Source organism: Ralstonia sp. 1138, assembly GCF_040544795.1.
Classification (GTDB): domain Bacteria; phylum Pseudomonadota; class Gammaproteobacteria; order Burkholderiales; family Burkholderiaceae; genus Ralstonia; species Ralstonia flatus.
This window is the reverse complement of record NZ_JBEPKQ010000004.1, coordinates 397,878-453,111: the sequence shown is the minus strand read 5'-3', so window position 1 is coordinate 453,111 and position 55,234 is coordinate 397,878. Positions and strand designations below refer to the sequence as shown.

The 55,234-nt window shown below is 64.5% G+C and carries 56 protein-coding genes and 1 tRNA gene (2 of these 57 only partly in view); 37 read left to right on the top strand and 20 right to left on the bottom strand.

The features are described 5' to 3' along the window. Positions 1–249 carry the start of a hypothetical protein gene (locus tag ABIC76_RS19715; RefSeq protein ID WP_354534970.1) on the bottom strand. The gene continues 843 nt to the left of window position 1, outside the view, so 249 of the gene's 1,092 nt are visible here — the first part of the coding sequence; its start codon is at positions 247–249; the stop codon falls past the left edge of the window. Between the two features lie 71 nt (positions 250–320). On the opposite strand from ABIC76_RS19715, the gene ABIC76_RS19710 reads away from it, so the two are divergent. Both ABIC76_RS19710 and lolD read left to right on the top strand, forming a co-directional pair. After that, positions 321–1,571: a lipoprotein-releasing ABC transporter permease subunit gene (locus tag ABIC76_RS19710; RefSeq protein ID WP_027677717.1), complete on the top strand. Its 1,251-nt coding sequence runs from the start codon at positions 321–323 to the stop codon at positions 1,569–1,571. Beyond that, entirely contained in the window at positions 1,564–2,292 is a 729-nt protein-coding gene (gene lolD, locus ABIC76_RS19705; RefSeq protein WP_316664572.1) for a lipoprotein-releasing ABC transporter ATP-binding protein LolD, read from the top strand. The genes ABIC76_RS19710 and lolD overlap by 8 nt, the downstream gene beginning before the upstream one ends. A 20-nt stretch (positions 2,293–2,312) precedes the next feature. Here the strand turns inward: lolD and ABIC76_RS19700 are convergent, their stop codons facing one another. Then, a complete protein-coding gene (locus ABIC76_RS19700) occupies positions 2,313–2,618 on the bottom strand; it encodes a DUF2845 domain-containing protein (protein WP_102065039.1) in 306 nt (101 codons plus the stop codon). Positions 2,619–2,716: 98 nt separating this feature from the next. Here ABIC76_RS19700 and ABIC76_RS19695 point away from each other — a divergent pair, with 98 nt between their 5' ends. From ABIC76_RS19695 to ftsB, 12 genes are all read left to right on the top strand, one after another. Further along, on the top strand, positions 2,717–3,529 hold the full coding sequence (locus tag ABIC76_RS19695; RefSeq protein WP_354534969.1) for a TatD family hydrolase: 813 nt from the start codon (positions 2,717–2,719) through the stop codon (positions 3,527–3,529). 9 nt (positions 3,530–3,538) lie between these two features. After that, positions 3,539–6,061, top strand: coding sequence for a DNA internalization-related competence protein ComEC/Rec2 (locus tag ABIC76_RS19690; protein ID WP_354534968.1), 2,523 nt, complete (start codon positions 3,539–3,541; stop codon positions 6,059–6,061). A gap of 104 nt (positions 6,062–6,165) precedes the next feature. Continuing rightward, positions 6,166–7,650, top strand: coding sequence for a circularly permuted type 2 ATP-grasp protein (locus tag ABIC76_RS19685; protein WP_027677712.1), 1,485 nt, complete (start codon positions 6,166–6,168; stop codon positions 7,648–7,650). An 82-nt stretch (positions 7,651–7,732) separates the two neighbouring features. Continuing rightward, complete coding sequence (locus ABIC76_RS19680; RefSeq protein WP_102065042.1) at positions 7,733–8,683, top strand: alpha-E domain-containing protein; 951 nt, start codon at positions 7,733–7,735, stop codon at positions 8,681–8,683. Between the two features lie 58 nt (positions 8,684–8,741). Further along, positions 8,742–9,587, top strand: coding sequence for a transglutaminase family protein (locus ABIC76_RS19675; protein ID WP_354534967.1), 846 nt, complete (start codon positions 8,742–8,744; stop codon positions 9,585–9,587). A gap of 83 nt (positions 9,588–9,670) precedes the next feature. Then, entirely contained in the window at positions 9,671–10,573 is a 903-nt protein-coding gene (locus tag ABIC76_RS19670) for a proteasome-type protease (protein WP_027677709.1), read from the top strand. A 17-nt stretch (positions 10,574–10,590) separates the two neighbouring features. Next, complete coding sequence (locus ABIC76_RS19665; protein ID WP_027677708.1) at positions 10,591–11,412, top strand: alpha/beta fold hydrolase; 822 nt, start codon at positions 10,591–10,593, stop codon at positions 11,410–11,412. A gap of 91 nt (positions 11,413–11,503) precedes the next feature. Further along, complete coding sequence (pyrG, locus tag ABIC76_RS19660) at positions 11,504–13,168, top strand: CTP synthase (RefSeq protein WP_027677707.1); 1,665 nt, start codon at positions 11,504–11,506, stop codon at positions 13,166–13,168. A 23-nt stretch (positions 13,169–13,191) separates the two neighbouring features. Further along, complete coding sequence (gene kdsA, locus ABIC76_RS19655; protein WP_354534966.1) at positions 13,192–14,046, top strand: 3-deoxy-8-phosphooctulonate synthase; 855 nt, start codon at positions 13,192–13,194, stop codon at positions 14,044–14,046. A gap of 91 nt (positions 14,047–14,137) precedes the next feature. After that, positions 14,138–14,428 (top strand): DUF1330 domain-containing protein, encoded by a 291-nt coding sequence (locus ABIC76_RS19650; protein ID WP_027677706.1) that lies wholly within the window; start codon positions 14,138–14,140, stop codon positions 14,426–14,428. Between the two features lie 53 nt (positions 14,429–14,481). Then, positions 14,482–15,765, top strand: a complete 1,284-nt coding sequence (eno, locus tag ABIC76_RS19645; RefSeq protein ID WP_009238483.1) for a phosphopyruvate hydratase — start codon at positions 14,482–14,484, stop codon at positions 15,763–15,765. 91 nt (positions 15,766–15,856) lie between these two features. Then, complete coding sequence (gene ftsB / locus ABIC76_RS19640; protein ID WP_027677705.1) at positions 15,857–16,192, top strand: cell division protein FtsB; 336 nt, start codon at positions 15,857–15,859, stop codon at positions 16,190–16,192. A 57-nt stretch (positions 16,193–16,249) separates the two neighbouring features. On the opposite strand, the gene ABIC76_RS19635 is transcribed toward ftsB, so the two are convergent. The 3 genes from ABIC76_RS19635 to ABIC76_RS19625 all read right to left on the bottom strand — a co-directional run bounded on the left by ABIC76_RS19635 (position 16,250) and on the right by ABIC76_RS19625 (position 18,306). After that, positions 16,250–16,663, bottom strand: a complete 414-nt coding sequence (locus tag ABIC76_RS19635) for a hypothetical protein (RefSeq protein ID WP_354534965.1) — start codon at positions 16,661–16,663, stop codon at positions 16,250–16,252. 105 nt (positions 16,664–16,768) lie between these two features. Further along, positions 16,769–17,782 (bottom strand): Hsp33 family molecular chaperone HslO, encoded by a 1,014-nt coding sequence (hslO, locus tag ABIC76_RS19630; protein ID WP_354534964.1) that lies wholly within the window; start codon positions 17,780–17,782, stop codon positions 16,769–16,771. Next, complete coding sequence (locus ABIC76_RS19625) at positions 17,779–18,306, bottom strand: gamma carbonic anhydrase family protein (RefSeq protein ID WP_004626140.1); 528 nt, start codon at positions 18,304–18,306, stop codon at positions 17,779–17,781. Before ABIC76_RS19625 ends, hslO begins: the two co-directional genes overlap by 4 nt. Positions 18,307–18,394: 88 nt before the next feature. On the opposite strand from ABIC76_RS19625, the gene ABIC76_RS19620 reads away from it, so the two are divergent. Continuing rightward, positions 18,395–19,264 (top strand): ferritin-like domain-containing protein, encoded by an 870-nt coding sequence (locus ABIC76_RS19620; protein ID WP_502947872.1) that lies wholly within the window; start codon positions 18,395–18,397, stop codon positions 19,262–19,264. Positions 19,265–19,343: 79 nt separating this feature from the next. Next, complete coding sequence (locus tag ABIC76_RS19615) at positions 19,344–20,261, top strand: alpha/beta fold hydrolase (protein WP_354534962.1); 918 nt, start codon at positions 19,344–19,346, stop codon at positions 20,259–20,261. 8 nt (positions 20,262–20,269) lie between these two features. Here the strand turns inward: ABIC76_RS19615 and ABIC76_RS19610 are convergent, their stop codons facing one another. Genes ABIC76_RS19610 through ABIC76_RS19600 form a run of 3 tightly spaced genes read right to left on the bottom strand, consistent with a single transcriptional unit; the run spans position 20,270 to position 22,289 of the window. Then, positions 20,270–20,659, bottom strand: coding sequence for a thiol-disulfide oxidoreductase DCC family protein (locus ABIC76_RS19610; protein ID WP_354534961.1), 390 nt, complete (start codon positions 20,657–20,659; stop codon positions 20,270–20,272). After that, positions 20,656–21,201 (bottom strand): DUF4166 domain-containing protein, encoded by a 546-nt coding sequence (locus ABIC76_RS19605; RefSeq protein ID WP_102065051.1) that lies wholly within the window; start codon positions 21,199–21,201, stop codon positions 20,656–20,658. Before ABIC76_RS19605 ends, ABIC76_RS19610 begins: the two co-directional genes overlap by 4 nt. Positions 21,202–21,209: 8 nt before the next feature. Then, positions 21,210–22,289 (bottom strand): NAD(P)/FAD-dependent oxidoreductase, encoded by a 1,080-nt coding sequence (locus ABIC76_RS19600; protein ID WP_354534960.1) that lies wholly within the window; start codon positions 22,287–22,289, stop codon positions 21,210–21,212. A 150-nt stretch (positions 22,290–22,439) separates the two neighbouring features. Between ABIC76_RS19600 and ABIC76_RS19595 the strand changes: the two genes are divergently transcribed. The 8 genes from ABIC76_RS19595 (at position 22,440) to ABIC76_RS19560 (ending at position 29,551) form a co-directional block, all read left to right on the top strand. Further along, complete coding sequence (locus tag ABIC76_RS19595) at positions 22,440–23,300, top strand: 3',5'-nucleoside bisphosphate phosphatase (RefSeq protein ID WP_354534959.1); 861 nt, start codon at positions 22,440–22,442, stop codon at positions 23,298–23,300. Positions 23,301–23,313: 13 nt separating this feature from the next. Beyond that, positions 23,314–23,937 (top strand): L-threonylcarbamoyladenylate synthase, encoded by a 624-nt coding sequence (locus tag ABIC76_RS19590; protein ID WP_004626152.1) that lies wholly within the window; start codon positions 23,314–23,316, stop codon positions 23,935–23,937. Positions 23,938–24,003: 66 nt separating this feature from the next. After that, on the top strand, positions 24,004–24,669 hold the full coding sequence (locus ABIC76_RS19585) for a site-2 protease family protein (RefSeq protein WP_354534958.1): 666 nt from the start codon (positions 24,004–24,006) through the stop codon (positions 24,667–24,669). 21 nt (positions 24,670–24,690) lie between these two features. Then, positions 24,691–25,893 carry a tryptophan--tRNA ligase gene (locus ABIC76_RS19580; RefSeq protein ID WP_027677694.1) on the top strand — a complete coding sequence of 401 codons (1,203 nt, stop codon included), beginning with the start codon at positions 24,691–24,693 and terminating at the stop codon, positions 25,891–25,893. A gap of 10 nt (positions 25,894–25,903) precedes the next feature. After that, entirely contained in the window at positions 25,904–26,470 is a 567-nt protein-coding gene (locus ABIC76_RS19575) for a class I SAM-dependent methyltransferase (RefSeq protein ID WP_354534957.1), read from the top strand. A gap of 118 nt (positions 26,471–26,588) precedes the next feature. After that, on the top strand, positions 26,589–27,473 hold the full coding sequence (dapA, locus tag ABIC76_RS19570; RefSeq protein ID WP_027677692.1) for a 4-hydroxy-tetrahydrodipicolinate synthase: 885 nt from the start codon (positions 26,589–26,591) through the stop codon (positions 27,471–27,473). A gap of 61 nt (positions 27,474–27,534) precedes the next feature. After that, positions 27,535–28,731, top strand: coding sequence for an NlpB/DapX family lipoprotein (bamC, locus tag ABIC76_RS19565; RefSeq protein ID WP_027677691.1), 1,197 nt, complete (start codon positions 27,535–27,537; stop codon positions 28,729–28,731). A gap of 34 nt (positions 28,732–28,765) precedes the next feature. Continuing rightward, positions 28,766–29,551, top strand: coding sequence for an MBL fold metallo-hydrolase (locus ABIC76_RS19560; RefSeq protein ID WP_354534956.1), 786 nt, complete (start codon positions 28,766–28,768; stop codon positions 29,549–29,551). 152 nt (positions 29,552–29,703) lie between these two features. Here the strand turns inward: ABIC76_RS19560 and ABIC76_RS19555 are convergent, their stop codons facing one another. Beyond that, on the bottom strand, positions 29,704–29,952 hold the full coding sequence (locus ABIC76_RS19555; RefSeq protein WP_081311287.1) for a hypothetical protein: 249 nt from the start codon (positions 29,950–29,952) through the stop codon (positions 29,704–29,706). A gap of 239 nt (positions 29,953–30,191) precedes the next feature. After that, complete coding sequence (locus tag ABIC76_RS19550) at positions 30,192–31,421, bottom strand: ribosomal protein uL16 3-hydroxylase (RefSeq protein WP_206275407.1); 1,230 nt, start codon at positions 31,419–31,421, stop codon at positions 30,192–30,194. Between the two features lie 11 nt (positions 31,422–31,432). Between ABIC76_RS19550 and ABIC76_RS19545 the strand changes: the two genes are divergently transcribed. Beyond that, on the top strand, positions 31,433–31,960 hold the full coding sequence (locus tag ABIC76_RS19545; protein ID WP_027677688.1) for an FKBP-type peptidyl-prolyl cis-trans isomerase: 528 nt from the start codon (positions 31,433–31,435) through the stop codon (positions 31,958–31,960). A 47-nt stretch (positions 31,961–32,007) separates the two neighbouring features. Here ABIC76_RS19545 and ABIC76_RS19540 read toward each other — a convergent pair whose 3' ends face one another. The 3 genes from ABIC76_RS19540 to ABIC76_RS19530 all read right to left on the bottom strand — a co-directional run bounded on the left by ABIC76_RS19540 (position 32,008) and on the right by ABIC76_RS19530 (position 36,729). Then, positions 32,008–33,084, bottom strand: coding sequence for a hypothetical protein (locus ABIC76_RS19540; RefSeq protein WP_354534955.1), 1,077 nt, complete (start codon positions 33,082–33,084; stop codon positions 32,008–32,010). A 5-nt stretch (positions 33,085–33,089) separates the two neighbouring features. After that, the gene (gene mutS, locus ABIC76_RS19535; RefSeq protein ID WP_354534954.1) at positions 33,090–35,735 is read right to left on the bottom strand and encodes a DNA mismatch repair protein MutS; all 2,646 of its coding nucleotides are present in this window, start codon (positions 35,733–35,735) and stop codon (positions 33,090–33,092) included. A gap of 97 nt (positions 35,736–35,832) precedes the next feature. Beyond that, a complete protein-coding gene (locus tag ABIC76_RS19530; protein WP_354534953.1) occupies positions 35,833–36,729 on the bottom strand; it encodes a LysR substrate-binding domain-containing protein in 897 nt (298 codons plus the stop codon). 238 nt (positions 36,730–36,967) lie between these two features. Here ABIC76_RS19530 and ABIC76_RS19525 point away from each other — a divergent pair, with 238 nt between their 5' ends. Then, positions 36,968–38,833: a methyl-accepting chemotaxis protein gene (locus tag ABIC76_RS19525; protein ID WP_354534952.1), complete on the top strand. Its 1,866-nt coding sequence runs from the start codon at positions 36,968–36,970 to the stop codon at positions 38,831–38,833. A gap of 74 nt (positions 38,834–38,907) precedes the next feature. Next, a complete protein-coding gene (locus tag ABIC76_RS19520; RefSeq protein ID WP_354534951.1) occupies positions 38,908–40,680 on the top strand; it encodes a methyl-accepting chemotaxis protein in 1,773 nt (590 codons plus the stop codon). Positions 40,681–40,692: 12 nt separating this feature from the next. On the opposite strand, the gene ABIC76_RS19515 is transcribed toward ABIC76_RS19520, so the two are convergent. Continuing rightward, on the bottom strand, positions 40,693–41,397 hold the full coding sequence (locus ABIC76_RS19515; protein WP_354534950.1) for an MOSC domain-containing protein: 705 nt from the start codon (positions 41,395–41,397) through the stop codon (positions 40,693–40,695). Continuing rightward, positions 41,394–42,098, bottom strand: coding sequence for a glutamine amidotransferase (locus ABIC76_RS19510; RefSeq protein WP_354534949.1), 705 nt, complete (start codon positions 42,096–42,098; stop codon positions 41,394–41,396). The genes ABIC76_RS19515 and ABIC76_RS19510 overlap by 4 nt, the downstream gene beginning before the upstream one ends. A gap of 299 nt (positions 42,099–42,397) precedes the next feature. Here ABIC76_RS19510 and ABIC76_RS19505 point away from each other — a divergent pair, with 299 nt between their 5' ends. Further along, a complete protein-coding gene (locus ABIC76_RS19505) occupies positions 42,398–42,793 on the top strand; it encodes a hypothetical protein (RefSeq protein WP_502947871.1) in 396 nt (131 codons plus the stop codon). Next, complete coding sequence (locus ABIC76_RS19500) at positions 42,790–43,248, top strand: DUF2846 domain-containing protein (RefSeq protein WP_102066970.1); 459 nt, start codon at positions 42,790–42,792, stop codon at positions 43,246–43,248. The genes ABIC76_RS19505 and ABIC76_RS19500 overlap by 4 nt, the downstream gene beginning before the upstream one ends. A gap of 70 nt (positions 43,249–43,318) precedes the next feature. On the opposite strand, the gene ABIC76_RS19495 is transcribed toward ABIC76_RS19500, so the two are convergent. Further along, a complete protein-coding gene (locus ABIC76_RS19495; protein ID WP_012435285.1) occupies positions 43,319–44,131 on the bottom strand; it encodes an inositol monophosphatase family protein in 813 nt (270 codons plus the stop codon). Positions 44,132–44,263: 132 nt separating this feature from the next. Between ABIC76_RS19495 and ABIC76_RS19490 the strand changes: the two genes are divergently transcribed. Both ABIC76_RS19490 and cysE read left to right on the top strand, forming a co-directional pair. Beyond that, the gene (locus ABIC76_RS19490) at positions 44,264–45,148 is read left to right on the top strand and encodes an RNA methyltransferase (RefSeq protein ID WP_502947870.1); all 885 of its coding nucleotides are present in this window, start codon (positions 44,264–44,266) and stop codon (positions 45,146–45,148) included. 148 nt (positions 45,149–45,296) lie between these two features. After that, positions 45,297–46,043 carry a serine O-acetyltransferase gene (cysE, locus tag ABIC76_RS19485; RefSeq protein WP_116574831.1) on the top strand — a complete coding sequence of 249 codons (747 nt, stop codon included), beginning with the start codon at positions 45,297–45,299 and terminating at the stop codon, positions 46,041–46,043. A gap of 22 nt (positions 46,044–46,065) precedes the next feature. Here the strand turns inward: cysE and ABIC76_RS19480 are convergent, their stop codons facing one another. The 4 genes from ABIC76_RS19480 to ABIC76_RS19465 are packed head-to-tail and all read right to left on the bottom strand — an operon-like array spanning position 46,066 to position 48,700. Further along, on the bottom strand, positions 46,066–46,884 hold the full coding sequence (locus ABIC76_RS19480) for a UDP-2,3-diacylglucosamine diphosphatase (protein WP_354534946.1): 819 nt from the start codon (positions 46,882–46,884) through the stop codon (positions 46,066–46,068). Continuing rightward, on the bottom strand, positions 46,881–47,387 hold the full coding sequence (locus ABIC76_RS19475) for a peptidylprolyl isomerase (protein WP_027677677.1): 507 nt from the start codon (positions 47,385–47,387) through the stop codon (positions 46,881–46,883). Before ABIC76_RS19475 ends, ABIC76_RS19480 begins: the two co-directional genes overlap by 4 nt. Before the next feature lie 29 nt (positions 47,388–47,416). Beyond that, a complete protein-coding gene (locus ABIC76_RS19470) occupies positions 47,417–47,998 on the bottom strand; it encodes a peptidylprolyl isomerase (protein WP_102066974.1) in 582 nt (193 codons plus the stop codon). Positions 47,999–48,049: 51 nt separating this feature from the next. Next, positions 48,050–48,700 (bottom strand): tetratricopeptide repeat protein, encoded by a 651-nt coding sequence (locus tag ABIC76_RS19465; protein WP_354534945.1) that lies wholly within the window; start codon positions 48,698–48,700, stop codon positions 48,050–48,052. Between the two features lie 253 nt (positions 48,701–48,953). Between ABIC76_RS19465 and cysS the strand changes: the two genes are divergently transcribed. The 6 genes from cysS to ABIC76_RS19435 all read left to right on the top strand — a co-directional run. Then, positions 48,954–50,345 (top strand): cysteine--tRNA ligase, encoded by a 1,392-nt coding sequence (gene cysS / locus ABIC76_RS19460; protein WP_354534944.1) that lies wholly within the window; start codon positions 48,954–48,956, stop codon positions 50,343–50,345. Further along, positions 50,330–51,211: a DNA-3-methyladenine glycosylase family protein gene (locus tag ABIC76_RS19455; protein ID WP_354534943.1), complete on the top strand. Its 882-nt coding sequence runs from the start codon at positions 50,330–50,332 to the stop codon at positions 51,209–51,211. Before cysS ends, ABIC76_RS19455 begins: the two co-directional genes overlap by 16 nt. Before the next feature lie 86 nt (positions 51,212–51,297). Then, the gene (locus ABIC76_RS19450) at positions 51,298–52,266 is read left to right on the top strand and encodes an acetyl-CoA carboxylase carboxyltransferase subunit alpha (protein WP_027677672.1); all 969 of its coding nucleotides are present in this window, start codon (positions 51,298–51,300) and stop codon (positions 52,264–52,266) included. Beyond that, positions 52,235–53,653, top strand: coding sequence for a tRNA lysidine(34) synthetase TilS (gene tilS / locus ABIC76_RS19445; protein ID WP_354534942.1), 1,419 nt, complete (start codon positions 52,235–52,237; stop codon positions 53,651–53,653). The genes ABIC76_RS19450 and tilS overlap by 32 nt, the downstream gene beginning before the upstream one ends. A gap of 96 nt (positions 53,654–53,749) precedes the next feature. After that, entirely contained in the window at positions 53,750–55,000 is a 1,251-nt protein-coding gene (locus ABIC76_RS19440) for an aspartate kinase (RefSeq protein ID WP_009238446.1), read from the top strand. Positions 55,001–55,149: 149 nt separating this feature from the next. Continuing rightward, positions 55,150–55,234: transfer RNA gene (locus ABIC76_RS19435), tRNA-Ser, on the top strand (it continues 9 nt past the right edge of the window).

Here is a 55,234-nt window from a genome sequence, read left to right as displayed (position 1 = left end):
GCCACCGTCTGCGAGGCGCATGTACGGCGCCGATGGCAGCGGAGAAATGGGCAGCCCGGCGTGCTTGGCCAGCCAGCGCTCGTGCGGCAGCGTGGGCAGGTAGGCGTCGTCGTGGCGCTCGCGCTCGGCCTCGCGCGCACGTGCGAGCAACCTTTCCAGGCCCGGCAAGGTCAATTGACGGTAAGCGTCGTCGGCCACCTCGGCAGCGGGCGCGCAAAACGGGACAATCAGGGTGAGTTCAGGAATCATGGCTCCGAGATTGTAAACTTCCGGCTCGTTGGCCAGTGAGCCGGACAAATCACACCCACGGGGAACCCCCTTTGAAACTTCCATACGAATGGCAGATCGGCTGGCGGTACACGCGCGCAAGCAAGCGCGCCAGCCGCAACAGCTTCATCTCTTTCATTTCGCTCATCTCCATGCTCGGTATTGCGCTGGGGGTGGCGGCGTTGATCATCGTGCTTTCGGTCATGAACGGCTTCCAGAAGGAAGTGCGGGACCGCATGCTGTCGGTGCTGGCGCATATCGAGGTGATGGCCCCGAACAGCCTGCCGGACTGGCAGCGTACCGCCAATGAGGCGATGCAGAACAAGGAAGTCATCGGCGCGGCGCCCTACGTGGGCGCGCAGGCCATGATCACGCGCGACGAGGCGGTGCGCGGCGTGCTGCTGCGCGGTGTGTCGCCCGCCGATGAGCCGAAGGTGTCGGACATTGCCAAGGATTTCAAATCGGGCACGATCGACGACCTGAAACCCGGCGAATTCGGCATCGCCCTGGGGAGCCAGCTGGCCAACGGCCTGGGCGTGCACCAGGGGGACAAGGTCACGCTGGTGGCGCCGCAGGGCACCATCACCCCGGCAGGCGTGTTGCCGCGGCTGAAGCAGTTCACGGTGACGGGCATCTTCGAATCGGGCCACTACGAGTTCGACAGCTCGCTGGCGCTGGTCAACATGGAAGACGCCGAACGCCTGTTCCGCCTCGATGGCCCGACCGGCGTGCGCCTGAAGCTGGTCGACATGGACCGCGCCCCGCAGGTTGCCGAAGCCCTGTCGCGCACGCTGTCCGGCGAGCTGTATATCCGCGATTGGTCGCGTCAGAACCGCAACTGGTTTGCCGCCGTGAAGACCGAGAAGAAGATGATGTTCATCATCCTCACGTTGATCATCGCCGTGGCGGCGTTCAACCTGGTGTCGACGCTGGTGATGACGGTGACGGACAAGCAGGCCGACATCGCCATCCTGCGCACCATGGGCGCACAGCCGGCGTCGATCATGAAGATCTTCATCGTGCAGGGCGTGGCGATCGGGTTTATCGGCACGTTGCTGGGTGTTGGCTTCGGTACGCTCATCGCTTACAACATCGACGTGATCGTGCCGTTCATCGAACGTCTCTTCCACGTGCAATTCCTGCCGCGTGACATCTATTTCATCAGCGAACTGCCCTCGGACCCCCGCGTGAACGACATTGCGACCATTGGCGTCATTTCCTTCATCCTTGCGTCGGTGGCGACGCTGTATCCGAGCTGGCACGCCTCGCGCGTGAATCCGGCGGAGGCACTGCGCTATGAGTGAGGCCGTCATGACTTCCATGGAAGCGCCGGCCGCGGCGCCGCAGGGTGTGGTGGTGCAAGCCGAAGGGCTGTCCAAGTCGTTCCGCCAGGGCGGCCTGAACGTCGATGTGCTCAAGGGTGTGGACATCCGCATCGGCGTAGGCGAGAAGGTCGCCATCGTCGGCGCGTCGGGCTCGGGCAAAAGCACGCTGCTGCATGTGCTGGGCGGGCTGGATGAACCGACGTCGGGTCGCGTTTCGCTGCTCGGCAAGCCGTTCACGGCCATGAAGGAGCGCGAGCGCAATACGCTGCGCAACCAGGCGCTCGGCTTCGTCTATCAGTTCCACCATCTGCTGCCCGAATTCACTGCGCTGGACAACGTTGCGATGCCGCTACGCATCCGCGGCGTGGAAGAAGCGCAAGCGCGTCACACCGCACAGGCGATGCTCGAACGCGTGGGCCTGGGCCCGCGCACGGCGCACCGTCCGGGCGAGCTGTCCGGCGGCGAGCGGCAGCGCGTGGCGATTGCGCGTGCCTTGGTCGGGTCCCCGGCTTGCGTGCTGGCTGACGAGCCCACCGGCAACCTTGACGATCACACCGCCGGTGAGGTGTTTGACCTGATGCTGGAACTCACGCGCACGCTTGGCACGAGCTTTGTCATCGTCACGCACGATATCGAGCTGGCCGGCCGTTGTGACCGCATCTTCCGCCTGCGTGAAGGCCATCTGCACCAGGAGCGCTGATGGCCGCGCGATGCTGTGCTTCAGCGCACCCGATTGCCGTAGCGGATGGACTGCAATCGGCCTTCGACAAAGCGCAGCGTCGTCATAAATTGGCCCGGGCCGGGGTTGTACGTCCATTCTTCGACGTTGCCGCAGGAACTGTCGTTGCGCGACGCGCTGCAGAACGTGTCGCGCATGACGGGTTCCCCGCAGTTCTGCAGGACGTCGGCCTTGTTGTCGCCGGCTTTGACGATATAGCCGGTGCCGCAGCGCAGGGTTTCCGCGTGGGCGGACAGCGTCGCCAGCGCGAGGGCAAGCGCCGCACAGGTCAAGGTGGCTGTTTTCATCGGGTTATGCGCGCACGGGCGCCAATATCAGAAATCGCGGATTCTAGGATCAGCACCTTTCGGGTACGTTGCGTGCTTTTTCCAATGCAGAACTGACCATGTGGATCGACACCCATTGCCACCTCGACGCCAGCGACTTTGATGCCGACCGTGATGCGGTCGTCGCGCAGGCGCATGCAGCGGGCGTCAACCACATCGTCGTGCCGGCGGTGGCACGCTGGAATTTCGACACGGTGCGGGCGCTGGCACATCGGCATGCCGGTTGCAGTTATGCGCTGGGTATCCATCCGATCTACGCCGCGCAGGCCAGTGACGACGACCTGCTCGAACTGCGCCGTCAGGTTGCTGCGTCAATGGACGACCCGCGTTTCGTGGCCGTTGGCGAGATCGGTCTCGATTTCTTCATTCCCAATTACGACGTTGACCGGCAGAGCGCCGTGTTCCGCGCGCAATTGCGTATCGCACGCGAATTCGACCTGCCTGTGCTGATGCACGTGCGCAAGTCGCAGGATCAGGTGTGCAGCGCCGCTGCCAAGGCGGGCGTCCGCGGCATTGCGCACGCGTTCAACGGCAGCCCGGAACAGGCGCGTCGCTTTGTCGATTCCGGCTTCAAGCTCGGGTTTGGCGGCGTCTTTACCTTTTCGCGGGCCAATCGCGTGCGTCGGTTGGCGCAGGACATGCCGATCGAATCGATCGTGCTCGAAACCGATGCCCCCGACCTGGCCCCCGCCTGGCTTGCCGACGACCAGTTCGGCGAGCAGAGCGCCGTGCGCAATGCGCCAACGGAAATCGCCCGCATTGCCGACGCGATGGCGCAACTGCGCGGCATCTCCATTGAAGCGCTGGCGGACCAGGCGCGCCGTAACAGCATCGACGCCATTCCCCGCCTGGCAGCGCTCCTGCAAGCCTGACGCCCGCACATGCGTCTTGCGTTGATCGGCTTTGTCGCCGGCTGCGTGGCATTGCAGATGCAGGCGACGCTGCCGCCGGTATGGCTGCCGCTTGGCGTGCTGGTGCTCTGTCTGTCGCTGGCTGCTGTCACGCGGCGTCGGCCGATGTTGTTTCCTGTGTTGTTCGTCGCCAGCACCATCGCCGCGGGCTTTGGCTGGAGCGACTGGCGCGCGCAGCAACGCTTAGCCGTCGCGCTCACTCCTGCGTGGGAAGGCAAGGACATCATCGCGACCGGCGTGGTGGCCGAGCTGCCGCAGACCGGTGATGACGCCACGCGCTTTCTCTTCCACATCGAATCCAGCAATGCGGGCGATGCCGTGCCGCCCCGCGTGCGCCTGTCCTGGTATGGCGCGCGAACGTGGCGCAACGCGGGCGAGGAAGATGCAACGCCAGGCCGACGTGCCGGCATTCCCGATCTGCAGCCCGGCCAACGCTGGCAACTGACGCTGCGCCTGAAGCGCCCGCACAGCTTGGTCAACCCCGGCGGCTTCGACGGCGAGTACGCGATGCTCGCCGAGAACATCCGCGCCGTCGGCTATGTGCGCACAGGCAAGCGCGCACAGAACATCGCGCTGGATGAGGCAGGCACCGATTTCGCCATTGGCGTGGAGCGCTGGCGGGCCAGCGTGCGGCGCCACATCCTCGATGCCTTGCCCGATGCGCGCTACGCGGCGGTCATCGTCGCGCTCGTGGTGGGCGACCAGAGAGGCATCGCCCGCGACGACTGGGACCTGTTTCGTCGCACCGGCATCAGTCACCTGGTCAGCATTTCGGGGTTGCACATCACGATGATCGCCGGGCTGTTTGCAGCGTTGTGGATGGCGCTGTGGCGTCGCTCGTTCGGGCTGACGCGCTGGCTCCGCGTGCCATTGCCGCTACGCATGCCGGCCCCGCGCGCAGGCGCCATCGCGGCGATGCTGGCCGCGTTCGTCTACTGCCTGCTCGCGGGGATGGGCGTGCCGGCGCAGCGCACGCTGCTGATGTTGTCCACCGTCGCCATCGCCCGGCTGACCGATCGCAATGTGCCCGCCAGCCTCTCGCTGTGCTGGGCGGCGGCCGTGGTGGCGGTGGTGGACCCGTGGGCGGTCATGTCGGCGGGGTTCTGGTTGTCCTTCGGCGCGGTGGCGATCATCTTCGTCGCCGCGCAGATGGCGCTCGATGGTCATCGCAACGACAACGCAGACGGCTGGGTCGAACGCACGCGCCGCACGCTGGCTGGCGGCACGCGGATTCAGTTCGCGGTCACATTCGGGCTGTTGCCCTTGACGTTGCTGCTGTTCCAGCAGACCTCGGTCGTTTCCGCAGCGGCGAATGGGCTGGCGATTCCCGCGGTCAGTTTTGTGACGACGCCGTTGGCGCTGATCGGCGCGGCGCTTCCGGACCCGCTGGCGCAGCCGGTTCTGATGTTGGCCGAAGCGAGCTTCCGGTGGCTGGTCGTCTGGCTTGAATGGCTGGCGGCGCCGCGTTGGTCTGTGTGGGTTGCGCCGGTTGCGCCCATGTGGGCAGTGTTGCTATCGATGGTTGCGGTGGCGCTATTGCTGGTGCCGGGTGGTCTGCGCGCATGGGCGTGGCGCGCGCAGGGTGCCTTGCTCCTCTTGCCGTTGGTGCTGGCGCGCGTGCCATTGCCATCGCCCGGCGAATTCCGGCTCGTCGCCTTCGACATCGGCCAGGGTGCGGCGGCCTTGGTCGAAACGGCCAACCACCGCCTGCTGTTCGACACCGGCCCCCGCTACGGCGACCATGCGGATGCCGCCGGCCGCGTCATCGCTCCCTACCTGCGAGCACACGGCGTGGAAGTGCTCGACACGCTTGTCGTCAGCCACGAAGACAGCGACCACGCCGGTGGCACCGAAACGGTGATCGGCGCGGTGCCGGTGCGCACCATGTTGGCGTCTTTGCCGCCCGGGCATGCCCTGCGAGGCACGGCCGATGCCAAAGACATCGGTTTTGCCGAGTGTTTGGCTGGGCAAGCATGGACGTGGGACGGCGTTGTCTTTGAGGTGCTGCACCCGCTGCGCCTGCCGGCTGAAAGCGAGCGCGTGTCGAGCAACGCCCGCAGTTGTGTGCTGCGGATCGCCAATGGCCGCCACGCTGCCTTGCTGACCGGCGATATCGAAGCCGCCCAGGAAAGCGCGCTCATCGCTGCGGAAACGCCTGAGCGACTGATGGCAGACATCTTGCTTGTGCCTCATCACGGCAGCAAGACAAGCTCCAGCGGCGCGTTCTTGGACGCGGTTTCTCCGCAGGTGGCGGTTTTCCAGGTCGGCTACCGCAATCGGTACGGACATCCGCATCCGCAGGTTTGGCAGCGCTACGTAGCGCGCGACATCGACGGGTTGCGCACGGACAAGACCGGTGCCGTCGTCATTCAGACCGACGGCGATGTGCTGGACATCCAGACCGCCCGCGCCATGCGGCCGCGGTACTGGTCTTCCGCACAGGAAGTGGAACCCCTGGCAACGGCCACCGGCGCCTTCGACGCCCAGCCGTAAAAACTGGTGGCACAACGGGTTGGCCCCATTGTGGGGGGCAAAACCGCTGTGCTATAAAAACCACGTGCCGCGTACATCGCGCGGCGCCGTCAGGGGAGAAAAGCATGGCAGTCCGGTTCTACGATGAAATGCTCAACTGGCATGACGGGGACCGCAGCCCCCATGCCGCCGAACCGGCCCCGGCAGCGCTCGTCCAGCAGGGCGAGGTTCGCAGCCACTACGGACGTTTCGCCGAATGGCTAGGCGCGCAATCCGCCACGACGCTGCAGAACAAGCGCGCCGAGGCCGACCTGATCTTCCGCCGCGTCGGCATCACCTTTGCCGTGTACGGCGACAAGGACGAGTCGAACAGCGGCACCGAGCGCACGATCCCGTTCGACATCATTCCGCGCATCTTTCCCGCAAGCGAGTGGGCCACGCTCGAGCGCGGTCTGCGACAACGCGTTGATGCGCTGAACCGCTTCCTCCACGACATCTACCACGAGCAGAACATCCTGCGCGCGGGCGTCATCCCGCCCGACCAGATCTACAACAACGCCCAATATCGGCCGGACATGCTTGGCGTCAACGTGCCGCGCGACATCTACGCGCACGTGGCGGGCATCGACATCGTGCGCGCCGGCGAGGGCGAGTTCTACGTGCTGGAAGACAACCTGCGCGTGCCTTCCGGTGTGTCGTACATGCTGGAAAACCGCAAGATGATGATGCGGCTGTTTCCGGAGTTGTTCGCACGCAATCGTGTGGCGCCGGTCGCTCATTACCCCGACATGCTGCTCGACATGCTGCGCAGCGTCTCGCCGCAGAACATTGCGGACCCGACGGTGGTGGTGCTCACGCCCGGCATGTACAACTCCGCGTATTTCGAACATGCCTTCCTGGCGCAGCAGATGGGCGTCGAGCTGGTGGAGGGGCACGACCTGTTCGTGCAGGACGACCATCTCTACATGCGCACGACGCAGGGCCCGCAGCGCATCGATGTCATCTACCGCCGTGTGGACGACGACTTCCTCGATCCGCTCGTCTTCCGGCCCGATTCCTCGCTGGGCGCAGCCGGCCTGCTGTCGGTCTATCGCGCTGGCAACGTCACCATTTGCAATGCCATCGGCACCGGCGTGGCAGACGACAAGTCGATCTATCCGTATGTGCCGGACATGATCCGCTTCTACCTGGGCGAGGAGCCGATTCTGAACAACGTGCCGACGTACATGTGCCGCCGGCCGGATGACCTGCAATACGTCCTGGACCACATGGGCGAGCTGGTGGTCAAGGAAACGCACGGCGCGGGCGGCTACGGCATGCTGGTCGGCCCAGCTGCCACGCAAGAGGAGATCGCCGCTTTCCGCGAGGTGGTGAAGGCCCGCCCCGATCAGTACATCGCGCAGCCTACATTGGCGCTGTCGACTTGCCCGACGTATGTGGAAGCCGGTATCGCACCGCGCCACATCGATCTTCGGCCGTTCGTGCTGTCCGGCAAGGACGTGCGCATGGTGCCCGGCGGCCTCACGCGGGTGGCGTTGCGGGCCGGCTCGCTGGTGGTCAACTCATCGCAGGGCGGCGGAACGAAGGACACGTGGGTGCTGGAGCGCTGAACGTTCGCGCAGCGACGCAACCTGGCCATCGATCAATCGATCAGTCGATCCACCGCATATCGAATACGTAGAAGGGAACGCCATGCTCAGCCGCACCGCAGACCACCTTTTCTGGATGGCGCGCTACACCGAACGCGCCGAGAACACCGCCCGCATGCTCGACGTGAACTACCAGACCTCGCTGATGCCGCAATCGGCCGAAGTGGCGGAGCAGGGCTGGTGGGCAATGCTCGATATTTCCGAACTCACCCGGGTTTTTGCCGATCGCTACGGCCTGCTTTCGCGCGACGACGTGATCGATTTCATGGTGCGCGACATGACCAATCCGTCGTCGATCATGAGCTGCCTGCGCGGCGCGCGCGAGAACGCCCGAGCCGTGCGCGGTTCCCTCACCACGGAGGTGTGGGAAACCATCAACACCACGTGGCTGGATGTCCAGCGCCTGATTGCCGAAGGCATGCTGCGCGACGATCCATCGCAATTCTTTGAATGGGTGAAGTTTCGCTCGCACCTGTCGCGCGGTGTGCAGGTCGGCACCATGCTGACGGATGACGCGTTCCAATTCATGCGGCTGGGGACTTTCCTGGAGCGTGCGGACAACACGGCCCGGCTGCTCGACGTGAAGTTCCAGTCCACGCCGACGCGCGATGAATCGGCCGCCGAGCAGGGCGACTTCTATCACTGGGCCGCCACGCTGCGCTCCGTGTCGGGCTTCGAGGTGTATCGCAAGATCTATCGCAACGTCATTACGCCGACGCGCGTGGCGGAGCTGCTGATCCTGCGCAGCGATATGCCGCGCTCCCTGCTGGCCAGCATGGACGAGGTGGTGAGCATTCTTTCCACCGTGCGCAACAGTCAATCGGCGGAGACGGAGCGGCGCGCTGGTAAACTGCACGCCGACCTGCGGTACGCCCGCATCGAAGATATCTTCTCGGTCGGCCTGCATGCCTGGCTGACCAACTTCCTGGAGCGGATCGGCGACCTGGGCAACGGCATCAGCCAGGATTTCCTGGTGCCGCTCGAAGTCGCATGACCCTGCAGGGCATTGTGCATACATCGGGGCGCCGCTTTCGGGCGGCGCCCGTGTCATCGTGAAATACCAAATTCGACATACGACGGTCTACCGTTATGCCGAGCCGCTACGCCATAGCGTGCATGAGCTGCGGCTGACGCCGCGCAGCGGCGAGCTGCAGCAGGTGGATAGCTGGCAGATCCACGCGCCCGGCAACCTCACGCGCGCCACCGACGGTTTCGGCAACGTCGTCCATCACTTCACCCTCGGCACGCGTACGGAAGACGTCACCATCGAGGCGCGCGGTGTTGTCGAGGCGTTTCCTGCGGGCGCTCCCGGCAGCCAACGCTTTGTCGATGCGCCGGGCCAAGGCCGCTATCGCGTTTCGCCGCTGTATTTTCTAGCCACCACGCCGCTGACTTCCGCGCCGCCGGAGATGGTCAACTTTGCGCGCGAGCACGCGCTGGTGCCGGGCGATGCCGAATCGGCAATGCGGCTGGCGCAGGCCATCGCCAAGCGCGTGCGCTACAAGCCGAACACCACGCATGTCGGCACGGCCGCTGCGGAGGCATTTGGTCTGGGTGCCGGCGTATGCCAGGACCAGGCACAGGTGATGGTCGCCTGCTGCCGCGCGCTGGGCGTGCCGGCGCGCTACGTCAGCGGCTATTTCCATGCCGTCGGGGAAGAAGACCTGGCCAGCCACGCCTGGGCCGACGTGTGCCTCGACGCCGAATCGCACACCTGGTGCAGCATCGACGTCACTCACCAGTGCTTTACCGATACGCGCCACATCCGCTTGGCGGTGGGGCGCGATTATCAATCCGCTGCGCCGGTGCGCGGCGTGCGGCAGGGCGGAGGCGCCGAGACGCTCGACGTCCGTATTTCCATCGAGCCGCTGCCCGTCGAGGCTGTCGGCGTGAATTGAGCACCGCTTCCAAGCGCGCGGATGGGTTCCGACCGGCGCGCTAGAATGCCCCTCACACACCGTTTCCGTTTGTCGCTTCGCCCATGACCTATTGCGTCGCCATGCGCCTGGACGCAGGCCTTGTGTTCCTGTCCGATTCCCGCACGAATGCGGGCGTGGACGCCATTTCCACATTCCGCAAGATGACCGTCTTCGAGCGCGAAGGCGATCGCGTCATGGTGCTGCTGACGGCTGGGAATCTGGCGATCAGCCAGGCCGTGCGCCAAGTGTTGACCGAAGCACGCGGCAAGCCGCGGTCGCTGTGGACGGCGCGGGACATGTTCGAGGCCGCCACGATCGTCGGCGAAGCCGTACGCGATGTCTATGACCGCGACGCCGCGGCGCTGGCCAAGGCCAAGATCGACTTCAATGTCAGCATCATCTTTGGCGGGCAGATCGGCGCAGAGCGGCCGCGCCTGTTCAACGTCTACGCGGCGGGCAACTTCATTGAGGCCACGCCCGAGAACTGCTACTTCCAGATCGGCGAGGCCAAGTACGGCAAGCCGATCATTGACCGCGTGGTCAGCCCGGGGCTGCCGCTGGACGAAGCCGCGAAGTGCGCGCTCATCTCGATGGATTCGACGCTGAAGTCGAATATTTCGGTGGGGTTGCCGCTGGATCTGCTGGTCTACGAAACCGACTCCCTGCGGGTGACGCGCTTTGTGGCCATCGACGAAGAGAATCCGTATTTCGCGATGATTCGCGGCACGTGGGGCAAGCGCCTGCGCCAGGTGTTCGCTGAAATCGAGGATCCGGATTGGGAAACCGGCACTTCGCCGTCGCACCCGTTGCGCCGGGAGGGGCATCCCTCCGCGGAGGTTGGGCCCGTGCGCATTGCGCCGCCCGCAGCCGAGGCGCCCGCCACGCCGGACCGCGCGCCCGGCCCCGCGTTGGAGCAGGTGTCGACGATCCAGCGCGTGGCCGGCGGATCCCAGAAGTCACGCTGAACGGCACGGGATCTGCAATGCGCGACGTGATGCTCTTTTCGCATGCCAACGGCTTTCCGGTCGGCACGTATCGCAAGATGCTTGGTGTGCTCGGTGATGAATTCGACATCCGCGCGGTGGAGCGCTTTGGGCACGATCCGCGTTTTCCGGTCACGCGCTCCTGGCCCGGCCTGGTGAAAGAGCTGCTGGCAGAAATCGACGCGCAGGCCGAGCCGGTCTGGCTGGTCGGCCATTCTTTGGGCGGCTTCCTGAGCCTGATGGCGGCGCTGCGCCGGCCCGAGCGCGTGCGCGGCGTCGTGATGCTCGATTCGCCGATCATCGCAGGATGGCGCGCCAAGCTGCTGCGCGTGGCGCAATGGCTGGACATCGACGAGAGTCAGTCGCCCGCCGCAGCGACGAAGAACCGGCGCCATCTGTGGCCCGACCTCGACGCCGTCTGGAGCCACTTCAAGGCCAAACGCAAGTTCGATCGTTGGGACGAAGACGTGCTGCGCGACTATGTCGAACATGGCACCGAGCCGACCGGCCGTGATCGGGAGCGCACACTGCGCTTCTCGCGCGAAATCGAATACCAGATTTACCGCACCTTGCCGACCAACATGGGGCGAAAGGTCGCGGGCGGCACGGCATTCCCGGTCAGCTTTGTGGCCGGCACCCGTTCGCGCGAGATTCGTCAGGTCGGACTGGGTGCGACGCGGCGCATCGTCGGCAGCAGGCTGCGCTGGATCGAGGGCAGCCATCTCTATCCGATGGAGAAACCGCTGGAAACGGCCGAGTTGATCCGCGAATTGATCGGCGAAATGCGCGCCAACGCAGGCGCCATGCGGCACGCCGCGTAGGCGAGACTGCTCTCGGGCAAATTCCACCGTTCTGTCACGGAGCGGAGGGGGGACCTTTGCTATAATCCGGCTTTCCCCGGCAAGCTAGGTCATGACCAAGTTCGTATTCGTTACCGGTGGCGTAGTGTCCTCACTCGGCAAGGGCATCGCCGCCGCCTCGCTCGCGGCCATTCTTGAGTCGCGCGGCCTCAAAGTCACCCTCCTCAAACTCGATCCTTACATCAACGTCGACCCGGGCACCATGAGCCCGTTCCAGCACGGCGAAGTGTTTGTGACCGAGGACGGCGCAGAAACCGACCTCGATCTTGGCCACTACGAGCGTTTTGTCTCGGCCAAGATGCGCAAGGCGAACAACTTCACCACAGGCCAGATTTACGAATCCGTGATCCGCAAGGAGCGTCGCGGCGAGTATCTCGGCAAGACGGTGCAAGTCATTCCGCATATCACCAACGAAATCCAGGCGTTCATCGAGCGCGGTGCCGCGGCATCGCACGACGGCAAGGCCGATGTGGCGATCGTGGAAATCGGCGGTACGGTGGGCGATATCGAATCGCTGCCGTTCCTGGAGGCCGCCCGCCAGATGAGCCTGCGCCTGGGCCGCAACCAGGTGGCGTTTGCGCACCTGACGCTGGTGCCGTTCATTGCCAGCGCCGGCGAGCTGAAGACCAAGCCGACCCAGCACTCGGTGCAGAAGCTGCGCGAAATTGGCGTGCAGCCGACCGCGCTGCTCTGCCGCGCCGACCGTCCGATTCCCGACGATGAACGCGCGAAGATTTCGCTCTTCGCCAACATGCCGCAGGACGCGGTCATCTCGGTGTGGGATGTCGACACCATTTACAAGATCCCGCAGATGCTCAACGAGCAGGGGCTGGATCGCATCATCTGCGAAGAGCTGCGTATCGAAGCGCCGCCGGCGGATCTGTCCGTATGGGCGCGCATGGTGCACACGCTGGAAAATCCGCAGCACGAGATCACCATCGGCATGGTCGGCAAGTATGTTGACCTGACCGAGTCGTACAAGTCGTTGATCGAGGCACTGCGCCACGCCGGCCTGCACACCTCCACGCGCGTCAATATCGAGTACATCGATTCTGAAGAACTCGAATCGGGCCACACGCAGGTGCTGGACACGCTCGACGCTGTGCTGGTGCCGGGCGGCTTCGGCAAGCGCGGTACGGAAGGCAAGATCCGCGCAATTCAATACGCCCGCGAAAAGGGCGTGCCGTACCTGGGCATCTGCCTGGGTATGCAATTGGCCGTGATTGAATTTGCGCGCCATCTGGCTGGCATGAAGGACGCCAACAGCACCGAATTCAACGACGAGACCGAACACCCGGTGGTCGCGCTCATCACCGAGTGGCTGGATCGCGATGGCCGCGTCGAAAAGCGCTCGGCCGACTCCGACATGGGTGGCACCATGCGCCTGGGCTCGCAGCGCGTGCCGGTTCAGCCAGGCACCAAGGCGGCGGCGATCTACGGTGCGGAAGTCAACGAGCGCCATCGCCATCGCTACGAGGTGAACAACCACTACGTGCCGCAGTTGGAAAAGGCCGGGATGATCATCTCGGCGCGTACGCCGTCGGAAAACCTGCCGGAAATGATGGAACTGCCGGCGTCGATGCACCCGTGGTTCGTCGGCGTGCAGTTCCACCCGGAATTCACCTCGACCCCGCGTGACGGCCACCCGCTGTTCAAGGCCTACGTGGAAGCCGCGCTGGCGCATCACAACCAGACCGCGCAACGCGCTGTCGCCTAACGCGCTGGCGCACGGGAAATACGATGAAACTCTGCGATTTCGAAGTCGGCCTCGACAAACCGTTCTTCCTGATTGCCGGCACCTGCGTGATCGAATCCGAGCAGATGGCGATCGACACCGCCGGCACGCTTAAGGAAATCACCGGCGCGCTGGGCATTCCGTTCATCTACAAGTCGTCGTTCGATAAGGCGAACCGCTCGTCGGACGCTTCGTTCCGCGGCTTGGGCATGGAAGAGGGCCTGCGCATCCTGTCGGAAGTGCGGCGCCAGGTGGGTGTGCCGGTGCTGACCGACATCCATGAGATCGATGAGATCAAGCCGGTAGCAGAGGTCGTGGACGTCCTGCAGACGCCGGCGTTCCTGTGCCGCCAGACCGATTTCATCCGCGCCTGCGCGCAGAGCGGCAAGCCCGTCAACATCAAGAAGGGCCAGTTCCTCGCGCCGCACGACATGAAGAATGTCATCGACAAGGCGCGTCACGCGGCTCGCGATGCCGGCCTGCCGGAAGACAACTTCATGGCCTGCGAGCGTGGCGCTTCGTTCGGCTACAACAATCTCGTGTCGGACATGCGCTCGCTGGCGATCATGCGCGAGACGGGCGCACCGGTTGTGTTCGACGCCACACATTCGGTGCAATTGCCGGGCGGCCAGGGCACCAGCTCCGGCGGTCAGCGCGAGTTCGTGCCGGTGCTGGCCCGGGCAGCTATCGCGACGGGCGTTGCGGGTGTCTTCATGGAAACGCACCCCGATCCCGCATGCGCGAAATCAGATGGCCCGAATGCCGTGCCGCTGCGCCGCATGAAAGACTTGCTGTCAGTACTGAAAGAACTGGACGCGCTCACCAAGCGCAGCGGTTTCCTGGAAAATCAGTTCGACTGATTCTTCCGACCATCGGCGGCTCCACCAGCCGCCGCTGTCGTTTTCGGTTCCGCTCAGTTCAGCTTTCGTTTTGGCTTCCGGAGAGAGACACATGGCCGCTGGCTACATCCTCGCGTACGTGGACGTGACAGACCCCGTGCAATACGAGCAATACAAGACGCTGTCGACCAAGGCCATGCAAGCGCATGGCGCCGAGCCGCTGGTGCGCGGCGGCAAGACCGAGCAACTGGAAGGCGAGTGGAACCCCACCCGCATCGTCGTGCTCAAGTTTCCGAGCTACGACGCCGCCAAGGCGTTCTACGACAGCGAGGAATATCTCGCTGCCCGCAATGCGCGCGCCAAAGCTGCCCACATGAACATGATCGTGGTCGAAGGCGTTTAAGCGCCGGTCGACCTCGTAGCATTACCTGCTTTAAGACACCAAGAGGGATTTTCATGAGTGCCATCGTAGATATCATCGGTCGCGAAGTGCTGGACTCGCGCGGCAACCCCACCGTCGAATGCGACGTGCTGCTGGAATCGGGCGTGATGGGCCGTGCAGCGGTGCCGTCGGGCGCATCCACCGGCTCGCGCGAAGCCATCGAACTGCGTGACGGTGACAAGTCGCGCTACCTGGGCAAGGGCGTGCTCAAGGCCGTCGAGCACATCAACACCGAAATCTCCGAGGCCATCATGGGCCTGGACGCGTCGGAACAGGCGTTCCTGGACCGCACCCTGATCGACCTGGACGGCACCGAGAACAAGAGCCGCCTGGGCGCAAACGCCATGCTGGCCGTGTCGATGGCCGTCGCCAAGGCCGCTGCTGAAGAAGCCGGCTTGCCGCTGTATCGTTACTTCGGCGGTTCGGGCGCGATGCAGATGCCGGTGCCGATGATGAACATCGTCAACGGTGGCGCGCACGCCAACAACAGCCTGGACATCCAGGAATTCATGGTGATGCCGGTCGGCCAGTCGAGCTTCCGTGAAGCCCTGCGCTGCGGCGCCGAGATCTTCCACGCGCTGAAGAAGATCCTGGCTGACAAGGGCATGAGCACGGCCGTGGGCGACGAAGGCGGCTTCGCACCGAACTTCGCCAGCAACGAGGAGTGCCTGAACACCATCCTGTCGGCCATCGAGCAGGCTGGCTACAAGGCTGGCGAAGACGTGCTGCTGGCGCTGGACTGCGCCGCGTCCGAGTTCTACAAGGATGGCAAATACCACCTGGAAGGCGAGGGCCTGCAGCTGTCGTCGGAAGACTTCGCCAACTATCTGGCGAACCTGGCTGACAAGTTCCCGATCGTGTCGATCGAAGACGGCATGCACGAGAGCGACTGGGCCGGTTGGAAGGCCCTGACCGAAAAGCTCGGCAAGAAGGTGCAGCTGGTGGGCGACGATCTGTTCGTCACCAACACCAAGATCCTGAAGGAAGGTATCGAGAAGGGCATCGCCAACTCGATCCTCATCAAGATCAACCAGATCGGCACGCTGACCGAGACGTTTGCCGCCATCGAGATGGCCAAGCGCGCTGGCTACACCGCCGTGATCTCGCACCGCTCGGGCGAAACCGAAGACAGCACGATTGCCGACATCGCTGTTGGCACGAACGCTGGCCAGATCAAGACGGGCTCGCTGTCGCGCTCGGACCGCATGGCCAAGTACAACCAGCTGCTGCGCATCGAAGAAGACCTCGGTGATATCGCCAGCTATCCGGGCAAGTCGGCGTTCTATAACCTGCGATAATCCCTCGCAGTTTTGCTCCGCATGACTGTGCGACCGCCGCTCTGGCGGTCGCATGGTATTTGGAGCCCGAGTACCGCCAACGCTTGTCCCTATGCGCCTGATTACGCTGTTCCTGCTGCTGTTGCTGCTTGCCATCCAGTACCCGCTTTGGCTGGGCAAGGGTGGTTGGCTGCGCGTGTGGGACATGCAGAAGCAGGTGACGGCCCAGAATCAGCGCAATGCTGAACTGAAGCTGCGCAACACCAAGCTTGAAGGCGAAGTGAAGGATCTGAAGGAAGGCACGGGCGCCATTGAAGAGCGCGCGCGCTACGAGCTTGGGATGGTCAAGGACGACGAAGGCTTCGTGCAGTTTGTCGCGCCGGCCCCGAGAACCAGCGAAACCCCGCCGCCACCGCCTCCTCCGGCGGGCCAGCAGGCGCATCACTGACGCTGCCATGCGAACGCGCCCCGCAGACGCGCTCGTGTTGAAGGTAACTCCCCGGATTTACCAGTAGTACGGATAGCCCCAGACGGGTGCACCGTAGCTGACGCCCCAGCCCCCACGGTGGCGCCATCCGCTGCCGTAATACACCGAATAGCCTCCGTAGTATGGATACGGCGCGTAGTACGGCGTGGCCGCATAGGCGCGCGCTTGGGCGTCACGCTGGATGGCCTGATCGGATTCGCGCAGCGCCTTGGCATTCAGCGCGTCGAGCTTCTTGCGCTCTTCTGGCGACAGCGGTGCCGGTGCCGCAGCCTGCGTATCGTCCGGCAACCGGGCGGTGTAGGGTGTGCCGCCCGGGCCACGCGGTACCGCAACGCAGGCGGAGGCCAGCAGCGCCGCCCCCAGCGGCAAGGCCAGCGCGGCAGCGCGTGAAAGAATCAACGATCGTAGGGACGAAGTCGTGGGCTCGGACATGGTGCGTTCCGCAGCAGGCGGCAGATGAGGTAACTGGCGACTTAGAGCGTGGGCGGCCCCGATAAGTGCCACGCGCCACGCGTACTTCATACTATGTCGCCGTGTTCAGTGGCGCTGGTCGGATGCTTCCTGAATACCCTGCGCCACCGTCTCCTGGGCGAAGAGTTGCGCACAATCCACGGCATCGAAGCTGTAGTGCTGGCCGCAAAATTCGCAGTCGATTTCCACCTTGCCGCGTTCTTCCAGAATGCTGTCGACTTCAGGTTGGCCAAGCGTACGAAGCATGGAGCCCACGCGCAGCCGAGAGCACGAGCAGCGGAAACGCGGGCTCTGCGGCTCGAACATGCGGATGCCGGCCGATTCCATTTCTTCCCAGTACAAGCGCTTGATGAGCGTGTCGATCGGCTGCTCGAGCAGTTCGTCGCGACGCAGCGTCTTACCGAGCTGGCAGACGCGTTCCCACGTGTCGAGGTCTTGCTCCTGCACGTCCTTGTGCAGCGGCTGGCCGGTTTCGCCGACTTGCGCGGGCGCGTGGCCAGTGCGGCCTTCCATCGCACCGCCATACGAAGGCAAGCGCTGCAGCAGCATGCCCGACGCGACCTTGTTGTCAGCCGCCAGCCACAGGCGCGTGTCCAGCTGCTCGGAGCTTTGCATGTAGTGCTCAAGCACTTCGGTGATGCTTGCGAGCGGTCCGTTCTCGTCCGACAGCGGCACGATGCCCTGATACGGCTGTTGGCCCGGCAGCTTGTCCTGCGGATCCAGCGTGATGGCGAAGCGCCCGTTGCCATGCACGTTGACCATGGCGGCCAGCGTGGCGTCGTCGGCGATCTCAGCGCCTTCGGCAATCTTGGCGGTGGCGCGCATCGACAGGTCGGAGTTGCATTCGACGACCAGCATGTGCACCGGGCCGTCGCCGTGCAACTGCATGACGAGCGCGCCGTTGAACTTGAGGTTGGCCGACAGCAGCGCGGCGGCGGCCATCATCTCGCCCAGCAGCGTACTGACCGGGGCAGGGTAGCGTCGGCGGGCCAGCACCTCCTGCCACGTCCCTTCCAGGCGCACCAGTTCACCGCGCACCGGCGCGGCGTCGAATACAAATTTCTTCAGCTCGTCAGTCATCCATCGATCCGTTTCAGTTGCTGCTTGTACATCGCCTGGCGCACCGCATACGTTTCGGTGTTCAGGTGCATCTTGGCGATGTCGTCTTCCGTCAGTTTGCGCACGGCCTTCGCAGGCGCGCCCAGAATGAGTGTGCCGTCTTCAAAGACCTTGCCTTCGGTGACGATCGCGCCCGCGCCCACCAGGCAGTTCTTGCCGATCACCGCGCGATTGAGCACCACCGCCTGGATGCCGATCAGCGAGCCTTCGCCGATCGTGCAGCCATGCAGCATGGCTTGGTGGCCGATCGTTACGCGGTCGCCGATGTTCAGCGGGCAGCCCGGATCGGTGTGCAGCACCGAGCCTTCCTGCACGTTGCTGGCCTCGCCCACGGTAATCGGCTCGTTGTCGCCGCGGATGACGGCGCCGGGCCACACGCTTGCGCGCGCTTTCAACTCCACGCGCCCGATGACGGTCGCTTCGGGGGCCACATAGGCGTTGGCGTCAATGGTCGGTGCAACATCGCCGAGTTGGTAGAGGGCCATGCGATCGGTCTCCAGAATCTGCGTAGATGGGGAAAATAGGCGCGTCTTCAAGCCTGCCGGGCAAGGCAGGCCGATGCGTCGAATTAAAATGGCGGAAAGTCTAAATTGTACGCTGATGACCGCTTCACAACCTCGCCACCCAACGCCCGCTGACACGCTCCGTCATGCAGCCCTTGCCGCGCTGTGTCTCACCGATCCGGCCAGCAAGGTGGACGCCACGCTGCGTCTGGGCGAGCGTGCCAAGAGCGTCGACGCTGCGGGCTGGGGCATTGACGAAGCCATTGCGGCACCGGAAGGCGGTGTGCCGGGGCGGCCCGACGCTCCGGTGCTCGTGCCGCCTGCCGAGGTTCCGCGCCGCCGTGCGATCGATACGCCACGCGGTCGCGGCGCGCTGCTGCACGCGCTCGCGCACATCGAATTCAACGCCATCAATCTTGCGCTCGACGCCGTGTGGCGTTTTGCTGGCATGCCGGTGGCTTTTTACGAAGACTGGACGCGCGTTGCGGCAGAAGAGGCGACGCACTTTTCGCTGCTTTCCGCCCATCTGGCCACGCTCGATTGCCGCTACGGAGATCACCCCGCCCACGACGGCCTCTGGCAAATGACGGAGAAAACCGCCGCCGATCCGCTCGCGCGCATGGCGCTGGTGCCGCGCACGCTGGAGGCGCGCGGGCTCGATGCTTCACCGCCGATCCGGGCCAAGCTCGCGCAGGCTGGCGACATGGCGGCTGCGGGCATCCTCGACATCATCCTGCGGGACGAGATAGGACACGTCGCGGTCGGCAATCGGTGGTACCGCTGGCTCTGCGAGCGCGCGGGGCTGGACCCCGTGCCGACGTATCGCAAGCTGGCCGAGCAATACGGCGCGCCGCGTCTGCGCGGGCCGTTCAACCTTGAAGCTCGGCGTCAGGCCGGTTTCGACGACGACGAGATTGCCGCGCTGGAAGCCTCGTTCTAAGCGCTACGGGCTTGTCCATCCGCCGCTATAATCGCCGGAAAAAGAACGATCGTTCGATTTCTATTCGGTGACGGAAACCATGGACTCCACCATACAGCCTGCCGCACGTCGGGCCTCCCGCTCGACCTATCTGCCCGTGCGCGGCCTGCGCTACCACATCCGCGAATGGGGCGAGCCGGGGGCGCCCACCCTCTTCCTGTTTCATGGGTGGATGGATGTATCGGCATCGTTCCAGTTTCTGGTCGATGCGCTGCGCGAGCGCTGGCATATCGTGGCACCGGATTGGCGCGGCTATGGCCAGTCTGCCCGGCCCACCGATGCCCCCGGCGTCGAGAGCTACTGGTTTGCCGACTACGTGGCCGACCTTGAAGCCATCATCGATCACTATCAGCCCGAAGGGCAGGTGACGCTGGTCGGGCACAGCCTTGGCGCCAACGTGGTGTGCCTGTACGCGGGCATCCGGCCCGAGCGCGTTCGGCGCGTGGTGGATCTGGAGGGCTTCGGCATGTCGGCGTCGAAGGCGTCGCAGGCGCCGCGCCGCTATGCGCGGTGGCTCGATGAACTGAAGGACAAGCCGCGCCTGAACACCTACGCCACCGTCGAAGACGTCGCCGCGCGCCTCCAGAAGACGAATCCGCGTCTGCCGGCCGACAAGGCTGCATTCCTGGCGCAGCACTGGTCGAGCCGGAATGCCGAAGGCCGCTGGGAAATCCTTGGCGACCCGGCGCACAAGATCATCAATCCGCAGCTGTATCGGTTGGATGAGGTGATGGAAATCTGGCGCCGGGTTACCGCGCCCGTGCTGCACGTCGAGGCCGTCGATTCGCCCACGCTAAAAGCCATTGCAGGCGACGTGCCGCTGGCCGAATTCAAGACGCGCTTTGCGGCGTTCCCTGATTTCCGTGAGGTGCTGATTGCGGATGCGGGCCACATGCTGCATCACGATCAGCCGGAGCAGGTTGCCGCGCTGATTGAAGAGTTCTGCATGCAGCGTTGAGCGGAAGCTCAATCGAGAAACCGCTGTGCCGTGCCGGGCGGCGGCAGGATGCAGGTGTCTGACCGCCCAAACCATCGATAGCGGTTGCGTGCGACGCGGCGGTAAACGGCGTCGCGCAGGGGTGCCGGGATCAGCCAACCGATCCATGCCAACCGCCACGGCCAGCCGAGCACATGCAGGATGCGCAGGACGGCAGCGCTTTCCCGCCACGCCTGGCCGTCGCGCACGAACAGGACGGTATCGACGCCATCCGGATTCACGCCGGCCTGCGCGAGCAACCGTCGCCCGGTCTCGCCTTGCATGGAGGCGAAGCGCAGCATGCCTTGTCGATCATGTCGCAGCAGAAACTGGATGGAGCCGCTGCACAGCAGGCAGTGCGCATCGTAGACGACGATCATGCGCGTTCCACCGTCGCCAGATCGAGATAACCTCGATACGCCGCTACCACGCCGAGCAACGGCACGCTGGCGCGGACATTGAAGTGGAAGCGGTCACCGTCGCCTGACTCCTCGGCCAACACGGCGGGCCGCAGCCAGGCAGGGCACGGGATGCCGAGAAAGCGCAAGCCTTGCAGGCGCATCTGCAACACGCCTTGATGCGCCTCCAGCGCAAAGAACAGACGCACCACGCCGAGCCGCTCTGTGAGATGCCCCCGGCGCAGCGACAAGGTCGAGCGCATCGTGTGGCGGGGGAATTGGCGTGTCCAGGTTTCTTCCGTGGCCGCGGTCTGGAGCGTGATTCGGATCGGGCCACGCGTCGGTGTCCGCGGCGTGCGAATGCACCATGCAAGTACGCGTGCGAGGCGCGATGCCGGCGGTTCCGTTTCGACCTCGCCGTGCAGGGTCACCGCGCCGGTCATTCGGTGGAATGTCTGCACGGCCGGCGCCAGCTCCGCATATCGCGCGCCGAGCACAGTTTCGTAGAGCGACGGTGCGCGCATGCGAGAACTTATTCCGCCGTGACATGCAGCTTCGTCTGCAGCCCCGCATCGTTGCTCGAATGCGTATGCACGAGCGTCTTGTCGGGGTTCGCGTAGCGATAAGCACGCCGCAGCGCCATCGCCACTTCATGAAAGCCAGACAGGATCAGCTTCTGTTTGTTCGGATACAGCGCGATATCGCCGGCGGCAAACACGCCGGGGCGCGAGGTCTCGTACGCGGTTGTTTCCACGGTGATGCGGCCCGCGCGCATTTCCACGCCCCAGTTGGCAATGGGGCCCGGCTCGGAGACCAGCCCATACAGCGCGATCAGTTCATCGCAGGGCAGCACGGTTTCGCCGTCGCGCCCGCGGATGGCTGCGCCGGTGAGTGTGCCGTCGGGCGTGCTGTCCAGGCGCGAAAGCATGCCGAGCACAAAGTCCATTTCGCCGGCGGCGACGGCGGCGCGCATTTCAGCAACGCTCGCGTCGGCCGCGCGGAAGCCCTCTCTCCGATGGACCAGCGTCACGCGTGCGGCCACCTTGCGCAACGCGAGTGCCCAGTCGAGCGCGGAATCCCCGCCGCCGGCAATGACCACGCGCTTGCCCGCAAAGCGCGCAGTGTCGCGCACGGCGTAATGGAGGTGGCGACCTTCCAGCGCGGCCGCTTCAGGCAAGGCCACGCGTTGTGGCGTGAACGCGCCGTTGCCTGCGGTGATGAGGACGGCGGCGCAGTCAAACACGTCGCCGGCGCTTGTCGTGACGCGAAAGCGCTGGCCGTGTTCGGTTTCCAGCGTTTCGACGGTCTCAGCGCGGCGGTTGCACAGAATGGGGTAATTGAACGGCGCGCACTGGGCCATCAGCCGATCGACGAGTTCCTGTGCGGTGCACGACACCAGCGCCGGGATGTCGTAGATGGGCTTTTCCGGGTACAGCTCGGTGCATTGACCACCTGGGCGGTCCAATGCATCTACCAGCACACACGACATGCCGAGCACGCCCGCCTGGAACGCCGCAAACAGGCCGACCGGCCCGGCGCCCACGACAAGCACGTCGATGCGTTGCTCCACGGACTGGGGGGAATCGGCATTCAGAGTGGCGGCGGAGGTCATGGCAAAGCGCAGGGAACGAAACAATGCGGGCACTATAGCCTGCAGCAACCGGCGCGCCGCAAACACCGCCACGGGCAGTCGGGTCTTCCGGATGCCCATCGAGGGCGGGGCAGGGTCGCCTCTTGCGCGCCGCAGCAGTAAAATGGCGGAATGCCAAACATCTCTGCCGCCTCCGCCCGAAATGCCGATCTGCACTGCCATTCGACCGTGTCGGACGGCATGCTTGCGCCGCACGAAGTGGCCGCGCGTGCTGCCGCCCACGGCGTGACGCTCTGGGCGTTGACCGACCACGACGAAGTGGGCGGACAGGCGGCCGCACGCGAAGCCGCGACGGCGCTGGGCATGGAATACCTCGCGGGCGTCGAGATTTCGGTGACGTGGGCCGGGCGCACGCTGCACATCGTTGGCCTCGGCATCGATCCTGAAAATGTCGATCTGGTGCAGGGGCTGGAACGCACGCGCTCCGGCCGCTGCGCCCGCGCGGAAGACATCAGCGCAGCACTTGCCAAACTCGGTATCGAAGGCGCCTACGAAGGTGCGTTGCGCTACGCCGGTAATCCGGACATGGTCTCCCGCACGCACTTCGCGCGCTTCCTGGTCGAGCACGGCCACTGCCGGGATATCCACGAGGTGTTCGACCGCTATCTGGGCGACGGCAAGCCGGGCTACGTGCCGCATCGCTGGTCGCGCCTGGCCGATGCGATCCACTGGATCAAGGGCGCCGGGGGCGTCGCGGTGATGGCGCATCCGGGGCGGTACACGCTATCGCTGGTCGAGCACGGCGCGCTGTTCGATGAATTCAAGGCGCTGGGCGGGGAGGGCGTCGAGGTCATCACCGGCAGCCATACGCCTGACCAATACGCGTTGTATGCCGACGTCGCGCGCCGCTACGGCCTGTTGGCGTCGCGCGGTTCAGATTTCCACGGCCCGGGTGAGGGCCGCGTCGAACTTGGCACGCTGCCGCCGCTGCCCGACAACCTGACACCGGTCTGGAGCCGGTGGCTGTCCTGAGCGCGCGGCTGCCATGTCCCAGTTCTTCCAGATTCATCCGACCACGCCGCAAGGGCGCTTGATCCGCCAGGCGGCGGAGATCATCCGCGCCGGCGGGCTGGTCGCGCTGCCTACCGATTCCTGCTACGCGCTCGCCTGCCATCTGGACGACAAATCCGCTGTCGAGCGCCTGCGTCGCGTGCGCGGCATCGACGAAAAGCATCACCTCACGCTGATGTGCCGTGACCTTTCCGAGCTGGCCACATTCGCGCGCGTCGACAACAAGCAGTACCGCGTGCTGAAGGCGGCCACGCCGGGGCCGTTCGTCTTCTTGCTGGAGGCAACCAAGGAGGTACCGCGCCGGCTCTCGCATCCGTCGCGCAAGACGATCGGCCTGCGCGTACCCGAACACGCGATTCCCCTGGCGCTGATGGCCGAACTGGGTGAGCCGCTGCTTTCCGCTACGCTGCAGCTGCCCGGCGACGACGAGCCGCTCAACGAGGCCGAGACCATTCGCGATCGGCTCGAAAAGCAGCTCGAACTCGTCATCGACGGCGGCCCGGCCCCGGCCGAACCTACCACCGTCATCGACCTGACGAGCGGCGAGCCCGAACTCGTGCGCCAAGGCCGGGGCGATCCTGCCCGCGTGGGGTTGTAGGCGACGCCTTGGCGCGTGCTTCGGTGGCGCCGTGGTGCGGCGCGCGCTTGCTACAATAGCCCGCCTATGGACCCCACACTGATCCAGAACATCGCGGTTTACGCGATCCCCGTCCTGTTTGCCATCACGCTGCACGAGGCGGCGCATGGCTATGTCGCGAAGCATTTCGGCGACGATACGGCCTATGTCATGGGCCGCATCAGCATCAATCCGCTGCGGCACATCGATCCCATCGGCACGATTGCGATGCCGCTGTTGCTGTATTTCGCCACCAAGGGCGCGTTCGTGTTCGGTTATGCCAGGCCGGTGCCGGTGCGCTTTGGCCATCTGCGTGATCCGCGCTGGCATGGCATGTGGGTGGCGCTCGCCGGCCCCGCCACCAACTTTGTCCAGGCGATTTTCTGGGGCGTGCTGGCGGTTGTGTTCGCGATGGGCGGCGTGAACGAGCCGTTCCTGATCGGCATGGCGCGCGCCGGCATCCTCGTCAATATGGTGATGGCGGCGTTCAACATGTTCCCGCTGCCGCCGCTCGATGGCGGACGCGTGCTGGCTGCACTGCTGCCGCCCAGGATGGCGCTGGGGCTGTCACGCATAGAACCGTTCGGCTTCTTCATCGTGATGGCGTTGATCATTTCCAACGTCATTACCAATGTCTGGATGCGCCCGATCATGGCGCTGCTGTTTCAACTGCTGCAGTGGATTCTGAGTCCGCTGCAGATGCTGTTTTCCTGAGTCTTCAACTCCATTTCCCACATGTTTCCTGACCGCGTTCTCTCTGGCATGCGTCCGACCGGTGCGCTGCACCTGGGGCATTACCACGGCGTCCTGAAAAACTGGGTCCGGCTGCAAGCCGAATACCCGTGCTTCTTCTTCGTCGCCGACTGGCATGCGCTGACCACGCACTACGAGTCGCCCGAGGTGATCGAGGAGTCTGTGTGGGAGATGCTGATCGACTGGCTGGCTGCAGGCGTGGATCCGACCCAGTCCACGCTGTTCATCCAAAGCCGCGTGCCCGAGCACGCCGAACTGTTCCTGCTGCTCTCGATGGGCACGCCGCTGGGCTGGCTCGAGCGCGTGCCGACATACAAGGATCAGATCGAGAAGCTCAAGGAAAAGGATCTCTCCACCTACGGCTTCCTCGGCTACCCGCTGCTGCAGGCCGCTGACATCCTCATCTACCGCGCTGGCTTTGTCCCCGTGGGCGAAGACCAGGTGCCGCACGTCGAGATGACCCGCGAAGTGGCCCGCCGCTTCAACTACCTGTACGGCCGCGAACCCGGCTTCGAAGAGAAGGCGCTGGAAGCTGCCAAGAAGCTCGGTGGCAAGCGCGCCAAGCTGTATCTGGAACTGCGCACGGCCTACCAGGAACGTGGTGAAGACGAAGCCCTGGAGCAGGCGCGCGCACTGCTGGCCGAGTCGCAGAGCCTCTCGATGGGCGACCGCGAACGCCTGTTCGGCTACTTGGAAGGTGCTCGCAAGATCATCCTGCCCGAGCCGCAGGTGCTGCTGACCGAGGCATCGCGCATGCCCGGTCTTGATGGCCAGAAGATGTCCAAGTCGTACGGCAACACGATCCGCATGCGCGAGGACAAGGAAACCGTCGAGAAAAAGGTCCGCACCATGCCGACCGACCCGGCCCGCGTGCGCCGTACCGATCCGGGCGATCCGGACAAGTGCCCGGTCTGGCAGCTGCACCAGGTCTACTCAGATGCCGACACGAAGGAATGGGTGCAGAAGGGCTGCCGCAGCGCAGGCATTGGCTGCCTGGAATGCAAGCAGCCGGTGATCGAGGGCATCCTGCGTGAACAGCAGCCGATGCTCGAGCGCGCTCAGAAATACATGGACGATCCGTCCCTGCTGCGCGCCATCATCGCCGACGGCTGCGACAACGCCCGGAAGGTCACGCAAGAGACCATGCGGGAGGTGCGCGAGGCGATGGGTCTGACGTACAGCTGATAGGTCATTGATGTCTGCTGCCGCCTCGGAACCGCATACGCTCGCTGCGCCCTCGCCGTGGGTGCTGCACTGGGCGGCTGAACTGCCGGCGGGCGCCTCCGTGCTGGACGTGGCGTGCGGCAGTGGCCGCCACGCGCGCTGGCTCGCGGCGCGCGGCCTGCGCGTGACGGGCATCGACCGTGACGCGGCAGCGCTTTCTGGCCTTGCGGGCGTCGCCCAAACCCTCGTCGCCGACATCGAAGGGAACCCGTGGCCGTTGCCCGCGGCGGCTACTTTCGACGCTGTCGTCGTCACGAACTACCTGCACCGACCGCTTTGGCCGCGCTTGCTGGCGGCCGTCGCGCCGGGTGGCCGGCTGATCTACGAAACCTTTGCTGCGGGAAACGAAACCGTCGGGAAGCCGTCGAACCCGGCATTCCTGCTGGCGCCGGGTGAATTGCTTGACGCGGTGCGAGGCCAGTTGCGGGTGATCGGCTACGAAGACGGTTTTCTCGTATCGCCCCGGGAGGCTTACGTGCAGCGGGTTTGCGCGGTTCGCGAGCCTGCTGGAGTGATTGCGCCGCGCTACGCACTTTGAAGTTGCTGAGGACGGCGGCTTACCCGTCTCTTGGCGGGTCTTAGATGTGGCGAATCCGTTCTGACGATCCGGTACAATCCGACTGTTTACGTTCACGCTTTTGTCTGCTTTCGAAACCATGATCCAGATTTCCGGCAGTCTCGTCGCCATCGTCACGCCCATGCACGAGGACGGCAGCCTTGATTTCCCGTCCCTGCGCAAGCTCATTGACTGGCACATCGCCGAAGGCACCGACGGCATCGTGATCGTCGGCACCAGCGGTGAATCGCCGACCGTGTCGGTGGAAGAGCACCGTGAGCTGATCCGCGTGGCGGTCGAGCAGGCCAACAAGCGCATCCCCATCATTGCCGGCACCGGCGGCAACTCCACCACCGAAGCGGTGGAGCTGACGGCCTACGCCAAGCAGGTGGGCGCGGATGCCTCGCTGCAGGTCGTGCCGTACTACAACAAGCCGACGCAGGAAGGCATGTATCTGCACTTCCGCAAGGTGGCCGAGTCGGTGGATCTGCCGGTCATTCTGTATAACGTGCCGGGCCGCACCGTGGCCGATATGACGGTCGAAACGATGCTGCGTCTGGCTGAGGTGCCGGGCATCATCGGCGTGAAGGAAGCGACCGGCAACATCGACCGCGCCGCGCAACTCATCAAGGGTGCGCCGGCTTCGTTCAAGATTTACAGCGGGGATGATCCGACCGCCATTGCGTTGATGCTGCTGGGTGGACACGGCAATATTTCCGTAACGGCCAACGTTGCGCCGCGCGCCATGCACGAACTGTGTGCGGCGGCCATGCGCGGCGACGTGGAAACGGCTCGCCGCATCCATATGCAACTGCTGTCGGTGCACAAGAACCTGTTCGTCGAGTCGAACCCGATTCCCGTCAAGTGGGCTCTCCAGGCCATGGGCAAGATGGAAGGCGGCATCCGCCTGCCGTTGACGCCGCTGGCACCCCAGTATCACGAGGTTGTGCGCGCATCCCTGAAGGATGCCGGGCTGCTCTCCTGATTGTTTCAAGGCGCTTCTCAGGCCCTTAAGCCATCGTTCTCATCTGAAGGATCGCAAGTCAATGAAACTGCACCAAACCCGTCGCGGGGCTGTGGCGACGTCCGCTCAACTGTTGCTGGCCGCGCTGTCGGTTGCCCTGATTTCCGGTTGCGATACCGTCAATGAGGTGATGCAGCCGGACCGCATCGATTACAAATCGCAGGCCAAGAAGGGCCCGACGCTTGAGGTCCCGCCCGACCTGACCGGCATCCAGGCGGATCGCCGCTATGCCGCGCCGGACACGGGCACGACCACGCTGTCGGCCTACACGTCGACGGCGCCGAAGGTCACGACGCCGGGCTCGGGCACTGATAACGTGCTGCCCGCCGTGTCCGACATGCGCATCGAGCGTGATGGCAACCAGCGCTGGTTGGTCGTGAAGACCACGCCGGATGCCCTGTGGCCGCAATTGCGCACCTTCTGGCAAGAGCTGGGCTTCCTGCTGGTGATCGACTCGCCCGAGACCGGCATCATGGAAACCGACTGGGCAGAGAACCGCGCGAAGATTCCGCAGGACATCATCCGCCGCACCGTCGGCAAGGTGTTCGATGGCCTGTACTCGACCTCGGAGCGCGACAAGTTCCGCACCCGCATCGAGAAGGGACCGAATGGTTCGGTCGAGGTCTATATCTCGCACCGCGGCGCGCAGGAGCAACTGGTGGGTTCGTCCAAGGACCAGACCGTGTGGACGCCGCGTCCGGCCGATCCGGAACTCGAGGCCGAATTCCTCTCGCGCCTGATGCAGCGTCTGGGCGCCAGCAAGGAAGCCGCGCAGCAGAAGCTCGCACAAACGCAGGCTGTGCACCCTGTGCAAGACGGCGCGAAGGCTGAGCCTGCTCCGCGCACGGGCCCGTCGCTGCTGACGCAATCGAATGGTCAACCGGCTCTGCAAGTGCCGGAACCCTTCGACCGCGCCTGGCGCACCGTGGGTCTGGCGCTGGATCGCGTCAACTTCACCGTGGATGATCGCGACCGTTCGCAAGGCGTGTACTTCGTCCGTTACGCTGATACGCGTGCCGAAGCGAATGCACCGGGCTTCTTCTCGCGCCTGTTCTCCGGCACGAAGATCGAAGACCTCAAGCGTGCCAAGCGTTACCGCGTGGTGGTGAAGGATGCCGGCACGTCGTCGACGGTGCTGGTGCAGAACGACGACGGCTCCGCGCAGACCGGTGACATCGGCAAGCGCATCCTGTCGCTGCTCGACGAGCAACTGCGGTAATCGACGTCATGCAGTACGGCTGCCTGGGTGGGCGATGACACTGAGATTCGCCAGCCTTGGCAGCGGCAGTGAAGGGAATGCGTTGCTCGTCGAATCGGCGAGCGGTGCGACATGCACGCGCATTCTGCTGGATTGCGGATTCGGTATCCGCGAGACTGTGCGGCGGCTCGAACGCCTGGGCTGCACGCCGGAATCTCTCAACGCTATCCTTGTCACGCACGAGCATAGCGATCACGTTGGCAGCGCCTACGCGGTTGCCGCCAAATTCAATATCCCGGTCTGGACCAGCCACGGCACCTATCGCGCGACCGAAAACCTGCGCGGCGCCGACCGTGCAGCCGTGCGTTTCTGCCGCGCCGACGATGTGTTCTCCGTCGGCGATCTGCAAATCTTGCCTTACACCGTGCCGCACGACGCGCGCGAGCCGCTGCAGTTCGTCTTCAACGACGGGGCACGGCGCCTGGGGGTGCTGACCGACGCTGGCATGTCGACGGAATATCTCTGCGCGCATCTGGCAGGGATGCACGCCCTTGTGCTCGAATGCAATCACGACCGCGACATGCTGGCCAATTCAGCGTATCCGTGGTCGTTGAAGCGTCGCATCGGCGGGGATTTTGGCCACTTGGCCAATGACATTGCCGCCGCGATCCTCACGCGCGTGCGCCACGATGCGTTGCATACGGTGGTGGCTGCACATCTGTCCAAGCAGAACAACACGCCGTTGTTGGCTGCCGAAGCGATTGCCGCGCCGCTGGGCGCTTGCGTTGAAGACGTGCCGATCGCCGATCAGGAAGAGGGCCTGCTTTGGCGCACCGTTTGAGGGCCTGAGGCCTGTCTGGAGCGGCTTGTAAGATTCAGAAACAACTTTGAATGGCGGATGGGCGCGTCATTGCCGCCCCGATCTGAGACTTAGATCGCGCCCATGAAAAAAGCCGACCCGAGGGTCGGCTTTTTGTCTCGCGAGAAACGCGATTATTGCTTAGCAGCCGGAGCCGAAGCGTCAGCAGCCGGAGCCGAAGCAGCCGGAGCCGAGGCAGCAGCGTCCGAAGCAGCCGGGGCAGCCGGAGCGGCAGCAGCGTCCGAAGCAGCCGGAGCCGGAGCAGCAGCGGCCGGAGCCGAAGCTTCCGGAGCAGCGGCCGGAGCAGCAGCTTCTTCTTTCTTACCGCAAGCAGCCAGAGCAACAGCAGCCATCAGCGAGGCGATCAGGAGAGACTTTTTCATTTTTTCGATCCTTAAACTGAATATGGAAAGCGAACAACAGAAAGGGCGATGAATAATTACCGGTAATTATCGCTCAGGTACTACACCTTCTTCTATGCTGGCAGCCAAGCCGCACGAGGGCTGCTCGGCCTGCAAGCTAGCGTCGGATTATAGCGACCTTTACCTACCCTGTGTAGTTGAGTCGGGCCTGACGCACGTACGATTCAAACGCTTTTGTAACGATCTGTTTCAACGCGGAATCATCGCTGCGCAGGGCCAGCCAACCTCAGCCAGCCTTCTTCGTACCATGCGTGGAGCGTGTCCATCAGATCCGGCAGGCCGGCCGCCGCATCCACCGACGCGGCGCTCGCACGACGTGCGTCGGCCAACGCGGAAAGCCACGCAAGCAGCGTTCCCGAAGGCTCGAACGTGTCGCCGTTGATCCAGAAGCGTTGCGCGTCATACAGCGCCTGCGTTCGCGCATCGAGGACGATGCCTTCCTTGCGCGCCCGGGCCGTGAAGCGTGCAAGCGGCAAGCGGGGCTGCGTGACGAAGTCGACGTGATCCTTCGGCTCGGACAGGTACGCGCCGAGGAATTCCCCAACGAGATCAGGCGTCCAGCGCAATGCGTTGAGCTTCTGCGCAAGCGCCTTGACCATGGCGGCGGGCAGTTCACCGGGGTGTTCGGTCGGCTTTTGGTCGGGGTCCGCGTAGCGGCCTTCAAAGTTGGGATCGTCTTCCAGTGTTTGCGACAGGAAGCCCAGAAAGTGGCCCGCCAGTTCGCGGTACGACGGCGAGCGGAAACCGATCGAGTACGTCATGCAATCGCCCTCGGCCACGCCGTCGTGCGCGTAGTGCGGCGGCAGATAGAGCATGTCGCCGGGTTCGAGCACGAATTCCTCTTCGGGCTGGAAATTGGCGAGGATTTTCAGCGGCAGATCCGGGATGAGTGTGAGGTCGTCCTGTGCGGAGATGCGCCAGCGGCGTTTGCCGTGCGCTTGCAGCAGGAACACATCGTACGAATCGAAGTGCGGGCCGACGCCGCCGCCGTCGGTTGCGAAGCTGATCATCACGTCATCAAGCCGCGCGTCGGGAATGAACCGGAAACGTTGCATCAGCGCTTCGACCGCCGGCTCGACGAGGTTCGCGCCTTGCACCAGCACCGACCAGTTGCGGGTCTTGCGCGACGGTAGCGGGCGTTCGTCGAAGGGGCCGTGATTGAACGACCAGCGCCCGCGCGATTGCGCGATCAGGCGGGACTCGACATCGGGGCGCGCAGCCAGGGCAAGTACGCGTTCGGGCGAGAGCGGAAAGTGCAGCGCACGCATCTCGTCGGGGGAAAGTGCCTGACGGATCAGCAGAGGCTTTTTTTGCCAGTGCGTGCGCATGAAATCGCGCGGTGACAGACCGCCGAGAAGTTGCGCCGGATGCCCCGCTGGAAGAGCAGGTTGGACGCCGCCATCGGCAGCGTATAATGGGACTTCGTTCATGGAGTGCGCAATTGAAAATCGCGAAGAATACGGTGGTGTCGGTGGCTTACAAACTGTCCGACGCGCAGGGCAACGTCATCGAGGAATCCGATGAGCCGATGGTGTATTTGCACGGCGGCTATGATGGCACGTTCCCCAAGATCGAGGAAGCGCTGGACGGCCACGAGCAAGGCTACGAGACCAAACTGCAGCTCGAGCCGGACGACGCTTTCGGTGACTACGATCAAGAGCTGATCAAGATCGAGCCGCGCGATCGCTTCCCCGAGCCGCTCGAAGTCGGTATGCAGTTCGAGGGCGTGCCCGAAGATGGCGATGAAGAAGATGCCATCGTCTACACCGTCACGGATGTGGCGGAAGACAAGGTTGTGCTGGATGGCAACCACCCGTTGGCCGGCATGGCGCTGCGCTTCGAGCTGAAGGTGACCGAAGTGCGTGAAGCCACGGCCGAAGAAATCGAGCACGGCCACGTGCATGGTGAAACCGGCCTCGAAGTGGTGGACGAGGACGAAGACGACGACAAGCCGCACACGCTGCACTGATCGGCGGTTCATCGAGTTACGAAAACGGGAGCTTCGGCTCCCGTTTTTTATTGCGCGGGCGCCGGTGCAATCTCCGGGGCCGGCGCGGGCGTGTTGTCGAGGCGGCGGCTGCGGATATGGAAGAGCGGCGTGCGGCCCGGCGTGACAGACACCTCCAGCCAGCGATCGAGCACCGGCGACCCATAGGTGCGCGCGCGCATGACGTGCGGATCCGGCCGGCTGTCTTCGTCCTTGAGCGGGCGGTCGAGCATGAACGTCTGGCTGGCACCGTGGATGAGAAGGACGGCACCGTCGTAGTCGCGCGTGAGCGTGCGCAACTGGCGCTTGAGCGCCAGATAGCCGTCATGCGAACGGCGACGCAACAAACCGTCGAGCAGTGTCGGTGCGCGGCGCCGCTCCCAACCATCTTCGAAAAGCGGATCGGCTTGCATCATGACGACCACACCGGCCATCTTGCGCTGGCGCGCGACGGCAAAGGCGCGGGCGAGCCATTGACGATTGGCTTCGAGGCGGTCTTCGTATTCGCCGTTGCGCCCACCCGCGGTTTTGTAGTTGTTGTTGTCGCCGGGCACGTTGAGGGTGACGAACAACACGTCGCTCATCGTCCAGCGCGTGTTTTCGCGGTAGCTGCGGAACTTGGCCTGATCCGACTGGCGCATGACCGTCATGGTGCGCTGGCCGAGCGTGTTGTCGTCGGGGTAGAACAGCTCGCGCAGGCGCAACAGGCGCTCAACCGGGTCGAAGCTGCCCGCCGCGGGGCGCTGGCAGTCGCTCCAGTCGTGGTCGCCCGGGATGTAGATGACGGGTGCAATCAGGCTGTCGAGCAGATCGTGGCGGGCTTCGAGCAGCGTGTCGGAGCACGACTCCTCGCGGCCCTTGAGGTTGCCCAGGTGAACAACGAAGGCCGGATGTTCGGCGTCGATGGCATCCAGCAGTGTGCGTACAGGCGCGACATCTTCGGGGCGTTCGGGGACGTTGCCGATGACCGTGAAGGTGAAGGCGGACGGCGCGTCATTTGCAAGCTTCGCGCTCTTGGACGCCGCGGGCGCAGCCACCGGCAGCAGCATCGCCAACGCCAAGGCGATGCATGGAAGCCTGCGGGAAATTGCGCCGCGCCGTGTCATCGGAATCAGGCGGACGGGCTCGCCAGCGCCTTGAGCCGGTACAGCGCATCGAGCGCTTCACGCGGCGTCATGTCATCGGGATCGATGTCGGCGAGTGCCTCCGTCAGGGCACTGTCGGGGGCGTTGGCCTCGTCGTCTTCGTCGTCGATGGGCGTCTCGGCGGCGAGGGTGAAGAGGTCCAGCTGAGGCGTGGCGCCGGTGTCGGCGGAATGCTGCTCCAGCCACGCGAGCCGCTTGCGCGCGGCGCGAATCACCGGCTGCGGCACGCCCGCCAGCTGCGCGACCTGCAAGCCGTAACTCTGGCTGGCCGGGCCCTCTTGCACGGCATGCAGGAAGACGATGCCGTCACCATGTTCGACGGCGGAGAGGTGCACGTTGGCGGCCTGGGCAAACTCCTGCGGCAGTTGCGTCAGCTCGAAATAGTGCGTGGCGAACAGCGTGTGGCTGCGGTTGTGCGACAGCAAGTGACGCGCGATCGCCCAGGCGAGCGCAAGGCCGTCGAACGTGCTCGTGCCGCGGCCGATCTCGTCCATCAGCACGAGGCTGTTGGGCGTTGCGCGATGCAGGATGGCGGCGGCTTCCGTCATCTCGACCATGAAGGTTGAACGACCGCCCGCCAGATCGTCGGCGGCGCCGATGCGCGTGAAGATGCGGTCGATCGGGCCGATGACGGCCGCTTCCGCCGGCACAAATGCGCCCACGTAGGCGAGCAGCACGACCAGCGCGGTTTGTCGCATGAAGGTCGATTTACCGCCCATGTTCGGGCCGGTGATCAACAACAGCTTGCGCGCTTCCTGCAGCATGCAGTCGTTGGCGACGAACTGTTCGACTTGCTGTTCGACCACGGGATGGCGTGCGCGCGTCAGTTCAATGCCCGGGGCATCGGTCAGCGTGGGGCGCGACCACGACAGCGCATGTGCGCGCTCGGCGAGCGTTGCCAGCACATCGGCCTGCGCCAGCGCGGCGGCAATGCGCTTGAACTCGGCCAGATGCGGCAGCAGTTTCTGCAGCAACTCTTCGTAGAGGACTTTCTCGCGCGACAGGGCACGGTCCTGCGCGGACAACGCTTTGTCTTCGAACGCCTTCAGCTCGGGCGTGATGTAGCGCTCGGCGTTCTTCAGCGTCTGGCGGCGCCGGTAATCGTCCGGCACCTTGGCGGCCTGGCCGTTGGTGACTTCAATGTAGAAGCCGTGCACGCGGTTGTATTCGACGCGCAGATTGGCGATGCCGGTGCGCTCGCGTTCGCGGGCCTCCAGATCGACGAGGAACTGGCCACAGTTTTCCGAGATGTCGCGCAGCTCGTCGAGGTCGGAATCGTAGCCGCGGGCGATGACGCCGCCGTCGCGCACCATGGCCGCCGGCTCGGCCATCACGGCGCGCTGCAGCAGGGCGTGGGCGTCTTCGGGCAAACTGAGCGCGGCGTACAGCTCGGTCAGCAGCGGAGCCGCGTCACTCTGCGGCAGTTCTTCGCGAATCTCGGGCAGCCGCGCCAGCGTGTCACGCAAGGACGATAGATCGCGCGGCCGCGCCGACAGCAGCGCCAGCCGCCCAGTAATGCGCTCCACGTCCGACAGCGTGCGCAGCGTCGCACGCAACGTTTGCCAATCGCTGCCGAGCAGCACTTCAATCGCCTGCTGACGCGCTTGAGGCACGGCGCGATCCCGCAGCGGATGATGCAGCCAGTGGCGCAGCAGGCGGCTGCCCATGCTGGTCGCGCAGGTGTCGAGCAGCGAGAACAGCGTCGGCGATTCCTGCCCGCGCAGCGTCTCGGTCAGCTCCAGGTTGCGGCGCGTGGCGGTGTCCAAGCCGATGAATTCGCTTTCGTGCTCGACGGTCAGGCCGATCACGTGGCGCAGCGATTGCCCTTGCGTGGCCGCTGCGTAATTCAGCAGCGCGCCGGCAGCCGCCAGTGCGGCCGTCAACGTTTCCGCGCCGAAGGCGACGAGGCTCGCTACGCCGAGTTGTTCACGCAGGCGGCGCGTGCCGGCTTCAACGTCGAAATGCCAATCGGGCAGGCGCGTGCGGGCGACATCCACCTGGAGGGTATTGAGCGTCGCATCGTCGGCCAGCACTTCGGCGGGGCGGATGCGTTCGAGTTCGCGGTCGAGCTGGTCGGGGCTGCATTCCATTACGCGCAATTCGCCGCCGACGAGGTTGAGCCATGCCAGGCCCATCAGCGGCGCCGTGCCGCGCTTGCCGGGCAGGTGCGCGATGGCCAGCAGATGGTTGTTGACCTTGTCGGAGAGCAGCGCGGCGTCCGTCAACGTGCCCGGTGTCACGACGCGCACGACCTTGCGCTCGACCGGTCCCTTGGTCGTGGCGGGGTCTCCGATCTGCTCGCAGATGGCGACGGATTCGCCCAGCTTGACCAGCTTGGCGAGGTATTGCTCCGCGGCGTGGAACGGGATGCCCGCCATGCGGATGGGATGTCCGTTGGAACTGCCGCGTGCGGTGAGCGTGATGTCGAGCAGCCGGGAGGCTTTTTCGGCGTCTTCAAAGAAGAGCTCGTAAAAGTCGCCCATGCGGTAGAAGACAAGCGTGTCCGGATGCCCAGCCTTCAAGCGAAGGTACTGTTGCATCATTGGAGTGTGCTTGTCGAAAGGGCCGTATTTCGGGTCGATCTCCAGAACCGGAGCGGAGTGTTCAGCCATGAGTGCTCAAAGCGCAGCGCGCCGCCCGATGTGATCCGATCAGGCCGCGCGCGGAAGGTGTTGAATCGCGCAATTGTTGCACACCCGCGATGCAGCTTCACCGTCGATCGTCGGTAAGCCGGGCTTCGAGAAAGTCGAGAAAGCACGCGATCCGCGAAGCCAGCTGCGTGTTGCGGTAGTACACCGCGTGAATCGGCTGCAGCACCTCGACCGTGGCATCCGGCAGCACCTGCACGAGATCGCCCGTGCGTCGGTCTTCAGCGCTCATGAAGTCAGCCAGGCAGACGATGCCGACGCCCTGCAGCGCAAGCTGCCGCAGGGTTTCGCCACTGGACGCTTTGAGCGTGGGTTCGATGCGCAACCGGTCGCCGTGTGGGCCGCGCAGGGGCCATTGGTTCAGCGATTCCGGCTGCCCGAAACCGAGCAGGACGTGCTTCTGCAAGTCGTCGACGTTGCGTGGCCGGCCGTGCGCTTTCAGATAGGCGGGGCTTGCCAGCACGCGCAGCCGCCGCGTGCCGAGCAGCCGCGCCCGCAGGGTGGAGTCACGCAGAGGGCCGATGCGGATCGCCACGTCGGTGTCTTCTTCCAGCAGATCGATAATCAGGTCGTCGGTGTTCAGCTCCAGCTCGATCTGCGGATACTGCGCGCGGAAATCTGGCACCAGCGGTGCCACCACATGCAGCATGAACGGCATGGCAGCGTTGATGCGCAGCCGGCCGGCGGGCTGTTGGCGGCGCAGGGCCATCTGCTCCTCGGCTTCGTCGACAGCGGCGAGGATGCTGCGCGCCTGGGCCAGAAACGTCGCGCCCTCGTCGGTGAGCGACAGCCGCCGCGTGGTGCGCGAGAGCAGGGTGGTGTCCAGCTTCTCTTCCAGGCGGCGCAGTGCGCGGCTCACGCCAGACACCGTCTGGCCGAGCTGCTCAGCCGCCGCCGTGACGGAGCCCGTGTCGACCACCGTGCGGAAGGCGAGCAGTTCTTCGAGCGTGGTTTTCATGTTCGATTATCAATTTCAGATCAAAAGAATTCTGCCGAATATGGCGCCATTTGCAAAGATCGCTTGCGGCGCGGCTCGTGGTGGATCTGCGCAAACGGAGCGCGGCCGGCCATTGCTCGGGGTCGTCCCCTCAAGGTTGGCGGCCGGCCTGCCGATAGACCATTCGGACCCCTAAAACCATAGTGGGAACGCGTTTGCGCAAATGGCGCCTCGCGGTTCCGCATCCGGAGACTCTGGAATGAGCAAGCTCAGCTTTCGCCAAAAGCTTTGGCTGCCGTTGGTCATCAGCCTTGTCGCGCTGACGTTGATCTCGGTATTCAACGCGTATCAGGCGCGCGAGATCCGCGTGGAGGAGCGCAAGAACAACCTCGTCAGCGTGACGACCATGGCGATGAACCTGGTCAAGCAGTACGACGACCTGACCAAGAACGGCACGTTAAGCAAAGACGCCGCGCAGAAGCAGGCGCTCGACCGTTTCAAGGCGCTGCGCTACGACAAGGACGGCTACTTCACCATCACCAGCTCCAACAACGTGGTGGTGATGCACCCGATCAAGCCGGAGTTCATCGGCAAGGACCAATCCGGCTTCAAGGACGCGCAAGGCAATGCGGTCTACGTCGGCTTGACCACCGCTGCCAAAGATCCGAAGGGCGGATTTACGAGCTACGTCTGGCCGAAAGTCGGCGGCACGGATCCGGTGCCCAAGACGGCGTTTGCAATGCGCTATGAGCCGTGGGATTGGGTCTTCTCGACCGGCGTCTACATGGACGACATCAACGCCGCGTTCATGACTTCGCTTTACCAGACCGGCGGCCTGCTGGTGCTCGTGGGTGGCTTGCTGGTGCTGCTCGGCGGCGTGGCGAACCGCGGCCTGCAGCGCACGCTTGGCGGTGATCCCGCCTACGCGGCCGATGTGGCCAACCGCATCGCTGGCGGCGACCTGACGGTGGAGATTGCCACCCGCGCCGACGACAACCACAGCCTGCTCTACGCCATGAGCCGCATGCGCGGCGCGCTGGTGGACACCATCGGCCGCATCAAGGGCGCATCGGAAACCATCGGAACGGCCACGCGCGAGATCGCCAGCGGCAACCTTGACCTGTCGTCGCGCACCGAACAGCAGGCCAGCTCGCTCGAAGAAACGGCTTCGGCCATGGAGCAGCTGATGTCGACCGTGCAGCAGAACGCCGACAACGCCCAGCAGGCCAACCAACTGGCTGCGTCTGCCTCGGATGTGGCCGTGCGCGGCGGCGATGTGGTGACGCGCGTGGTGGAAACCATGGGCTCGATCAACGCGTCGTCCCGCAAGATCGTCGACATCATTGGCGTGATTGACGGCATTGCGTTCCAGACGAACATCCTTGCGCTGAATGCAGCGGTGGAAGCCGCGCGTGCGGGCGAACAGGGTCGCGGTTTTGCCGTGGTGGCCGGTGAGGTGCGCAGCCTTGCGCAACGCAGCGCTGCTGCCGCCAAGGAGATCAAGGCGTTGATCGATGATTCCGTCGTCAACGTGGATGCAGGCAGCGCGCTGGTGGAAGAAGCCGGCACGACCATGCGCGAGATCGTCGCGAGCGTGAAGCGCGTGACCGACATCGTTGGTGAGATTTCGTCGGCGAGCCAGGAACAACGCTCGGGCATTGAAGAAGTGAGCCACGCCGTTACGCAGCTTGACGACGCCACGCAGCAGAACGCTGCATTGGTGGAGCAGGCGGCCGCCGCTGCGCAATCGCTGGAAGAGCAGGCCGTGAGCCTGACGCAGGTGGTGGCGCAGTTCCGCCTTGATGCGCATGCGCTGCGTGCGCCGGCCATGGTGGCGCGGGTTGAACCGCCTGTTGCGCCGGTCAAGCCCGTGGCACTCGCAACGCCGACGGCACCGGCAGGAGCCAAGGACGAAGCGCTGCGGCGCGGGGCCGCCAAGCCGAGCACCGAAGCCGCCAAGCCCAAGCTGACGTCGCGCAAGCCGCCTGTGTTGCGAAAGGCTGCTGCCAAGCCGGTGGAGCGCACCGAAAAGAGCCCGGCTGCACCGGCAGCGATTCCCGCGAGCCTTGCCAAGGCGAAGCCTCTGGTCGCCGCGGGAGACGACGCCGACTGGGAAACGTTCTGACCCACGACTGACCTGCACTCGTTGCCCCCGCACACCGCAAGCGCGTGCTTGCCTGCGGGGATCCCGGAGACAAGATGGACCGCGTTTTGAAGAACACCAGCGTGCGCGCTGGACTGCTGGCGATTCTGATCACCTTTGCACTGATGATTGTGGTCGGGGCGGCGGTGGGTGTGCTGGCGCTGCGTACTACCAACGCCGCGACTGAGCGTGTGCATGAGATTTCCGACCGCAGCATGCTGCTGAACGACGCGTACAAGGACATGCAGCGCGCACGCACCGGCATGTCACGCCTGTACAGCGTCCTGCGTGAAAGCATGGACGATGCTGCCAAGACGGCGGCGCTTGCCAGTTCGGAGAAAGGCCTGAAGAAGGCCATCGAGCAGGTGGAAGCCTTCAAGAATGCGCCACGCATTGAAGGGGTCGACGAGTCGCTGCGCCAGGCGATCGTCCAGGCCGCACAGACGCACATCGAAGCCGTGCAGCGCGCCTTGACGGCGTTGCGCGCCGGCGATGCCGCCGCATATGCGCAGCTCAACTACAAGGACGTGACCGATACCGGCGCCGCGTGGTCGGTGCAGATCGAGAATTTCCAGCAGCTCGTCAAGAAGTTGGCCAAGGACGAGGCCGACGACGGCCGTGCGCGTTACGAAACGATCCTGAAGTTCGTGGCACTCGGCATCGCCATGGCGCTCGCGTTGATCGTGGCGGTGTTTTACGGTCTCAAGGCCTTCGTGATCACCCCGCTTAACGAAGCCGTCGCCGTGCTCAGCCGCGTGGCCGAGGGCGATCTGGCCGTGCACGTCAGAACGGGTGGCCGCAATGAACTCGGCCGCCTGTTGGCTGCAGTGGGCCGCATGCGCGAGAGCCTGGTGAACACCGTGCGCCAGGTGCGCAACAGCTCGGATTCGGTCAACACCGGCGCGCACGAAATCGCCAGCGGCAACCTCGATCTGTCCACGCGTACCGAGCAGCAGTCGGCTTCGCTGGAGAAGACGGCCGCGAGCATGGAGCAGATGACCTCCACCGTCACCAACAATTCCGAGAATGCCCGCCAGGCCAGCGCGCTGGCGTCGAATGCGGCAGAGCTGGCTTCGCGCGGCGGCGAGGTGGTGCGCGGCGTGGTAGCCACCATGGACGACATCAGCGCGGGCTCGCGCAAGATGGCCGACATCATCGGCGTGATTGACGGCATTGCCTTCCAGACCAACATCCTCGCCCTGAATGCGGCAGTGGAAGCGGCCCGCGCCGGCGAGCAGGGCCGCGGTTTTGCCGTGGTGGCCGGCGAGGTGCGCGCGCTGGCGCAGCGCAGCGCTGCTGCCGCCAAGGAAATCAAGACGCTGATCGACGATTCGGTGTCGCGCGTTCAAGCGGGGCACTCGCAGGTGGCGCAAGCCGGCGAGACCATCTCCGAGACGGTGGAAGCCGTGCGCCGCGTGGCCAATATCGTTGAAGACATTGCTTCCGCTTCGGCCGAGCAGACGCAGGGCATCCTGCAGATCGGCCAGGCTGTGACGGAAATGGAGCAGGTGACGCAGCAGAACGCTGCTCTGGTCGAACAGGCGGCGGCTGCCGCGCAATCGCTGGAAGAACAGGCGCAGAACCTCACGCAGGTGGTGTCGCAGTTCCGGCTGGATGGTGCAGAGACCGCCGCGGTCGCCGCGCAGAAGCCGGCGAAGGCTGCTGCCAAGCCGGTCAGCGCAGCCAAGCCCGCACGTGTCGCGCTGCGCAAGCGTGAAGCGAAGACGGCAACTCAGGCGTCGGCGCCCGTCGCTGCTGCCGCTCCCGCACGCAAGCAACCGCTGGCTGTGGCCGGCGGTGGTTCCGACGCCGATTGGGAAACGTTCTGATCGGTTGAGAACTCAAGCTTCGAGCGCTGGGCCATCGATACGTTTGGCCCAGCTTTCCACCTCGCCACGCGCAAGGCGACCTTCCACCAGCTTGCGCCACGACGGCGTGAGCGGCAGCCTCAGCATGTCAGCCAGCGCTGCACGGTCGAGCATGTTGCGGTAAAGCACATCCAGCACGCGCGACAGCGGCCATTGTGGCCACGGGCGCTCGAGCCATTGGAGCGTATCGCCGGCGCGCAGCGTGCCGCCTTCCAAAACGCGGTAATACCAGCCCGTGCGGCCCGTGTGTTGCACGCGGCGCGCCATGTCGCGCGTGTTGAAACGGTCGTTGAGCTTCCAGCACGGCTGGCGCAGTTGCGACACTTCCAGCATCACACTGCCCGCGCGCAGACGATCGCCCACGCAGATGTCCGCTTCGGTGATGCCGGTAGTGCTCACGTTCTCGCCAAACGCGCCGGGCTGTGCAAGCACGGGCTGCGCGCCGATATCCGCTGGCCAGGCCGCGTAGTGGTCGAACGGATAGTGATGAATCGCCTTGTCAGGGCCGCCGTGCACACGCAAGTCGCCTTGCTCGTCGCCCACGATGCCGTTGATGCCGACTTCCACTGTGTCGCGTACGGGGCGCTTGTCGATGGCGCTGCGTGAACCTGGGCGCGTGTAGTCGACCGCGCGTCCGGCGAGGAGGGTCTCGATGCGGATGGGGCCGGGCAGCGTCATGCGGCCTCCACGCGGTCGAGCCAGGCAGCGAAGACCTCGCGCGCACGTTGCGACAGGTGTTGCGCCACCGCGGGCGCCTGTGCTCGCAACCCGCGCGGGTCGATACCCGCTGCGCCGAGTTCCGCAGCATGCCCGATCAGCCAGGCTTCCAGCTCCTCCAGATTTGCCTCCAGGTGGAATTGCAGCGCGAGCGCGTGGTTGCCGATGGCGAAAGCCTGCTCGGCACAGATTTCCGTGAACGCCAGCCGTCGCGCGCCGGGCGGCAAATCGTATCGGTCGCCATGCCAGTGCAGCACCGGCGTGCCGTCGGCCAGCGGCGCGAGCGGCGAGTCTGCGCCGTCGGCTGTGAGCGTCACGGGCGCAAAGCCGATCTCCTTCATGCCCATCGGCTTGACTGCCGCACCCAGCGCCCGTGCGATCAGCTGGGCGCCGAGGCAGATGCCCAGCAGCGGCTTGCGGGCGGTCAGCCGCTGCGCAATAGCGGCGGCTTCATCGCGTACGAACGGATACGTCGCATCGTCATACGCGCCGATGGGCCCGCCTAGCACGATCAACAGATCGGCATCCACCATGTCGTCGGTCGGCACCGGCTGCACGCCCACGTCAACGGTGCGCACCGTGTAGCCGCGCGTTTCCAGCAGTGGCTGCAGGATGCCAAGGTGCTCGAATGGAACGTGGCGCAGGGCGAGGGCGGTCTTCATGGCGGCGATGGCGTTGAGGGCGGAGGCTCATTGTGAATGAGGGACGCGGCACGCAAAACCCGTGCGGTTTGCGGGGGATTGTTGCGGGAGGCGCTCGCTGAGCGCCGGCGCGCACCACCGCTGGCGAACGTGCTGCCGAACACGTCAGCTAAACGTTGCTTATATCGGTTGTTAGCAATGTGCATTGCACTCCCCACGAAAAAGCCGGTTCGAGGGGATGTCAGTTTCGCGTCATCTCATTAAGATCGCTTCCCACAGAGTGCCGCCTCGGTACCGATAAAAAGATTCTGGAGGGAGTTGTGCAGAAGCCAATGCTGCATTGGGCTGTGGCGTGCATTGCCGCGGCTTGCCTGGGCGCATGCGCGCCGATGGTGTCCACCGCTCCGGCCACGCTGGCCATCGACAACGCGACAGGCTCGTCGCGCATGCAATTGAAATCGTCAACCGAGATACGCCTGGAGACCGGCTATACGCGCACGCTTGCGGCCGGCTCCAGCTGGCAGCGCGTGGGAACGCTGTCGCAAGGCGCTGTCTATCGCCCGGTCGGCACGATCTTCACGATTGAAGGCCGTCAGGTCCACGAGGCCTATCTCGTGATCGCCGGTCAACGCCTGGTCGGGTTTTACCTGCCCGGCGAGCAGGCGTACTCCCCGCTTTCCACCGCTGTATCCATCACAACAGGAGAATCACAATGAAGGGAGTTTTGCGCGCATTGGCTTCGGCCATCGGTGTCACGGTTCTGATGGCGGGTTGCGCGTCGGGCGTGAAGTATTCCGAAATGGCCTCGTCGATTCCGACGGTCAAGCAAGATCAGGGGCGCGTGTACTTCTTCCGCTCGTCGTCGCTGATTGGCGCGGCACTGCAGCCGGACATCAAGCTGAACAGCGAAGTGGTTGGCCAATCCAAACCGGGCGGCTTCTTCTACGTTGACCGTCCGGCCGGCAAGTATGTCGTGTCAACGGCCACCGAGACCGAGAAGACGCTGAGCTTCGCGCTGGACGCCGGCGAGACAAAGTACGTGCGCACGTCGCCGTCCCTGGGTCTGATTGTCGGCCGCGTGGTGCCCGAGCTTGAAACGCCGGAAAAGGCGCAGGCCGAACTGCCCTCATTGAGCTTCGCGCCCAACGAGCCGCCGGTTGCCAAGAAGTAAGCTCCGAGACGTGAAAAAGCCCGCATAAAGCGGGCTTTCTTTGTTGGCGGCTACTGGCACAGCGCCGCAATCAAGCTTCAGCCTTCGATCGCGAGAACGGCGAGGTGATCTTGATCATCTGCACGAAAGCCTTCGGGTTGCCGGCCAGGATTTCACCTTGGTCCAGATAGCCCGATTCGCCGGTGTAATTGCCCACCAGGCCGCCCGATTCCGTCACGAGCAGCGAGCCAGCGGCCATGTCCCACTTGCTCAGGCCTTGCTCGAAGAAGCCGTCGAGGCGGCCGCAGGCGACGTAGGCGAGGTCCAGCGCGGCGGCGCCGGGGCGACGCAGGCCGGCACAGTTTTCCGTCATGGTCGCAAACAGGCGGGTGTAGTCGTACAGACCCTCGAGGTCGCGGTAGGGGAAGCCGGTGCCGATCAGGCAGTCAGCCAGCTTGTCGCGGCGCGTGACGCGGATGCGGCGGTTGTTCAGGAACGCGCCGGCGCCCTTGGAGGCGGTGAAGAGTTCGTCGCGCGTTGGGTCGTACACCACGGCCTGCGTGACGACGCCACGCTGCATCAGCGCGATCGACACACCATATTGCGGAAAGCCGTGGATGAAGTTGGTCGTGCCGTCGAGCGGGTCGATCACCCAGACGTTTTCGCTGGCGGTTTCGCCGTCGGCCCAGGATTGCCCGGACTCTTCCGCTAGAATCGCGTGATCGGGGTAGGCAGTCTTGATGACTTCGATGATCGCCGCTTCAGCTGCGCGGTCGACTTCGGTGACGAAATCGTTGTGTTGTTTGCGCTCGGTGCGCAGGCTATCGACGTCGAAGGACGCGCGGTTGATGACGGTGCCGGCCTTGCGAGCAGCCCGGACGGCGATATTGAGCATCGGATGCATGTGGGATCTCCGCGCCTGGCGCCGATTTTTCGGAAGCGGCCGCAGGCGAAACAACACAACGAATTGTAGAAGAACGAGCGGCGGGCCAATCTCGCGATCCTGCCCGCCGTCAAAAGAGTGGCCGTATTGTATATGAACCCCGCCTCCGGCGCCCCGCGAATTGCGCCAATGAGCACCCCGAACACCACCCCCGCCGACCCGGAAACGCTGCGCCAGCGCGCCGCCCGGTGCCGTTTCGTGCTGGTCGAGACCAGCCACCCCGGCAATGTCGGCTCCACGGCACGTGCGCTCAAGACGATGGGCTTTAGCGAGCCCGGCAGCTTCGTGCTCGTCCGCCCGCGCGAGGCCGACGCCCAACGCCACGCCGATGCCGTTGCCATGGCAAGCGGCGCCGATGACGTGCTGGCCGCGGCCCGCGTGGTTGACGACATTGGCGAAGCGCTGGCCGGCGCCTCGCTCACCATTGCGCTGACGGCCCGCCCGCGCGAATTCGGTCCGCGCCGCATCGGCCCGCGTGCTGCGGCAGAAGAAGTGGCCGCATTGCTGGCCGCACCGGACGCCACCATCGCCTTCGTCTTCGGCAACGAGCGATTCGGCTTGCCCAACGAGGTGGTGGAGCGCTGCCACGTCGTCACCCATATTCCGGCCAACCCGGCGTATGCCTCGCTGAACCTGTCGCAGGCGGTGCAGTTGATTGCGTACGAGGTGCGGATGGCGCTGCTGGCCGGCACCGGCACGGGCGACACGCGCATGGAAGGCGTCGGCTTTGTCGGCGAGCCAGCCACGGCCGAGCAGATCGACGGCATGTTCGAACATCTGGAGCAGGGCTTGGTCGAGATCGGCTTTCTCGACCCGGCCCAGCCGAAAAAGCTGATGCCGCGCCTGCGGCGTCTGTTCGCCCGCACGCAGCTGGAGACCGAAGAGGTCAACATCCTGCGCGGGATCGCCAAGCGCATGCTCGGCCGCCGTGCCGAAGCTACCACGCCGCCCACCGGCGCCGCCGACGACTGTCGCTGATTGCCCAGAAAGCTGCCTCCTGGCGGATCCAGCAGGGCGGCATTTCCTGCATGTCTGGTTAAAACCCTTGCCGCGGCGCGGTAAGGCAATGCCTTACACTGCCCTCAGCGCATCGCGCATATAGATATAACAATCCACACACCTCAAGATGTTCACACGCATTCGCGAAGATATCGGCGCCATCATGGAGCGAGACCCGGCCGCACGCAGCCGCTGGGAAGTGCTGACCTGCTACCCAGGTCTGCACGCCATCATCGTCCATCGGGTCGCGCATGCGTGTTGGCACGGCGGCTTCCGGTGGCTGGGGCGATGGTTCTCGCACCTCGGGCGCTTTCTCACCGGCATCGAGATTCATCCCGGCGCGACGGTCGGCCGGCGTGTGTTCATCGACCACGGCATGGGTGTCGTGATTGGCGAGACGGCCGAGATCGGTGACGACTGCACGATCTACCAAGGTGTGACGCTCGGTGGCACGTCGCTCTACAAAGGCGCCAAGCGGCATCCGACGCTCGGCAAGGGCGTGGTAGTCAGTGCGGGTGCCAAGGTGCTCGGCGGCTTTGTCATCGGAGACGGCGCGCGCGTTGGCTCCAACGCGGTCGTCCTCAAACCGGTGCCGCCGGGGGCAACAGCGGTTGGCATTCCGGCGCGCATCATCGAACGCGATGTGGCGACCGAAGCCCAGTCTGCGCTCAAGCAGGAGTTTTCCGCGTATGGCATTACGCCGGATGCGGACGATCCGGTATCGCTGGCGCTCAAGCGGTTGATCGACCACAGCGAGCTTCAGCAGGAGCGCATCGAGTCGATTCTTTCTGCGTTGGATCGCCTCGGCGCGCACCTGGAGAACTCGCCGAACGATCCCTTCGACGCAAGCCAACTGAAGCGGATGCTCAAGTAAGCGGCGGGCGCGCGCCGGCAGGTCAGGCCGTCACGGGCTCGACCGTGAGCGCGCCGTCCTGCAGTTTGAGGAAGCTGCCGCGCGGCTGCGCCTGATCGAAATCCCAGTCGGAAAGAACCCAGCGGTCACCGCTCAGCTCGTGATGCAGTTGCGGGCGGTGCGTGTGGCCGTGAATCAGCGTGGACGTGCCCGATGCCTTGAGCAGCGCATCCACCGCTTCGGGTGCAACGTCGCCCATCATCGCTGCAGCACGGGGCTCACCGGCGACATTGGCGGACATGGCGCGGCCGGCCTCGCTGTCGGCGCGCATCTTCTGCGCGATCTTCAGCCGCCAGCGCAGCGGCATCGCCAGGAATATCGACTGCACCCAGCGTTTGCGCGTCCAGTGGCGGAAGCGCATGTACGCCGTGTCGCGCGTGCAGAGGGCGTCGCCGTGCGCAAGCACGATGCGCCGGCCATCGTCCGCTTCGAGGAGGGAGGGGTCGGGCAGCAGCGTGGCCTGCGCAGCCTTCAGAAAACGCTTGCCGAGCAGGAAGTCCCGATTGCCGTGCATGAACAGCACGCGCGTGCCGGCCGCAGCGAGTTCGGCAAGCAGGTGGGCGATGTGCTGATGGAACGGATCAGCCAGTTCTTCATCGCCGACCCAGTACTCGAAGAAGTCACCCAGGATGACGAGCGTGCGTGCCTCGCGGGCGCGCGTGCGCAGGAAGCGCTCGAACGCGGCGGCCGTGGCCGGCATGCTGGCCGTGAGGTGCAGATCCGAAATAAAAAACACCGGCCCGGAAACCCGGACCGGTGTCTTCAGCGCGGAGGCCTGTGCGGCGTGCGCTGCGTCGATCATTCGATCACTTCAGCGCTTTCGATGATGACGTCTTCCATCGGCACGTCCTGGTGGAAGCCACGGTTGCCCGTGCGCACCGAGCGGATCTTGTCGACCACGTCCATGCCTTCGGTCACCTTGCCGAACACGGCGTAGCCCCAGCCTTGCGGCGTCGGCGACGTGTGGTTCAGGAAGTCGTTGTCGACCGTGTTGATGAAGAACTGGGCCGTGGCCGAGTGCGGATCGTTGGTACGTGCCATGGCAATGGCGCCGCGTTCGTTCTTCAGGCCGTTGTTGGCTTCGTTGTCGATCGGAGCCTTCGTGGGCTTCTGGTTCATCTTCTCGCCCGGCTCGAAGCCGCCGCCCTGGATCATGAAGCCCTTGATGACGCGGTGGAACACCGTGCCGTTGTAGTGGCCATCCTTCACATAGGAGACGAAGTTGGCAACCGACTTCGGTGCCTTCTCGGCGTCCAGGGCCAGGGTGATGTCGCCGTGGTTGGTGTGCAGCTTGACTTGGGTCATGGTGGATTCCTTGGGTAGGGCAAAAAGCGTTACTTGGAGACGACGGTGGCCGATTCAATCAAGATCGGCTTCACGGGCACGTTCTGGTGCGGGAACTTGGTGGTGGTTTCCACCGCCTTGATCTTGTCGATGGTGTCGGTGCCCTCGACGACCTTGCCGAAGACGGTATAGCCGTAACCGTCCTGACCAGGGTAGTTCAGCATGTTGTTGTCGACCACGTTCACATAGAACTGCGCGGTGGCCGAGTTCGGGTCCATGGTGCGCGCCATGGCGATCGTGTACTTGTCGTTCTTCAGGCCGTTCTTCGATTCGATTTCGACCGGCGGGCGGGTGTCCTTCTGCTTCATGTCGGGCGTGAAGCCGCCGCCTTGGATCATGAAGCCGTCCATCACCCGGTGAAAGATCGTGCCCTTGTAGAAACCGTCCTTCACATACTGAAGGAAGTTGGCGACCGTCTTCGGTGCCTTGTCCGGATACACCTCAACGGTGAAGTTGCCCATCGACGTCTTGAACTGCACGCGCGGCGCAGACGCGGTGGCTGCCGTGGCGGCGGTGGCCGTTACGGCGAGTGCACACACGAGTCCGGCAAAGAGAGAGCGAATACGGAGCATGGTCAGCGAGAGAGAACTTGGGGTGGGAAAAGCAGGATCGGCCGCGTCTTCTTATTGACGCTTGGCCGGCTTGGCGCTCACGCCGCTGGCTGCGGGCAGCGTGGTCATGGCGGGTTTCGACGCAGGGCGTACGCCCGGCAGATCGGGCAAGGCATCCAGGCGTGCACGCGCGGTAGCGTTCTTCGGGTTCAGCTTGATGGCGCTTTGGTACGACTGCGCGGCCAGGCGAACGTAGACATCGCCCAGATTGGATTGCGCCAGCGCATTTTCCGGCGCCACGCGGTTCGCCATGATCAGGCTGTCACGTGCACGAAGGAGTTCGCCCCGCTCGGCATACAGCGCGGCCAGGTTGATGTACGGCTCTGGCAGTTCCGGGAAGTCCTGCGTCATCTGGCTGAAGGCGACGATCGCGTCGTCTGCGCGGCCCAGGCCGGCAAGTGCGACACCGCGTTGGAAGCGTGCCTGCGCGTTGCGCGGCTGAGAGGCGACATCCTTGTCCAGCTCGGTCAGCGCCTCGGCGTATTGCTTCTTGGCCAACGCGTCGTCGATGCGCTTCTGGCGTGCCACCTCGGGCGCTTGCTGAGTGCTGGGCATCAAATCGGCCGGCAAGGCAAAGCCGGCGGTCTGGGCAAAGGCCGGTGCTGCCGAGATGGCAAGCAGGCTAGCCAGGGTTGCAGCGGTCTGACGCAGCGGTCTGTTCATGAGAATCGGTTCCGTTATACTCCGCCGCATTCTAACAAACCGTCTTTGTGCGCAGCAGCGGCCGTGCGCGCCAGGAAAGGTTCTTGACGGGGAGCATGCCAGGCACACTGGCAGGCGGTCCCGTCAGCGCAGTTCCGGTAAGATATGCCGCTAGTTTTGCAGGCGCCTCGCCGGCGCCGATTGCCTCCAATTTAGTCCGCCCGCAACGTTGTACCTCGCATGCGCGGCGCGCTGAGTCTCCCGACACCGCTTCATGGAATCACTCAAGATCTACAACACGCTCGCGCGTGAGAAACAGACGTTCGTCCCCATCGAGCCCGGCCGCGTGCGCATGTACGTGTGCGGGATGACGGTGTACGACTACTGTCACGTGGGGCATGCGCGGGTCATGGTGGTGTTCGATATGGTGCAGCGCTGGCTGCGCGCGTCAGGTTACGAGGTGACCTACGTGCGCAACATCACCGACATCGACGACAAGATCATCAAGCGTGCAGTCGAGAACGGCGAGACGATGAGTGCGCTGACGGGCCGCTTCATCGCTGCCATGCATGAAGACGCCGATGCACTTGGCGTGCAGCGCCCCGACCATGAGCCCCGCGCCACCGAATACGTGCCGCAGATGCTGAACATGATCGGCAGGTTGCAGACGAACGGCCTCGCCTATCAGGCCACCGACGGCGACGTGAACTACGCGGTCCGCAAGTTCCCCGGTTACGGCAAGCTGTCCGGCAAGTCGCTCGAAGACCTGCGTGCGGGCGAGCGCGTGGCCGCCAACGATGCCAAGCAGGATCCGCTCGACTTCGTGCTGTGGAAGTCCGCCAAGGTGGACGAGCCCGCCGAGTCGCGTTGGGCGTCGCCGTGGGGCGAGGGCCGCCCGGGCTGGCATATCGAGTGCTCGGCGATGAGCTGCGAGCTGCTGGGCGAGCATTTCGACCTGCACGGCGGTGGCGCCGATCTGCAGTTCCCGCATCACGAGAACGAAATTGCGCAGTCCGAGGGCGCGACCGGCAAGACGTTTGTCAACACCTGGATGCACAACGGCTTCGTCCGTGTGAATGACGAGAAGATGTCGAAATCGCTCGGCAACTTCTTCACCATCCGCGATGTGCTGAAGGTGTACGACGCAGAGGTCGTGCGTTTCTTCATCCTGCGCTCGCACTATCGCAGTGACCTGAATTACAGCGACGCCCATCTCGACGATGCGCGCCATGCGCTCACGCGTTTGTACACGGCGCTCAAGGATGTGCCGGCCGCGGCGGGTGCCAAGCCCGATTGGAACGAGTCACACGGCAAGCGCTTCCTGGAGGCGATGAACGACGACTTCAATACGCCGGTCGCAGTGGCCGTGCTGTTTGAACTGGCGAGCGAAGTGAACAAGACGCGCTCGGCGGAGTTGGCCAGCCAGCTGGCGGCGCTGGCCGGCGTAATGGGTCTGCTGGGCCGCGATCCGCACGTCTTCCTGCAGGGCGGTGTGTCGGCCGACGGTGTGGACGCGGCAGAGGTGGAAGCGCGTATCGAAGAGCGTCGCGCCGCCAAGGCCGCTCGCGATTTCGCCCGCGCTGATGCAATCCGTGCCGATCTGCTGGCCGCGGGCATCGTCCTGGAAGACAAGCCGGGTGGCGTGACCGAATGGAGACGCGCATGAACGCGGTGGCCAAGAAAGCCAGCGTAACGCGCAGCGCCGCCGCCAAGAAAACACCCGCGGTAAAGGTGCCGGCTGCGAAGAAAGCGGCCGCCAAGAAAGTCGACGGCGTAGCAAGCAAGACGTTCGCCGCCAAGAGCGCGGTTAAGGTGGCCAAGGCTCCCGCCAAGCGCGCGCCTGCGAGCAAGGTGCCGCTGCCAGAAACGCTCGCCGCCAGCGAGACGTTGCCGGTGCCGGCAGAAGTGGTGCTGTCGGGCCCACCGGAGTATTGGCAAGAAGCTTGCGCAGACTTGATGAAGCGCGACCGCATCCTGCGCAAGATCATCCCGACCTACGGGCCGGCGCACTTGGCTTCGCGTGGCGACCCGTTCGTCACCCTGGCGCGCTCGATTGTCGGTCAGCAGATTTCGGTCAAGGCGGCGCAATCGGTGTGGGAGCGTGTGGTGGCCGTGTGCCCCAAGCTGGTGCCCGCCCAATTCCTGCGTGCCGGTCAAGAGAAGCTGGCGGGCTGCGGTCTCTCGAAGCGAAAGGCCGAGTACATCCTTGATCTCGCCGATCACTTTCGCAACGGCACCGTACACGTCGCGAAGTGGGCCGAGATGGAAGACGAGGATGTGATTGCCGAACTGACGCAGATTCGCGGCATCGGCCGGTGGACCGCGGAGATGTTCTTGATGTTCAACCTGATGCGCCCGAATGTGCTGCCGCTGGACGACATCGGGCTCATCAACGCGATTTCACAAAATTATTTCAGTGGCGAACCCGTCACTCGCAGCGAAGCGCGCGAAGTGGCCGCCAACTGGGAACCGTGGCGCACCGTGGCCACGTGGTATATGTGGCGCAGCCTAGACACGGCAACCACCTATTGATCTGTTCATTTCGATGAAACGGAGCGCGTCGCCGGGCGGTCAAAATCCGGTAGAATGCGCGCCTTCAAGAGCCTTTCAGAAGATCCATGAAAACAACCTTCCTGGAGTTCGAGCAGCCGATCGCAGAACTTGAGGCGAAGATCGAAGAACTTCGCTTCGTACAAGACGATTCCGCTGTCGACATTTCTGAAGAAATTTCCCGCCTGGCTTCCAAGAGCCAACAGCTCACCAAAGACCTGTACGCCAACCTGACGCCATGGCAGGTCGCGCAGATCGCCCGGCACCCGCAGCGTCCGTACACGCTCGATTACGTTCGCGAGATCTTCACCGACTTCCACGAACTGCACGGCGACCGCACCTTTGCCGACGACCTGTCGATCGTGGGCGGTCTGGCGCGCTTCAACGGCCAGGCTTGCATGGTGATCGGTCACCAGAAGGGCCGCGATACGAAGGAGCGCGCGCTGCGCAACTTCGGCATGTCCAAGCCCGAGGGCTACCGCAAGGCCAAGCGCCTGATGGAGCTGGCGGACAAGTTCGGCCTGCCGATCTTCACGTTTGTCGATACGCCGGGCGCATTCCCGGGCATCGATGCGGAAGAGCGCGGCCAATCCGAAGCCATCGGCCACAACCTGTTTGTGATGGCCGGCCTGAAGGTGCCCCTGATCGCCACCATCATCGGTGAAGGCGGTTCGGGTGGCGCACTGGCCATCGCCATGGGTGACTCCGTGATCATGCTGCAGTTCGCCACCTACGCGGTGATCTCGCCGGAAGGTTGCGCGTCGATCCTGTGGAAGACCGCAGAAAAGGCGCCCGAAGCCGCCGAGGCACTGGGCCTGACGGCGCATCGTCTGAAGGCGCTCGGCCTGATCGACAAGATCGTCAACGAGCCGCTGGGTGGCGCACACCGTGATCCGAAGGGCATGGCGACGATGCTCAAGCGCGCGCTGGCCGAATCGCTGCGTCAGTTCCAGGGCATGAAGACGTCGGAACTCCAGGCGCGCCGTCACGAGCGCCTGATGGCTTATGGCAAGTTCAAGGAAACCGACGGTCGCTGATTCGTCGGCTGATCTCGTCAACAAGGTCGCACAACGCGTTGCCGCGTGTGCGGCCTTCGTTGTTTCTGGGGACGCTGAGCCGCCGACTGTGGCGATTGCCCTGTCAGGCGGGCGGGATTCCGCGGCGCTCCTGCACGCGTGTGCCGCGTGGCGCGACGCGGGCGCCCGCGTGCAGCTCGTGGCGCTCCATATTCACCATGGCCTGCATGCCGACGCCGATGTCTGGGAATGCGCGTGCAAGCGCATGGCCGAAGCGGCCGGCGTGGCGTTTCATGCGCGCCGCGTCCATGTAGCGGTCGATGCGGGGCGGGGCGTTGAAGAGGCGGCGCGCGAAGCCCGTTACGCAGCGCTCGAAGCGCTCTGCACGGAGACGGGCGCCTCCATTCTGCTGACGGCACATCATCAGGATGACCAGGCGGAAACGGTGCTGCTGCAATTGATGCGCGGTGCAGGTCTCGATGGCCTGGCCGCCATGCCGATGGCGCGGGCGGGTGCGGTCACGCTGCTGCGTCCATGGGTCGATGCACCGCGCAGCGAGATCGAGCTGTACGCACATGCTCACGCGCTCAGCTGGGTCGAAGATCCGTCCAACAGCGATGCACGCTACGCCCGCAATGCATTGCGTCCACTGCTCGCGGGCATGGCGGATCATTTCCCTGCGTATCGCGAGGCGCTCTCGCGCAGCGCGGCACATCTGGCGGATGCGGCTGCGTTGGTCGACGAGATTGCGCAGGCGGACTTGACCCAAATCGCGTCGGCGAATGAACTGAACGTGGCGGCGCTGAACGCGCTGTCCGTGCCGCGCCAGCGTGCGGTGCTGCGTGCGTGGTTGGCCGAGGCGGGCATGCGTGCGCTGCCAAGTCGACGTCTCGAAGATTTGCGTACGCAGCTCATCGACGCGCGAGATGACGGCGCGCTGCGCATTGAATTACCGTCGGGGCAGGTCAGGCGCTATCGCGGCATTGCATGGTTCGACGCCGGCGCCAATGATGCCCCCGAGCCGCGCACTGTCGCCATCGGAGCGGCGCTGTTCGAGCCCGCGCATCTGGCCGAGCAGCGCGTGACGTTGGGCGCGTGGGGCGGGACGCTCTTGTTTGCGCCCGTAGCAAGCGACGGTGTTGCCGCCCAAACCTTGCAAGCGCCGCTGTCGCTGGTTCCTCGCCGTGGCGGGGAGCGCATCGTGCTGCGCACCGGCGCGCCGTCCCGCGCGCTCAAACAGGCCTATCAGGAGGCCGGCATTCCGGCTTGGGAGCGCGAGCGCTTGCCGCTGCTTTATGCAGGCGAAATGCTGGTGTTCGCAGCCGGGCTTGGAATGAACCGAGCGGCCGTGCATAGCGGCGCGGGTTGGCAGATCACGTGGCTGGCTGGCGGCCAAGGTGCGCTCTGACACACTTCGTCACCGGTGATTTGCTTGCCGATCGATGCAAATTGCTGTATTTTCAAAAGCTTTTGCACCGCTCCGCCTCCTCCTGATCTTTCCAAGATGGCTCTCATCGTTCACAAATACGGTGGCACCTCGATGGGTTCGGTTGAACGCATCAAGAATGTCGCCAAGCGCGTTGCCAAGTGGCACCGTGCAGGTCACCAGATCGTGGTCGTTCCGTCGGCCATGTCCGGTGAAACCAACCGCCTGCTGGGTATGGCCAAAGAGATTTCGGCCCAACCCGACCCGCGTGAACTCGACATGATTGCCTCGACCGGCGAGCAGGTGAGCGTGGGCCTGCTGGCCATCGCGCTGCATGCCGAAGGCATCGACGCCCGCAGCTACACCGGCTGGCAAGTACCGGTGAAGACCGATTCGGCGTACACCAAAGCGCGCATCCAGTCGATCGACGACGAGCGCGTGCGCGCGGATCTCGACGCGGGCCGCGTGGTCGTCATCACGGGCTTCCAGGGCATCGACAGCGAAGGCCATATCACCACGCTCGGCCGTGGTGGTTCCGATACCTCGGCTGTGGCGGTGGCCGCTGCGCTCGAAGCCGAGGAATGCCTGATCTACACCGACGTCGACGGTGTCTACACCACCGATCCGCGCGTGGTGGACGACGCTCGCCGGCTGGATAAGATCACCTTCGAAGAGATGCTGGAAATGGCCAGCCTTGGCTCGAAGGTGCTGCAGATTCGCTCGGTGGAGTTTGCCGGCAAGTACCGCGTGAAGACGCGCGTGCTGTCGTCGCTGACCGACCCGCTGATGCCGCTCGATGTTGAGATGAACTCGGGCACGCTGATTACTTTTGAGGAAGATTCGAACATGGAAGCCGCCGCCATTTCCGGCATCGCCTTTGCCCGCGACGAAGCCAAGATCACCGTGATCGGTGTGCCGGACAAGCCCGGCATCGCTTATCAGATCCTGGGTCCGGTCGCCGACGCCAACATCGACGTCGACATGATCATCCAGAACCAGTCGGTGGAAGGCAAGACGGACTTCACCTTCACCGTGCCGCGCGGCGAATACCAGCGCGCCCTGGCGATCCTGAACGACAGCGTGAAGGCGCACATCGGCGCAGCCAGCGTGTCGGGCGACCCGAAGGTGTCGAAGGTGTCGGTGGTGGGTGTGGGTATGCGCTCGCACGTGGGCATCGCCAGCAAGATGTTCCGCACGTTGTCGGAAGAGGGCATCAACATCCAGATGATCTCCACCTCGGAAATCAAGATCTCGGTGCTGATCGATGAGAAGTACATGGAGCTGGCCGTGCGCGCGCTCCACAAGGCGTTCGAGCTGGATCAGGCGTAATCGTCTGAACCGGCACCGGATGGCCGGGGTGGCGACCCCGCAGGCCACAGATTCTCACCGCGTGTCATGCAGTTGTCGTTGACCGGGTGGGGTGAAGTGGCTAGAATACGCGCTTCGTTGCACGGGCTCCTTCGTGTGACGCAAGTTTGGGAGACGTGGCCGAGAGGTCGAAGGCACTCCCCTGCTAAGGGAGCATCCGGGCCAAAACCTGGATCGAGGGTTCGAATCCCTCCG

Coding starts and splice junctions, on each gene's coding strand:
- hslO (WP_354534964.1), bottom strand. CDS start 17,782: ATGACTGACGAGCTGAAGAAATTTGTATTCGACGCCGCGCCGGTGCGC.
- ABIC76_RS19590 (WP_004626152.1), top strand. CDS start 23,314: ATGTCCCAGTTCTTCCAGATTCATCCGACCACGCCGCAAGGGCGCTTG.
- eno (WP_009238483.1), top strand. CDS start 14,482: ATGAGTGCCATCGTAGATATCATCGGTCGCGAAGTGCTGGACTCGCGC.
- pyrG (WP_027677707.1), top strand. CDS start 11,504: ATGACCAAGTTCGTATTCGTTACCGGTGGCGTAGTGTCCTCACTCGGC.
- ABIC76_RS19615 (WP_354534962.1), top strand. CDS start 19,344: ATGGACTCCACCATACAGCCTGCCGCACGTCGGGCCTCCCGCTCGACC.
- cysE (WP_116574831.1), top strand. CDS start 45,297: ATGTTCACACGCATTCGCGAAGATATCGGCGCCATCATGGAGCGAGAC.
- ABIC76_RS19520 (WP_354534951.1), top strand. CDS start 38,908: ATGGACCGCGTTTTGAAGAACACCAGCGTGCGCGCTGGACTGCTGGCG.
- ABIC76_RS19635 (WP_354534965.1), bottom strand. CDS start 16,663: ATGTCCGAGCCCACGACTTCGTCCCTACGATCGTTGATTCTTTCACGC.
- ABIC76_RS19515 (WP_354534950.1), bottom strand. CDS start 41,397: ATGACGCTGCCCGGCCCCATCCGCATCGAGACCCTCCTCGCCGGACGC.
- ABIC76_RS19600 (WP_354534960.1), bottom strand. CDS start 22,289: ATGACCTCCGCCGCCACTCTGAATGCCGATTCCCCCCAGTCCGTGGAG.
- ABIC76_RS19665 (WP_027677708.1), top strand. CDS start 10,591: ATGCGCGACGTGATGCTCTTTTCGCATGCCAACGGCTTTCCGGTCGGC.
- ABIC76_RS19690 (WP_354534968.1), top strand. CDS start 3,539: ATGCGTCTTGCGTTGATCGGCTTTGTCGCCGGCTGCGTGGCATTGCAG.
- ABIC76_RS19465 (WP_354534945.1), bottom strand. CDS start 48,700: ATGAACAGACCGCTGCGTCAGACCGCTGCAACCCTGGCTAGCCTGCTT.
- lolD (WP_316664572.1), top strand. CDS start 1,564: ATGAGTGAGGCCGTCATGACTTCCATGGAAGCGCCGGCCGCGGCGCCG.
- ABIC76_RS19440 (WP_009238446.1), top strand. CDS start 53,750: ATGGCTCTCATCGTTCACAAATACGGTGGCACCTCGATGGGTTCGGTT.
- tilS (WP_354534942.1), top strand. CDS start 52,235: ATGGCAAGTTCAAGGAAACCGACGGTCGCTGATTCGTCGGCTGATCTC.
- ABIC76_RS19455 (WP_354534943.1), top strand. CDS start 50,330: ATGGAGACGCGCATGAACGCGGTGGCCAAGAAAGCCAGCGTAACGCGC.
- kdsA (WP_354534966.1), top strand. CDS start 13,192: ATGAAACTCTGCGATTTCGAAGTCGGCCTCGACAAACCGTTCTTCCTG.
- ABIC76_RS19450 (WP_027677672.1), top strand. CDS start 51,298: ATGAAAACAACCTTCCTGGAGTTCGAGCAGCCGATCGCAGAACTTGAG.
- ABIC76_RS19595 (WP_354534959.1), top strand. CDS start 22,440: ATGCCAAACATCTCTGCCGCCTCCGCCCGAAATGCCGATCTGCACTGC.
- ABIC76_RS19695 (WP_354534969.1), top strand. CDS start 2,717: ATGTGGATCGACACCCATTGCCACCTCGACGCCAGCGACTTTGATGCC.
- ABIC76_RS19475 (WP_027677677.1), bottom strand. CDS start 47,387: ATGACCCAAGTCAAGCTGCACACCAACCACGGCGACATCACCCTGGCC.
- bamC (WP_027677691.1), top strand. CDS start 27,535: ATGAAACTGCACCAAACCCGTCGCGGGGCTGTGGCGACGTCCGCTCAA.
- mutS (WP_354534954.1), bottom strand. CDS start 35,735: ATGGCTGAACACTCCGCTCCGGTTCTGGAGATCGACCCGAAATACGGC.
- ABIC76_RS19625 (WP_004626140.1), bottom strand. CDS start 18,306: ATGGCCCTCTACCAACTCGGCGATGTTGCACCGACCATTGACGCCAAC.
- ABIC76_RS19620 (WP_502947872.1), top strand. CDS start 18,395: ATGGCGGAAAGTCTAAATTGTACGCTGATGACCGCTTCACAACCTCGC.
- ABIC76_RS19700 (WP_102065039.1), bottom strand. CDS start 2,618: ATGAAAACAGCCACCTTGACCTGTGCGGCGCTTGCCCTCGCGCTGGCG.
- ABIC76_RS19495 (WP_012435285.1), bottom strand. CDS start 44,131: ATGCATCCGATGCTCAATATCGCCGTCCGGGCTGCTCGCAAGGCCGGC.
- ABIC76_RS19610 (WP_354534961.1), bottom strand. CDS start 20,659: ATGATCGTCGTCTACGATGCGCACTGCCTGCTGTGCAGCGGCTCCATC.
- ABIC76_RS19560 (WP_354534956.1), top strand. CDS start 28,766: ATGACACTGAGATTCGCCAGCCTTGGCAGCGGCAGTGAAGGGAATGCG.
- ABIC76_RS19555 (WP_081311287.1), bottom strand. CDS start 29,952: ATGAAAAAGTCTCTCCTGATCGCCTCGCTGATGGCTGCTGTTGCTCTG.
- ABIC76_RS19525 (WP_354534952.1), top strand. CDS start 36,968: ATGAGCAAGCTCAGCTTTCGCCAAAAGCTTTGGCTGCCGTTGGTCATC.
- ABIC76_RS19605 (WP_102065051.1), bottom strand. CDS start 21,201: ATGCGCGCACCGTCGCTCTACGAAACTGTGCTCGGCGCGCGATATGCG.
- ABIC76_RS19575 (WP_354534957.1), top strand. CDS start 25,904: ATGTCTGCTGCCGCCTCGGAACCGCATACGCTCGCTGCGCCCTCGCCG.
- ABIC76_RS19510 (WP_354534949.1), bottom strand. CDS start 42,098: ATGAAGACCGCCCTCGCCCTGCGCCACGTTCCATTCGAGCACCTTGGC.
- ABIC76_RS19480 (WP_354534946.1), bottom strand. CDS start 46,884: ATGATCGACGCAGCGCACGCCGCACAGGCCTCCGCGCTGAAGACACCG.
- ABIC76_RS19580 (WP_027677694.1), top strand. CDS start 24,691: ATGTTTCCTGACCGCGTTCTCTCTGGCATGCGTCCGACCGGTGCGCTG.
- dapA (WP_027677692.1), top strand. CDS start 26,589: ATGATCCAGATTTCCGGCAGTCTCGTCGCCATCGTCACGCCCATGCAC.
- ABIC76_RS19550 (WP_206275407.1), bottom strand. CDS start 31,421: ATGAACGAAGTCCCATTATACGCTGCCGATGGCGGCGTCCAACCTGCT.
- ftsB (WP_027677705.1), top strand. CDS start 15,857: ATGCGCCTGATTACGCTGTTCCTGCTGCTGTTGCTGCTTGCCATCCAG.
- ABIC76_RS19500 (WP_102066970.1), top strand. CDS start 42,790: ATGAAGGGAGTTTTGCGCGCATTGGCTTCGGCCATCGGTGTCACGGTT.
- ABIC76_RS19670 (WP_027677709.1), top strand. CDS start 9,671: ATGACCTATTGCGTCGCCATGCGCCTGGACGCAGGCCTTGTGTTCCTG.
- ABIC76_RS19490 (WP_502947870.1), top strand. CDS start 44,264: ATGAACCCCGCCTCCGGCGCCCCGCGAATTGCGCCAATGAGCACCCCG.
- ABIC76_RS19540 (WP_354534955.1), bottom strand. CDS start 33,084: ATGACACGGCGCGGCGCAATTTCCCGCAGGCTTCCATGCATCGCCTTG.
- ABIC76_RS19530 (WP_354534953.1), bottom strand. CDS start 36,729: ATGAAAACCACGCTCGAAGAACTGCTCGCCTTCCGCACGGTGGTCGAC.
- cysS (WP_354534944.1), top strand. CDS start 48,954: ATGGAATCACTCAAGATCTACAACACGCTCGCGCGTGAGAAACAGACG.
- ABIC76_RS19680 (WP_102065042.1), top strand. CDS start 7,733: ATGCTCAGCCGCACCGCAGACCACCTTTTCTGGATGGCGCGCTACACC.
- ABIC76_RS19685 (WP_027677712.1), top strand. CDS start 6,166: ATGGCAGTCCGGTTCTACGATGAAATGCTCAACTGGCATGACGGGGAC.
- ABIC76_RS19470 (WP_102066974.1), bottom strand. CDS start 47,998: ATGCTCCGTATTCGCTCTCTCTTTGCCGGACTCGTGTGTGCACTCGCC.
- ABIC76_RS19585 (WP_354534958.1), top strand. CDS start 24,004: ATGGACCCCACACTGATCCAGAACATCGCGGTTTACGCGATCCCCGTC.
- ABIC76_RS19650 (WP_027677706.1), top strand. CDS start 14,138: ATGGCCGCTGGCTACATCCTCGCGTACGTGGACGTGACAGACCCCGTG.